The sequence below is a fragment of the Peptoniphilus asaccharolyticus DSM 20463 genome (genome assembly GCF_900176115.1).
GTDB classification, from domain to species: Bacteria; Bacillota; Clostridia; order Tissierellales; family Peptoniphilaceae; genus Peptoniphilus; species Peptoniphilus asaccharolyticus.
In genome coordinates, this window is sequence record NZ_FWWR01000012.1 from 1 (window position 1) to 41,710 (window position 41,710).

The window sequence follows — 41,710 nt, forward strand, 5'->3', positions numbered from 1 at the left end:
CTTCGGGAATTTTAAATTCTTTATTTCCAGAAGCAGAAATCAAAATATCAGGTCTAGTTTTTAAAATTTCAAAAGTTATAACGCATTTTGAATTTAAATTAATTACATTAGCTCCCCTATCAATTAATTCTTTTGCAAGAGGTTTTCCAAAAATTTCGGACTGATTAATAATTACCAAACAAAGAAAGAAACGAAGTAAAATTTTTTGTAAGTGATATGTCTAAAACATTTAAATCAGTTAAGAAATCATTCTTTAAAAACGCAATACATATCATAGATAGGTACCACTTCATAAGACAAGTATCCTGGGCATTAGAAAATGTTAGAAAGAGAATACAAAAGGATGTATCATCAAAGCTTAGGAAATATTTAAAGAAGTAAGAGTTTAATTACAAAACCTGCCTCTAAGCTAACTTCAGAACAAGCTAATGAAGTATCACTTATGATTGAACTTAACAAGGAATTAAAAGAAGCATACAAGTTAAAAGAATTGTTCTACTGTGTGCCCTGTGGGTACCAGTATGTACTTAATCAGCCAAACAAAACTAGAGCTAAAAAAGCTTTAAGAGAATGGATAAAAAGAGCAGATGAATCAAAATTAAAAGAATTTAAATCTTGTATCACTTCTTTTAATAACTGGTTTGAAGAAATATGTAATTCATTTGATTACTCTTGGTCAAATGGACCTCTTGAAGGAACTCATACAAAGATAAAAACATTAAAAAGAAATTGTTTTGGTATGAGAAATTTTGACTTGTTTAGAAAAAGAATTATGTTTTCATGTAAGTAGAGATTAGGAAAACGGGAAAATTTGCAAAACCCCTAGGGGTTTTATTTGCTATGCTTATTTTTAGTTGTTTTTTGCTATTTTAGTTTTGATATCTTTATTAGCGTCTATGTGCCCATTTTTACATAAAGAAAGAGACTCGAGTTAACGAGTCTCCCCAATATTTGACATAGAGCCTTTTTAAGTTTAGATACAATTTTAGTTAGCCTTTGAATATAGGGCTAATTTTTTTATATATAAGCATTGTAACTGCTGATACTGCAAAACCTTTAATCAAATTGAACGGAACCATACAGTAAATCATCATTGCCCATAGACTATCAACTTTAGGATTAACTGCTGCTCCTGCTCCGATTATAGCTTCCATTGGCATAAAGTTTGCATATAGTGGGAATACAACATAATAATTAGATAAAATGGCAACAACTGTCATAACAACTGTACCAACTAACATTCCAACTATAGCTCCCTTAAAACTCTTATGTCTTTGATAGATAACACCAGCTGTAACTGTCATTACAGAAGCTATTATAAAGTTAGAAAGTTCTCCAACTCCTCCTGTAGAAGTTCCCTTTAGTGTCATGTGTAAAATATTTTTTAATGCACTTATCACGATAGCTGCAACAGGTCCCATAGTAAATGAACCTACCAAAGCTGGTAAATCTGAAATATCGAGTTTTATAAAAGATGGTGCTATAAATGTAAGTGGCACTTCAAAAAACATAAGCACAAATGCTATTGCACTTAACATCCCAACTCTACTCATCACTTTGACATTACTCTTACTGTTAACTTTATTCATAAATAACCCTCCCAAAAATTTGGGCTCAAAAAAAGCCCCAAAACTTCGGGGCATTCAATCACAATTAGATTGCAATCTCTTCTTTCATCCAGACTTTACTGTCGGTACTTGAATTTCACAAGTTCAATCCTAAAGAGGATTCGCGGACTTTACCGCCGGTCAGGAATTTCACCTTGCCCTGAAGATATTTACTAAATTTAGTATACTATACTTTTTGTCACTTTACAATAGGTTCATTCTAATAATTCCTATTAAAATTAAATGTAGAGGATAAAATGCATAGAATACATATTTTAAATTAATTCCTCTCTTTCCATTGTAAAAATACACCAATGGACTTGCTAAAAAAACAGCCGGCATAAACATTTCAAAAGCAAACGCCGGGATTATTGATAATGCTCTTGCCTCTCTGCTATTGCTAAATGTATACATTATAGCTGCAGCAACAATTCCATACACTCCATAATCTACCTTTATAACTTCAGATATAAGAGCAAAAGCTCCTATAATAATAAACCTCACTAAAATTTTACTAAAGCCTTTAAATTTATCTTCAAAAGTCTTAAGACAATACAGCATGGCTAAAATTAGAAATAATTCAAAATAAACATTTTGACTACTTATGTCAAAAACACTACCTCTTAACGCCATATTAAAAGGTATTTCAGATATAAATGCAAATATAAGAAGCCTTAAAATATATTTCTTTACATCTCTTGTTCTGTTAAATCCCTCAATTAGCAAAAATAGAAATATTGGAAATGCAATTCTTCCTATACTTCTCATAATATGAGAAATCTCACTGCTGTTCATACCCAAAAGAGTTACATCATAAAAGCCATTATTTACAAGTCCAGCTGCCACATGATCTATTAACATACAAACCATAGCTATTATCTTTAGAGTGCTTGAACTAAACAAGTCCTTTTTCATAATTTCTCCTAACTTACCATTTGAGTATTTGAATCGTATACTACAACCGGCATATTATAAAAAGCATTTGAATATAGAGTAGGCATTATTGACGGTGGAGTATTTACGCATCCATGTGAACCATTGTATTTATAAATACTACCTCCATAAGTGCTTCTCCAAGTTGAATCATGAAGCCCACAGCCTGTCCAGTCAAATGGCATCCAATAATTTACATGCGACTCCCACGTTGCACCTTTTAACATTCTGTTTGTTTCCTTTGCCCAAACTTTTTGAGTCCCTGTTGGAGTAGCATTTCCTAAGTTTGGATTTCCAGATACAATTGGAGTTTCCAAGACTTTTTGTCCATCCTTATACATCCACATGTGTTGTCTACCTAAGTCAATCTCTATATAAGAATTGCCTATATCATTTGTCTCTCTTCTATATCCTTCTAATCTATACACAGGTTTTAAGGTAACTGTCTTTGTATTTTCAAGAGCCTTAACCAATTCAGCGGTACTTGATTTAACATCAGTCATCCAACCGTATATTCCTCCGCTCACTCTCGCCATTCCAAGTCCTGTAGTTTGAAAATCTCTAGTTGTTTTAAAAGTATCGTACTTACCTGCAATATACTTTATATACTGCTCAACTTTTTCAATATCGGGCACCAATAAATTCTTTTCATTTGGAGAATATAGATTTACAAGAGCCTCATTCTTTAACACTTCTGTTCTGTCAGCAAAGTCATAAGTTATTTCAAATTTATTCAAATTATTTTTTTGTTCCATTTGAGAAATCAATTTTTCATCATCTTTTTTCACAATTGGATTATAATAAATTCCGTCTTTTTCTAAATCTAAAACTTCATCTCTATTTTGCACAGCCGCCATCACTTTTTTTGAAAATAAATCTGTATTTATCTTATTTCCGTACACTTCCGGTTTTATTATAAAACTATTTCCATCATATACCACTGTTGCATCTTGCGGTTCAATTCTTGTCACAGTATTTATCTTTAAATTGCTTAAAACTTGATTGAACTTTTCTACATCGTATTTAGCAGTATTTTTTAATTTATAATCTTTTCTTATTAAGATATATGCTGGCCAATATAGTGAATTTTGTTCAACTGTTTGTCCCTTGTCTAAAGTGTCTGTATAGTCAAAGCTCTTTGAATATATAGTTTCTTCAGAATCTCTTTCTACTATTTTTAACTTGTATTCACCGTATTTTGAATTGTAGTTCTCATACAGCTTAGATTTATCCGTCAATCCAAAATCTTTTCCATTTATATATGTATTTGGCATAAAATTATTTTTAAATATATTTACTCCAACTGCATATATTGCAATTACAACCAATAAAACTAAAAAAAATGTTGCTTTAAATAATTTTTTCATCTTGTCTCTTCACCTATTAACTATGTTACTTCTGTATGTCTTTGCTTATGTCCATAAGCTTATGAAATAGATCGGCTATTTCTGATTTCTGGCTTTTGTCTTTAAGATAGCATATTGCTTTTTCAATTACTTTTTCTTCTCTGTTTGAATCAAAAATTTCAATTCCATTTTCTTTTTTCCATGCACCTATTCTCTTGGCAATGTCTATTCTCTCTTCAAACAGTTCCACTATTTTTCTATCTACTTCATCTATTTCTATTCTCATTTTTTCTAAATCATTCATACTATCACCTTTAAAGTTAAATAAAACACTAAAATATATTCTTTATTAATACCCCTAAACCTTTATGCCCTATCTTAAAACTTTATAAGCCTTATAGTACAACAAAATTTACTTACATTTCATTAAATAATAATACCACAGCTTAATTCATTTTTTATTACAAATCTAATACAAAATGGCAACAATATTTTAATTGTCTGTATAAAAAATAGGAGTTTCACCTCCCATTTTTTCACTATTCTATTGTCTTAACTCGCATAAAGAAATAGTAACAATGCGCTAAAAATACTATAATCAAACATATTCTTCCATGTAAATTGTGCATTAATATGAATGATATACTTAAAAATAATGTAATCATACTCATTATTTTTAGTTTTTTCTTTATTGTCATTCCCTCTTTATTTTTCAACGGTTCTATATTATTTTTGTAAATTGAAGTCTGTAAAAACCACTTATTAAATTTTTCAGACCCTCTGGCAAAACATGCCGTTGCAAGTAAAAGAAATGGTGTTGTAGGAAGAAGTGGTAAATAGATTCCTATAACTCCCAGTCCTAAAAATATAAAACCTAATATTATATATATTGTTTTCAAATTCTACTCCTAATCTAAATTAAATCTTCGGCAAAACTATAAGTCTGTCTTTAAATCTCTCCACACTTAGCTCTGTTCCATAAATTTTACTCATTGAACTCTCTATCAACTCAACATTAGGGTCTCCCTTAAACTCAACTCTACCCTTGTACATTCCAACTACTTCGTCAGAGTACTGCAATGCTTGATTTATATCGTGTAACACCATGATTATGGTGGTCGATAATTCTCGATTAAGTTTTTTTACAAGTTCCAAAATTTCAATTTGATACTTTATGTCCAAATATGTAGTTGGCTCATCCAAGAATAAAATTTCTGTCTTTTGCGCTATGGACATAGCTATCCAAGCTCTTTGAAGTTGTCCCCCAGAAAGTGAATTTATAGATTTAGTTCTGATTTCTTCAAGTCCACAGAGTTTAATTGCATTTTCTATTTCATACTTATCTTTCTCGCCTAAACCTTGCATGAAAGATAAGTAAGGATTTCTCCCATATCTAACTAAACTCTCAACATCAATATCTCCCATAATTATATTTTGTTGGTGCACTATAGATACTTTCTTTGCAAATTCTTTTCGCTTTATGCTATCTATATTCTGTCCATCTAACTTTATCATCCCATGTCTTATTGGCAATTCTTTTGTGCAAAGTTTAAATAATGTACTCCTCCCACACCCATTACTACCAAGTAGAGTAGTTATCTTTCCCTTTTCAAAATTTAAAGATAAATCTCTAATCACGTGGTTCTTGCCATGTTGATTTGCAATAATTATTGCGACACTTAGCTTAATAAATTTAATTCTCACATCTTGAGTGCCAAAACCCATGGATGCCATCACCGGAACATATACTTTGGCGTCAGTAAATTCTTTCTAAGGATCAAAATCAAATTCCAATTCCTTTGGATATAATTTTCCTTTTAATTTTTTATCTGTTCCTTTTACCTTATCGTTGTATTCATCTGTTATGTCGTATTCAGAAATAACTTTTGCAGCTTTTTCCTCTACTTCTAATTCACCTAAATATCCAACAAAGTTGTTCACTTCTAAATGCACAAATTTAACCCTTAGTCTGTACTTGCCATTATTCTCTATCAGCGTTGCATATTTAGATAAAGCCTTCGCACCCATAGATTTAGTGTCTTCGTATTTTTTATAGAGTTCAACTCTTACGTTGTATTCTTTTTCTATCTTTTCTGCTTGTATGAAATTTAAATTAACTATTAACAAAATAAAAGTAATAAAAAAAACATACACTTTTCTTAGTCATACAAACCTCCTATATTAAATTATGATTCTGTCTACCCGTTTGATAATAAATATCATTTATTTTGCTTTTAAATGATATTATTTATCTATAAATTTTTAAATAGTTTCTCATTAAAAAAAAGAGTTAACTTAAGTTAACTCTTTTCAATATCTTTACAGTATTTTTTGTTTTAAAATTTATATTTTCTACTAAATAAGCCATTTATTAAATTTATTCCAACTATAATCTCAAAAGTTAATGTGTATTAATTAAATATTAACCTGCATTAACATATTTCTAAATTTAATAAATCTAGTATTATTATAAAGTCAGCTTTTTCTTTGTGCGTTTTGCTAATACCTATTTTGGAACTTATATTTAAGTTGATAGATGATTTTAAAATATGCCCACCCATCAAGTGCCATTCTTTAAAAATACTTATCGGTATATAAAACTTTTTGTTGTTATATTCAATAACGTGTTCTTCTCCATTTGTTATATAAAATAATTCTGTAACTATTCCAGATTTAGTATAACCATGTATAGGTCGTTTTATAACTTTTGACTCTAATACAATGTAAGCTTCGTGGGATATCAAAAGTCTACCTTCTTCTTCAAAACCCATCATAGCCATTGATAAAGGGTTAAAGGATTCTTTATCATCCGATTTGTATTTTTCTATGGAGAGCATTGCTCTATACTCTCCATCTCCAAATACATTAACTAAATCTTCATAATTTATTTTTTTATTATTTTTAAATTGTCCCAACTTTTTAGACTTACTTATTAACTTCTTTGATAAGTCATCTAATGAAGCTGAAAGTAGTGCATAAGATATTTTTTCGCTCTCTTCCTGACAAATCTTAAGACCTTGGCTCAAAAATAATTCTAATTCTGACCTATTCTCATCCAACTCATTTGCATACTTCTCACCTATTTTAGTAAGTCTATATTTATTTTCTTCTTTGTAAAGAAATCCCTCACGTATCATATTGTCCAATATATTTTTTGAATTTGGTTTAGTACAAGAAAAAGCTTTTGCTACAGCAGTTATATTATTATCTTTTTCATTATTCTTTAAATGTAAAAGATATAACTTTTGTATGTTTGTAATTTCTAAATTTCCCATCTCAACCTCTTTAATTCTCAAATCTTGTTATTTTTTGTATCCTATCAGCTATTCTAAGAGTGGACGGCTTATGACTCACAATCACAACAGCCTTGTCCTTTGTCTTCTCCCATAGCGATTTTAAAATTATCCCCTCGTTCAAACTATCTATATTTGAAGTAGGTTCATCAAGTAGCATCAAATCTCCATCATGCAAAAACCCTCTTGCAATGGAAATTCTTTGCTTTTCACCTGTGGATAATGAACTCCCCAAAGTTTCAACTTGCGTTTGATATCCATTAGGAAGTTCCATTATGAAATCATGAACCGATGCTTTTTTACATGCTTCTATTATCTCGTCATCAGTTGCATTCTCTTTTGCTATTCTCAAATTATCTGCTATTGTTCCCTTGAAAAGATGTGTGCTTTGAGTGATATATGTGTGGTTTTTTCTCAAATTTTTTGTATTTATGTTTTGAATATCTATTCCATTTTCTTTTATATTTCCACCATCTGGATTATAAAATCTCATTATCAACTTCAAAACAGTAGATTTACCGCACCCACTCTTTCCTGAAAGACCTAATATCTCTCCTTTTTTAAGATTTAGATTAAAATCTTCCAAAACTTTTTCATCTTGATAAGAGAAATTCACTCCTTTCATTCCCAACTCTTCAAATTCAATTTCATTTCCATCTTCTACAATTTCAACTGTAGGCTCCTCTTCTAATAGAGAAACTACTCTTTGCCCACACGCAAATGTAGTAAGTAAATTATTGGCTAAATTTGATAGCGCTGAAACCGGGCCAAAAGAACTCATAAATATAATTACAGGCACTATTATGCCCACCATATCTACAATTCTCCTACTGTATAAATACATTGCGCAGATTATAAACACAATGTTTCCAAACATAATTACAGAACTTGATAGAGCTAAGTTTTCACCATATATCTTACTCAATTTTTTAGATGCTAAATTTAACTTTTTAGTCTTTAAAATCATTTCATCTCTTCTATTTGAGCCAGCAAAATACTGAGTTGATTCGCCTATTCCATAGAATGTATCCATTATTGATGAATTCAATGTACTAACTGCTTTTCTTTGAACATCACCTATGTTTTTAGCCCTGTTCGATGTAATAACAGGAACTGCAATTGCCATTATTAAATGGAAAATTAATATCACTACTGCATATAGTAAATTGAACTGAGCCATCAATATCACATAGAAAGTTGTGTGAACAAAAGCTATGGACACAGGAGATATTGTATGTGCATAGAAAACTTCTAATAATTCTATATCAGATGTGATTATGGACACCATCTCGCCACTGTCTATTCCTTCCATTTTCGCTGGTGCAAGTTTTCTTAACGCTTTAAATATTTTATCCCTTATTATTTCCAAAACTTTAAACGCCACATAGTGGTTACATAATTGTTCAAAGTATCTTAAAATCGATCTTAAAACAGCAAAAACAAATAAAAGTATCGCCAAAGTCTTTAAATTAAATTCCATGCTTTGAACTTTTATGATTCCATATCCGCCAACAAACGGTATGGCTGTTGCTATTATATGCCCTAAACTTCCAAATAGAATTGCAAGTAACATTACACCTTTTAGAGGTTTGACTAGCACTATCAATTTTTTTACTAATATCAGATATTCTCTTATCTTTTTCATTTAACCCTCCAATTTTCAAGTGCAATTTGTGAATTGTATAAGTTTGCAAATTCACCATCTAATTCCATCAACTCTTTAAAATTACCTTGTTCTTTGACTTCTGAATTTTGCATATAATATATGTTGTCAGCTTCAACTGAGTGCTTTAATCTATGAGATATTATTATTATCAACTTATGTTTTTTTAATTCATTTATGAATTCCATAATTATATCTTCACTTTCAGCATCAATATTTGAAGTCGCTTCATCAAATATATATATTGGAGAGTTCTTTAAAATAGCTCTTGCCATTGCTATTCTTTGTCTTTGTCCACCAGAGAAATTATTCCCCTGTTCCAAAATTAATGTATCTAATCCATTCTCGGATAGGAAATAATCTTTAAGTTCTAACTTATCTAAAATATTCCACATTTCATCTTCAGTTACATTCTCATTTCCCATTTGCAAATTATATCTAAGTGTGCCCTTAAATAAATATGGATTGTTAGTTACTAAAGTTGCATTTTTTAAAATTTCTTCTTCTCTTATATCTCTCTTAGTTCCATAATAAATTTCACCTTTATCTTGAACTATAGAATTCATAATCAAAGAAGCTATTGTTGATTTACCACACCCACTTTTACCTACCAAGTAATTTAATGTTCCAAATTTAAATTCCATATTTATATTATTTAAAACTTGTCTTGATTTGTCATACGAGAAACTTACATCTCTCAATGATATGCTTGGAGTTTTGGTGTCGATATATTCTTTACCTTGTCTCTCTTCCGGCATTTCCATCACTCTAAACAAATGGTCAACAGCTCCCATGCCATTCATCGCTATATGGAAGAATGAACCCAATAGTCTAAGCGGTAAGAAAAATTCGGATGAAATTAAAATTACAATTAAGGCTTGTTCTATACTTATCAAATCATTTGAATAGTAATAAGCACTAAATAAAATACCTAAAGCTGCTCCAGAATAAGCTATGATGTCAAGAGCAGTTATGTTGTTAAGCTGCATACTCAAAACTCTCATAGTATTTATTCTAAAATCTCTCGCGTATTTATTTAGTTTTATATTTTGAGATTCATCTGCATCAAAGATAATTAAAGTTGTAAGTCCCTCTAAAAAGTCCACAAAAACTTCAGATAAATCTACATAGCTTCCCCAATATTGAGAATTTATTTTTTTAGCTAATTTTTGAACTAACATAATAGCTATTGGAATCAAAGGTACCAATACAATTAAAGCTATGGCTATTACTTTGTTAATCTTCATTAGAAAAATAAATAAGATTATTGGCGAAATCATAGAATAAACTAATTGAGGAATGAAAGAGCTAAAATATACCTCTAAATTTTCAATACCATTCACAGAAAGTTGTGATATTTCAGCTATATTAAAGTTTTTTGAATATCTCATTCCGTAGCTGTAAACTTTATCGAATAATTTTATTCTTATTTTTTCTTTTACCTTACATGATAATTCATTAGAAAGAGCGCTAATTAATTTAATTACACCTATCTGTAAGAATATAATTAGCAATAGTCCTACTATTAATTTACATTCGATTTGATTGCTATAAATAACATTTGCAATTGAATAAGCTACGCAATATATCATTCCAACATTTAGTAGAAGTGCAACAATTTTTAGTATGATTAAATAAAGTATATATACTTTTTCTTTTTCCATAATCCCAAGTAACTTTTTATTAATCATTAGCTACCTCCAGATCAACTGGTGAAACAAAGTATTCTATACCTTCTTTAGAAAAATGTTGTATGAAAGTCAGTTTGTAAATAAACTGCTCTTCTTTGTTAAAAATATTTTTTTTCTTTTTTAAAATAGGTTTCAAAGTTTTTCTCCTCTCTGCCGGGTAGACAGAACCTATTTCTATACTTCAAGATTATATCAGAGATTTTTCAAATAGTAAATTATTTTGATATGAAATATCATTTGTTTTTGTTAAATTTGTATAGACGAATTGTCAAATCAAATGCAACACCTATGGTAAGAGACCAAAAAGTTCTTCTTTAGGTGTTTTATATTTTATACATTTTCTAGGTCTATTATTCATTAAACTTAAGTTATAATTTAATTCATCAATATTCACTTCTGATAAATCCATACCCTTAGGATAAAACTCCCTCAAAAGTCCGTTACTATTTTCATTTGTACCTTTTTTGCCATGCACAATAGGGATCACAAAAATAAGTTTTGCATCCTAATTCTTTTTCTATTTTCTCAAATTCTGAAAATTCTTTACCTCTATCAAAGGTTATTGTTTTTACTAATTCTTTTGGATAATCTTTTAATGCATTTATTATTGCTGGTGTTACGCTTTCCGACTTTCTATTTTCAACTAGGATTGCTATATAATATCTAGATTTTCTTTTCTGCTAAAGTTACGAAACAACATCTACTTTTCCTTTTATGATCTAATCTGCCTGATTCCACTGTATCTGCTTCCCAGTGGCCTAATTCTTGCCTTCTGTATATCTCTTTAGGTCTTTTCTTAATTGTTCTACCTTTATCATTGAATTTTCCTCTTTTTTCTGCTGGCCTTTTAAATTTAGCTTTTCTTCTCAAATTTTTCATACTAGTTTTTGGCAGCTTTTTGGCGTGTATCATTCTATATATCGTTGATGTAGATGGTAATTCATGAATCTCATTTGTGTTTCTATTTGATATTTGTTCAGGGGACCAATGTTCGTTAATCTTTACAGTTAAATAATCAATAACATCTTTAGAAAATTTACTTTTTCTATGGCAGTCTTTTCTTCTATCAATATATTTATCATTTGCCTTTATCGGAAAGTACTTAGTGTAACTTCCCCTACTAACTTTTATCTTAGATGAATTTCTTTTAATTTCTCTAGATATTGTACTAGGTGACCTTTTAAGTGCTTGTGCAATTTTCCTTATACTCATTCCTAAATTTAAAAATTGGTAAATACAAGATCTTTCTTCTATGGTAAGATGGTTATAGCTCATAGTTAATCACTCCTTTTAATATGTTTTGTTTGGTCACTTACATATTAACACAGCTGATTAGCTATGAGTTTATTTATGTTGCACTTGTTATGATAAATTATCTATATAAAAAGAGCCGACACAAGTCAGCTCTTAAAAATTTTATTTATGTTCTTTTTTAGCCTTAGCTTCTTCTATAACTTTTTCTGCTATATTTGATGGAACTTCTTCATATCTTGCAAATTCCATAGTGAAGATTCCCCTACCTTGAGTTAGTGCTCTAAGGTCTATTGAATATTCAAACATTTCAGCTTGAGGCGCCTCTGCAATTAATAGTTGAGTTCCATCGCTTTGTTGGTCCATTCCAAGTATTCTACCACGTCTCTTGTTCATATCTCCCATTACATCTCCAAGATATGTGTCTGGAACTACAACTTCCACTTTAACTATCGGTTCTAATAGCACAGGCTTAGCTTCTTCCATACCTTTTTTAAACGCTATGTTCGCAGCTAACTTAAATGAAACTTCGTTTGAGTCAACATCATGGTAAGAACCATCATATAAAACTGCTTTAAAGTTTGTTACAGGATATCCTGCTAGCACACCATGTTCTTTTGATTCGATAATACCTTTTTCAACTGCTGGGAAGTAGTTCTTTGGTACAGCTCCTCCAAATACTTCTTCGTCAAATATGAAATCTTCGTCAGATGGTTCAAATCTAATCCAAACGTCTCCGTATTGTCCTGCTCCACCTGATTGTTTTTTATGTTTACCTTGAACTGATGCTGTTCCTTTTATTGTTTCTCTATAAGGAATGATAAATGGAACTATATTAACTTCAACTCCAAAAGTATTCTTTAATTTTTCAAGAATTACATCTAATTGTACTTTTCCTTGTCCGCCTATTGTCAATTGCTTAGTTTCTGAGTTTCTTTCGATTACAATTGATGGATCTTCTTCTTTTAATCTTCTCAATGAAGTTGATAGTTTTTCTTCGTCACCTTTTGTCTTAGCTTCTATTGCATAGAAAAGAACTGGTTGTGGGAATTTAGTAGATTTAAACTTAACTACGTGATTCTTATCGCAAAGAGTATCTCCTGTTTCTGTGTGTGCAAGTTTTGTTGTAGCACCTATATCTCCTGCGTATATCTCACTTATTTCGCTTTGAGTTTTACCACTTACTAAGTACAATCCACCTAATTTTTCACTTTGTTCTTTTGTTGAGTTGTATAACATAGTATCCTTAGTTATTTTTCCTGAAATGACTTTAAATATTGTTATCTTTCCAACAAATGGGTCAGTTATAGTTTTTATAACTCCTGCTGAGAAAGGTTCTTTTTCAGAAACAGTTCTCTCTTCACCTTCAACGTGTCTGAAACCTAAGTGAGCTCTTTGGTCATCTGGTGCTGGCATATAGTTTATTATAGTGTTTAAAAGAATATCTATACCTATTCCCTTTTCACCAGAACCAACTAATAGTGGAACTGCATCCCCTTCTAATAGAGCTGTTGTAACCCCTCTTAGTAAATCTTCTCTAGTAAATTTTTCTCCAGAAAAATATTTTTCCATTAGAACTTCGTCAGAACTTGCAACTACTTCTGCAATTTCTTCGTACATTCTTTCAGTAGCTTTGACTTGGTCGTGAGTAAGTTCTATTTCTTCAGGAGCTCCATCTTTATATCTAAATCCTTTTTGATAGATTACATCTGTAACTCCTATAAAGTCTTCTCCCTCTCCTATAGGTACTGAAAAAGGAATTACTTTCTTTCCGAATCTGTCTTCAAGCTCTTCCATTAATCTTCTGAAATTTACGTTTTCCCCATCTATCTTATTGATGAATATAATTCTTGGAAGTCCTATTTTCTCAGTATATTTCCACATTCTCTCTGTTCCAACTTCAATTCCTGAAGTTGCATCTATAACCATAAGAGCTGCCTCAGATGCTCTCAAAGCTCCATAAGCTTCTCCAATAAAGTCAAGATATCCAGGAGTATCAATGATATTTACTTTTGTATTTCTCCATTCAACAGGTATTATTGATGTTCCTATTGAAGTGCCTCTTTCCATTTCTTCTTTAGAAAAATCACTTACTGTGTTCTTTTCTGAAACACTTCCCAATCTCTTAGTAGCACCACTTTGAAATAACATAGCTTCTGTAAGATTAGTCTTACCACTACCACTGTGTCCTACCAAAGCTAAATTCCTAACCTGTTCAGTTTTATATACCTTCATATCTATCCTCCTATAGTTGAAATCGTTTTACTATTTGATTATACCACAGAATTAATAATTTTTATACGTTTTTAATTTATTCAGATATTATAAAACAGTATTTTTATTTTATATAGTCTATTCTTCTAATAATTCAAATCTATATTTTTGTTCTGCTTCCGGGTATTTAATTTTGTCTACTTCTGATACAAACATTTCATAAGGTCTTGCAAATATACCGTAGTCATCATATAGGGCTTGATATATCACCAATTTTTCTCTGGTCTCACTATGTATTGCCAAGTTTAAAACTTTATACATTTTCCCTTTAAAATGTCTATAATTTCTATTTAATAAAACTTCTCTCATATTACCTCTACGTTTATGTAAAAATTAGGCCGATTAAATCGACCTAATCAAAAATATTTTATTTATTTTACTTCAGTTTTTGTTTCTTTTTTAGCTTCTTCTTTTGCTTCTGGTTTTACTTCTTTTTTAGCTTCTTCTTTTGCTTCTGGTTTTACTTCTTTTTTAGCTTCTTCTTTCGCTTCTGGCTTTACTTCTTTTTTAGCTTCTTCTTTTGTTTCAGCCTTTAGTTCAGTTGATATAACTACTTTATTTTCAGCTTCATTGTATTCAACCTTAGCTATGTTAAGAGCTTTTGCAACGTCTCTTAATCTGAAGTAGTTGTTTCCGTTTATTTTGTAAGCTTTTGCTTCTAAAAGATTTCCTTCAACTTTTGCTTCAGCTTTTGCTTCTGGTTTTACTTCTTTCTTAGCTTCTTCTTTTACTTCAGCTTTTGCTTCTGGTTTTACTTCTTTTTTAGCTTCTTCTTTTGCTTCAGCCTTTACTTCTGGTTTTACTTCTTTTTTAGCTTCTTCTTTTGCTTCAGCCTTTACTTCTGGCTTTACTTCTTTTTTAGCTTCTTCTTTTGCTTCAGCCTTTACTTCTGGTTTTACTTCTTTTTTAGCTTCTTCTTTTACGATATAAACTTTGTCATTAGTAAGTTCTGCAGTAACTTTTTCTTCTAAAGGTTTAACTTCTTTAGTTTCTGATTTATATTCTTTTCCTAATGTTAAAACAACTTTTCCTTCAGTATAGTCAACTGAGAATTTTGAAGATGTTTCGTTTAAAATCATTGCTAAATCTCTTAACTTGAAATAGTTTTCTCCATTGATATTGTATCCTGCGATAGTAACATCTTTTCCATTTAAGTTTACTTTTTGAGGAGATACTACAACTTTAGCCATTTCAGCCATAGGTTTCTTTTCTGCCTCTTTGTTAAGTTGTTCAACAACAGCTTTAACATCCTTTGTATCTTTCACTTCTACTGCTGCAACAGGCATAGCTGAACTTGCTAAAATAACTGTTGCTAATGCTACTGGTAATAATTTTTTCATTATTTCATCCTCCTAAAATTTCTTATTCTATAATAATCTAACAATATTCTATTTCTGTCAAGGTTCTACAGAATTTTTTAAGTTATACTTTGATTTTACTTAGAAATCTTCACATAAAAATATCGTAGCTAACATTAACTACGATATCTTGTAATATTTAATTTAAAATAATTTAATTTCCATTTCTACCTGGAACTTTGTTGAATATACCAGTAACCATTAAAGCTATAGCTCCATCTCCTGTTACGTTACATGCAGTACCAAAAGAATCTTGTAATGCAAATATAGATAACATAAGTGCTGTTCCAGCATCGTTAAATCCTAATACTGATGTTATAAGTCCTAGAGATGCTACAACTGTTCCCCCTGGTACCCCTGGAGCTGCTATAGCGAAAATACCTAATAGGAAGCAGAATAAAATCATGCTTGATAGTTCTGGCATTTTACCGTATAAAATTTGAGATACTGTCATTACAAAGAATGTTTCAGTTAATACAGATCCACATAAGTGAGTGTTAGAGCAAATTGGAATTACGAAATCTCTAATTTCCGGATCCAAAGTCTTAGACTTGCCCGCTGATTTTAAGGCAACTGATAGTGTTGCTGCAGATGACATAGTTCCAAGAGCTGTTAAATACGCTGGTAGATAGTGTTTGAAAACTTCTTTTGGATTAGTTTTTGAGAATAATCCACCTAAAGAGTAAAGAAGTGTCAACCAAATAAAGTGACCTACTATTACAATTAGAATTATCTTCAAGAAAACCGGTAATTCTCTGATTATAACTCCTTCGTATGAAAGTTCTGCAAAAGTAGTTCCAATGTATAGTGGAAGTATGTTTATAACAACTTTATCTACGATTTTTAAAACCATAGCATTAAAATCATTTAAAAGTTCTTCCCAAACTTTTGACTTAGTCCAAATTACTGCAAGGCCTATTAAAACAGCTGTTACAAGTGCTGTCATAACTGGCATTATAGGGCTAAAGCTAAGAGAGAATACAGATTCTGGAATAGCTCTACCTTCTCCAACATTACTTGCTATGTTTAAGTTAGGAATTATCATTCTACCTGTTACTAAACTAAAAAGTGCTGCTCCAACTGAAGATATATAGCAAATAATTAATGTTGTACTTAGAATTTTACCTGCATTATCTTTTAAAGACACTATTGCCGGTGTTATAAATCCAAGTATTATTAAAGGAACAACGTAGCTTATAAGATTGCTTAGAATAGACTTAATTGCATCTATTACAACTATTATTTCGGCAGAAGCTACAGATCCGACCAAAATACCTACTGCTAATCCCACAATCAGTTTGAAAACTAATGTGTTAAAAAAAGACTTCTTTTTCATATTTCCTCCTCATGAAATAAAGTTATTAGACTATGATATAATTTTCTAATATCTTTTACAACCGTATTGTATTATCTTTTAATAATTCTCTACAATTTATTTTTTTAACATTTCATTTAAGATTACTTCGTCCGTAGTCTTCATCCCGTATCTTGCAATATTACTTACAGTTTCTATTGTTTCATCTAAAGTGGCTTTAACTATTCCATCCCCTGCTTCAAATGAATTTTCTGTCTTGGCTTGCTCGTAAGCTAAGAATGCATTTCTCAAACTTGAGGCAATCTTCATAGCACAACTTGGCTTAGCTCCATCACATATAATTCCAGAATTTACAGCTAAGGCATTAGATAGTATTCCCTTTAAAATTTCAACAGGTTCATTATTTAAGTATCCTATTCCGCAAACTGATGCAGAAGCTGCTGATACAACTCCACAATAAGCAGATAGTTTTCCTATACCTTGTTTTAAATACAAACCAATCAAATTTGCAAATACAAGTGCTCTGTATAGTTCATCCTCTGAAAATTTCTTGTCTTTTGCGTATAAAATTATTGGTACAGAGACAGTTATACCTTGATTTCCACTTCCAGAATTAATTACAACAGGCTTTTCTGAACCCGCCATTCTCGCATCAGAACCGGCAGCTGCATACGCAACTAACTTTTCAGTAGAATTATCATGACAACTATTTAAAATTAATTTTCCTATATTAGATCCCCAACTATTTTCAATTCCATCTTTAGCAATTGCAATATTGTATTCAACTTCTAAATCCAAAATATCTTTTATTTCAGAATAATCACAAGTCTTTGCAAAATCATAAATTTTTTCAAAAGAAAAATCAATTTTACATTCATCTTCGCTCTCTAATCCCTTTTCGTAGATTACTTCATTGTTTTTCTCTTTGAGAATTATGTTTGTATGTCCACCTTGTACAACTACTCTTGAAGACTCTTCTCCTGCCACTAATTTTATATCAATGTATAAATTAGCAACTCCCGGTTTTAATTGAATATCAATTATTCCAGACTCTATCTTCTTATCACAATCGTCCAATTTAGCTTTATCTACTCCAGATAAAACCTCCAACTGTTTTGAAGCATCTCCAAGAAATGCACCTGCAACTATAGATATAGCTAGACCCTTTCTTCCATCAGTTCCCGGCACTGTTACAGAGTTGGCATTCTTTATTATATTACCTGAAACATTTGCGAATATCTTTTCAGGTTCCTTATTTAAAATTTCTCTCGCAACAGCTGAAGCGTATGCCAAAGCTATAGGCTCTGTGCAACCAAACGCAGGAACTAATTCCTTTTTCATATAACTTATATAATCCATACTTAACCCCCTTTACTAATATTAATAGCAAATTTCGTGCCAATTTCTAATTACAAAATGCAATATAAAAACACTTTTTGTTTTTTGTTTTTGCAAATTTGAGAATTTTATTTGCATTTTTGCAAATTTATATATACTATCTACTTAGGTGATAAAATGTTTGAAATAGATCAAATTAAAAATTCTGTACAAGATATAGCTGATGCAATAGCTTCCATACTCCAAGTAGAAGTCACCATAGTCAACAAGGATTTGAGACGTATTGCAGCTACTGGAAACTATAAAGATTTAATAGGTGAACAACTTCCCAAGGGATGTTCCTATGAGCACATACTACATAGCAAATCGTTTGAAAGTATAATTGAAAAAAATTTAAGTGATAGGTGTAAAAATTGTACCTACTTAGATAAATGTGAAGAAATGGCTTCTATTGGCTACCCCATTTTCAGTGATACAGGTGAAGTTTTAGGAGTTATTGGTTTGATAGCTTTCACACAAAAACAACGTGATTCAATTTATAAAAATTATGAGAGTATAACCAAGTTCTTATCCAAGCTAAGTCTTTTAATGTCAAGAAACTTACAATATGAGCAAACTATCAATGATATATCTTTGAAAAATCAAGAAATATCAAATATTGTAAACTCTCTTGATAGTGCAATACTATTTGCCGATAAAAATATGAGAATTCAAAATTATAACCATAAAGTGTATGATTTTTTGAGCATAGAACCTAAAAACTTATTGAATAAAAATATATGTGACATATTTGACAACTTTAACCAGTCGTCTCAAAGCCAAAAACTCTCTCTAAAACATGCCCGAAATTCTAATGAATACTTAGTCAAAACTATAGAAAATTTTGTAAACGGCAATGTTGAAAGTTATATTTTTCAAATTTCTAAATATGTGAATATAGTTAAAAATGCGTACAACATCATAGAGAGCAACTCCACTCTAACCTTTGATGATATTCTCGGAGACAGCATTGCAATAAATAATACCATCACTCTTGCAAAACAAATTTCTAAAGGTAGCTCATCGGTTATGATTCAAGGTGAAAGTGGCACTGGAAAAGAATTATTTGCTAGAGCCATCCACAACCACTCTGAAAGAAAAAACAATCCTTTCATAGTAATAAACTGTGCCTCAATTCCGGACAATCTGTTGGAAAGTGAATTGTTTGGATATGAAAAAGGTGCTTTTACAGGCGCTAATTCATCTGGTAAAGTGGGTCGTTTTGAATTGGCAAACGGTGGAACTCTATTTTTGGATGAAATTGGAGACTTGCCAATCCATCTTCAACCAAAACTACTTCGTGTCTTGCAAGACGGAAGATTTGTAAGACTTGGTGGTAAAAAAACTATTGAAGTGAATTTTAGACTTATTACTGCAACAAATAGAAATTTAGAAAAGATGGTTAAAAATAATGAATTTAGAGAGGATTTATATTTTAGACTTAGTGTAATTCCAATAAATATACCCCCTCTACGAGATAGAAAAAGTGATATTCCTTTAATAGCAAACTGCAAACTTGAAGAATATTGTTCTAAACTAAATAAACCTCCTAAAACTTTTTCAGATTCTATTTTAAATATCTTTCAAAATATGAACTGGGAAGGAAATATAAGACAGTTGGAAAATATCATTGAGTTTTTAGTAAATATTTCTGAAAACAATATAATAGATGAGTCTCTTTTACCAAACCATCTATCGCCAACTACAGTTCAAACCGAAGTGAATGTACCTAAAAATGTATCACAAACTTCCCTACAAGAACAATTGGATAGTTACGAAAAGATAATTTTAAAAAATATGGTTGAACAATATGGCTCATCTACAAAATCAAAACAACAAATAGCTGATATACTCAAAATAAATTTATCAACACTCTATAGAAAACTATATAGATATAATTTATTATAAAACTCCTACTTCATATTGAAATAGGAGTTTTTGATTTAATTATTAGATTGTAAATCTGATTGCTTTTTCTCCAACATAATGATTATAAGAGATATGCACATTGTCATTAAGAAAAAAAGTGCAGCTCTTGGAAGTTTTATACCAATGAAAGTTGGTAGCTCACTTAAATAGCCATAATTGCTATGAATAAGTAAATTTGTAGTCATTAGAATTGTATTCATGATAAATGTCAGCTTTAGAGTGTCTCTTGTGCTCAAATAAATATTCTTTTTATTTATTATAATTACGCCACTAATTACCAAGAAAATATGACTTCCAACAAAAGTTACATTGGTCACATGCGGCCATACATATGGCGAAGGATCTGGAAAAGTAAAAGCAATTATTGCCCCTATAACTCCCAGCCAAGAAAAATACTTAGTAATCTTCTGGCTGTTTGTATAGTATCCAAAAAACATCATTATAGCTGAAAGTCTACAATGAAAAAGTGGTAATCCCTCTTTTAAAAAGAGTTCTACATTTCCTAAATACCAATATAACATCAACAGTTGTATAGCTGTTCCTAAATTCAAAGACCATTTCAACAATGTTTCACTATTTCTAAAATAGTATGCAAATATAATTGAAAATATAAGTGCCAATCTTATTAGCATTATATTTATACTCGCACTCCCATCCACATTGTATCTAAAAAAATTCTCCATATTTAATTTCCATCCTAACTTATGTATACTAATTATAACTTCTATTTTATAGGAAACTCTCTAAATATTAAACACTTAAATTCAGCTCAATTAAAATGGATTGCTATGATTTCTATGTTTATAGATCACTTAAACAAGAGAATCTTGTTAAATTATTTAATTGATTCCGAAAATTCAAACATTCTATTAATTATTTTACAAAGTATATTTGCAATACTTGGTAGAATCGCTTTTCCAATTCTCCTATTTCTTTTGGTAGAAGGTTTTAAGCACACCCATTCAAAGAAAAAAATACCTGCTAAACTCGATAATTTTTGCACTTATATCTGAAATTCCTTACGATATGTTTATACTCGGAATTTATTTTGAGTCATCAATTCAAAATATGTTTTCACTTTGACATTGAGTTTGATAAATCTTTAGATTATAGATACGCTCAAACTTAAATTTGAAAAATTATATATGCTATTTTAAATTATTACAAGTGTATTGCTTAGCTCAATCACAACATATTTTGGCACTGATTATGACCACTATGACCTCATTATACCAATGGCATTTTATTTCTTCTACAACGAAAAAATAGTTGCTTCAGCTTACAGCTATATTATTGTAGTTAAAGAATATTTTTAGTTTTAGGATTTATATTGCTCAACTTATATAATAACGAAAGAGGAAATATAAATAATTGGATCGGGTATGTATTCTATCTCTTTCACAGATAGGCCTTACAGAAAGCCAGGCTAAAGAGAAAAATTTAGAATATAAATCCAATGAACTGTCGATAGCTAACATGCCTAGAGCACATGTAAATAATGATTTGAGAGGTATATATAAAGTTTTGGTCAATACTGAAACATATGAAATAATATGTGCCACACTATTTGGAACTAACTCTGAAGAAATTATTAATCTAATCAAATTGTCAATGGACAACCACATACCATACACTTATTTCAAAAACCAAATCTGCACTCATCCAACAATATCTGAAAATTTTAACTATGTCTTTAATTTTTGACAAGAAAAAAGTAGGATTGCATTCATATTATGCTATCCTACCATTTTTATTTAATAACCATTTATAACGTATCCACGCCTATCTCGTTTAGGACTTCTTGGCATCTCCCAAGAGTTGTGGTCTGTGTGCAACAGCATGTGTGCCTTATGGCTATTTGGCTTTTCAAAATAGTTTTCATAAAGAGCTTTTACATCTTCATTTTCGTGTGAATATCTCAATTGAGCATTTTTATCTATAAAGTATAAATTTTTTCCTCTTTCAAAAGCTAATTCATCTCCGTCATGTATAGGCTGACCACCTCCGCCTACGCATCCACCTGGACATGCCATAACTTCAACAAAATCATACTTCTTATCTCCACGTTCTATATCTTCTATAAGTCTTCTGGCATTTCCAAGTCCACTTACCGCTGCTATTTTTAAATCTATTCCATTTAAATTAAAACTCGCTTCACTAACTCCAGTGTCTTGAGACTCTGCTCTAACCACTTCAAATGCATCTGGAGCACAATTTTCACCAACTATAGTGTAGTATGCAGTTCTCAAAGCAGCTTCCATAACTCCACCTGTTGCTCCAAATATAACTCCCGCACCTGAACTCTGTTCAAATAATTTATCCGGTTCTATATCTTTAAGAGTCTTTGGGTTTATATGTGCAGCTCTTAACATTCTAACCAATTCACGAGTTGTGATAACACAATCTGTATCGTGACCAGCGTACTCTACATAGAACAGTTCCATCTCTCTCTCGCCTTTTTTAGCCAAACAAGGCATTACCGCAACTGAATATATATCCTCCGGCTTCTTGCCAATTTGTTCTGAGAAATATGTCTTCATCACTGAACCGAACATTTGCATAGGTGATTTAGCGGTTGAAAGTTGAGGAACAAGATGAGGATATTGACCTTTTATAAATCTCAACCAACCTGGACAGCATGAAGTAAACATCGGTCTATCTTCCAGTTCTCCACTTTTAAATCTATCTAAAAATTCATTGGCTTCTTCCATTATTGTAAGGTCAGCTGAATAAGCTGTATCAAATACATAATCCACGCCAATTTTCTTAAGTGCATCAAAAATCTTATTTACTGTTGCATCTTGTAAATCAAGTCCAACTTCTTCTCCCCACGCTGTTCTAACAGCCGGCGCAACTTGAACTACTACAACTTTATCTTTTGATACAATTGCTTCCCACAATTTGCTTGTGTCATCTCTCTCTTTTAAAGCTCCTACCGGACAATGTGTTATGCACTGTCCACAAAGAGAGCAATCAGATTCTGCAATGGTTCTTGATCCGGAAATATTTACCGTTGTTCTCGCTCCGGTACCTTCCAACTCCCATATATTTAAACTCTGCATCTTGTCGCAAACTTGAATACATCTCATACACTTTATACATTTTTTAGAGTCTCTAATAAGAGGGAAACTATTATCCCAAGCTTGGCACTCTAAATTTTCTTCATATAAAATATTTTGAATGTTTAGGTCGTTTGAAAGTTTTTGTAAGGAACAATTTCCACTTCTAATACATGTTGCACACTTACAATCGTGTTGTGAAAGTATCATTTGAACAGTTCTCATTCTATCCAACATTACCTTAGGGCTGTTTGTAAATACAACCATATTTTCTTCAACCACATTATTACAAGCTGTAATCAACTTGTTTTTACCTTCAACTTCAACTACACATACTCTACATGCCGCTATTTCGTTTAAATCTTTTAGATAGCAAAGGTGTGGAATTTCTATTCCAATGCTTTTTGCAGCTTGCATTATAGTAGCGCCCTCAGAAACTGTAACTCTTGTATTATCTATAATTAAATTTACCATATACTTTCACGACCTCCTTTAAATATACCAAATCCAAAGTGGTCACATCTCAAACATCTTGCCGCTTCTTGATGAGCAGCTTTTTCATTCATGTTTAGTTCCACTCCATCAAAATCCAACACTCTCATACAAGCTTCACGTTCAGGAAGTTCAACTCTTCCACAATATGTCTTGTCTTCTATGTTAGGCTCTGGTATTTCAACATCACAAGTGATTTCATGGTGATAACCTAAGTATTCATCTATATTAGCAGCCATTACTTTAGCAGCTGCAATAGCTTTTATTACAGTTGCAGGCCCTGAAGCACAATCTCCACCTGCAAAAAGTCCTGGGATTCCTCTAAACCCTCCATTAGGTAGAGTGAATATCTTTCCTTTTTCAATAGGGACTCCAACTCCTTCATAGTGTTCAGTTTCAATATTTTGACCGATGGCAACTACCAATACCTCACAAGGTATAAACTCTTCAGGCTCTCCAGTAGGTATAACAGATGCTCTTCCACCTTTTATATTTGATATCATTTGAGGTTCAACCCAAACCCCTTTTAATTTTCCATCTTCTATTTCAAGTCTTGAAGGTGCTTTTAGAGTTACCATTTCAACTCCCTCAGCTAAAGCTCCTTCTATTTCATTAGGAAGTGCTGTCATGTCTGCAGTTCTTCTTCTATATACGCAACTTACTTTAGATGCTCCTAAACGCACTAAGGTTCTAACAGCATCCATAGCCACATTCCCGCCACCTATTACAGCAGCTCTCTTACCTTCAATATCCGGTAAAATCCCCATGCCAACTTCTCTTAAAAATTTAACAGCTGATACTATTCCCTCGCTCTTTTCACCATCTAATCCGAGTTTTTTATCAGTTGATGCTCCTACAGTTATCAAAACAGCATCGTATTCTCTTCTCAAATCATTTAAGTCTATATCAATTCCTATCTTAAGACCGTATTTTACTTCAACTCCAGTTTCAAGGATGGCATTTATATCATCATTCAATCTGTCTTTTGGCAATCTATAATTTGGAATTCCATATCTCAACATACCACCCAACCCAGGTAACATTTCAAAAACTGTACTTTGATGTCCCATAAGTTGTAAGTAATACGCAGTTGAAAGACCAGCCGGACCTCCACCAACAATGGCAATCTTTTTACCAGTTGACTTAGTGCACTTTTGAGTCGGAACTTTACCAGCCATATCTGCTGCAAACCTTTTTAACCCTCGTATATTTATAGCATCATCAACCATATTCCTTCTGCATCTTTCTTCGCAAGGATGTTCGCAAATAAATCCGCAAGTGGTTGGAAATGGATTATCTTTTCTCATAAGAGTTAGGGCATCAGTATATCTCTTTTCTCTAATCAAAGCCACATATCCAGGTATATCAACATTTGCAGGACACATTGCAACACAAGGCACAGGTTGAGTAGTCATGCATATACATCTTCCATTTATTACGTGCTCTTCATAATCATCACGACAATTTGTAATACTTCTATGTACCATATGAGCTGCTTCATATCCAATCGCACAATCTGCAGTTTCAGAAATCGATTTTGCAGTCTCTTCAATTAAATTTAGTGTGCTCATATCTGCTTTACCATTTAAAACATCACTTAGTAAATTTTTAAGTTGTTGTAGCCCTACTCTACACGGAATACATTTACCACATGTTTGGGCATGACACATTTCTATAAAAGCTCTTGTTATATCTACAGGACATAATCCAGGTGGGCTGGATTCTATACGTTGTCTCAAATTTTCATAAATATCATCGATTATAATCTTTGCTCTACTGGGCGATTTTAATTCTAATCTGCTCACAAACTTACCCCCTACAAAAATAATTCTAATTATATTATTTAATTAAATCTATCTCTTATAGTTAATGTTATATGATAATTGCGTTTTATACAGATAATTTATCATAACAAGTGCAACATAAATAAACTCATAGCTAATCAGCTGTGTTAATATGTAAGTGACCAAACAAAACATATTAAAAGGAGTGATTAACTATGAGCTATAACCATCTTACCATAGAAGAAAGATCTTGTATTTACCAATTTTTAAATTTAGGAATGAGTATAAGGAAAATTGCACAAGCACTTAAAAGGTCACCTAGTACAATATCTAGAGAAATTAAAAGAAATTCATCTAAGATAAAAGTTAGTAGGGGAAGTTACACTAAGTACTTTCCGATAAAGGCAAATGATAAATATATTGATAGAAGAAAAGACTGCCATAGAAAAAGTAAATTTTCTAAAGATGTTATTGATTATTTAACTGTAAAGATTAACGAACATTGGTCCCCTGAACAAATATCAAATAGAAACACAAATGAGATTCATGAATTACCATCTACATCAACGATATATAGAATGATACACGCCAAAAAGCTGCCAAAAACTAGTATGAAAAATTTGAGAAGAAAAGCTAAATTTAAAAGGCCAGCAGAAAAAAGAGGAAAATTCAATGATAAAGGTAGAACAATTAAGAAAAGACCTAAAGAGATATACAGAAGGCAAGAATTAGGCCACTGGGAAGCAGATACAGTGGAATCAGGCAGATTAGATCATAAAAGGAAAAGTAGATGTTGTTTCGTAACTTTAGCAGAAAGAAAATCTAGATATTATATAGCAATCCTAGTTGAAAATAGAAAGTCGGAAAGCGTAACACCAGCAATAATAAATGCATTAGAAGATTATCCAAAAGAATTAGTAAAAACAATAACCTTTGATAGAGGTAAAGAATTTTCAGAATTTGAGAAAATAGAAAAAGAATTAGGATGCAAAACTTAATTTTTGTGATCCCTATTGTGCATGGCAAAAAGGTACAAATGAAAATAGTAACGGACTTTTGAGGGAGTTTTATCCTAAGGGTATGGATTTATCAGAAGTGAATATTGATGAATTAAATTATAACTTAAGTTTAATGAATAATAGACCTAGAAAATGTATAAAATATAAAACACCTAAAGAAGAACTTTTTTGGTCTCTTACCATAGGTGTTGCATTTGATTTGACAATTCGTCTACAATAATTGTTATTTTTTTGTTAAAGTTTGTTAATTATTAGAATTTTTTCTAATTTTCGTCAAATCATAATAAAAAATACTCCTCTATATTCTATATTATAGTTATATAAAACACCTATGTAAAATTTATATATTTTAAGATTTTTCACATAAAAATGACTAAATATAAAAATAAATTTAAATAATCCATGATAACTGTCTAAAAAACTAGCCCCTAATAAATAGGGGCTAAATTTATAAAAATATTCTATTCTATCACATTGAATTCTTTTAACATCTGTTCTATTTCAGTTCCTGATAGAAGTACTTTTACTTTATTCTTAGCAAGTACAGGCAACTTGATTTCAGGTCTTTCTCCATCTAAAAGGGCTACCAATCCACTTAGTAAATATCTTATATCATATCTTGAAGCAAACACTTCTGGAACAGCTTTTTCAACTCCTGTCAAAACATACACTGCTTCCATAGCAGTACGTCCAGAATATTCTGTTGTAAAAATTGTATCTCTACCAGGATTATCAAGTGTCTCTGCAAATTGACCTATAAATGCAAAGTTTACACCATCTTTTGGAACTACATAAGGTCTATCTCCAAATTTTCTAGGCATAAAATGAGCTGTTATAAATGGCATCATAACTGGCACTGCTGTACAAGTATTTGCCATCTCTTCAATCTTTTCAAGAGGCACACCTATATGGTAAAGCCATTCTTTTGTAATTTCCTTACCGGTGCAATCTCTCATTGGCTTTTTAATATAATCCCCACCTTTGTCTGTGAAAAGTGCATATACCCAAACAACTACATCATCTTTAGGTTGTTCAAGATATTGACCTTGTCTGTTTATAGTCCAACTCATAAGCCAAGATGAATCTCTCGCCGTTACTATACCACCTGTTACTGTTGAGCCGGTGTATGGTGATCTCTTAGTTATATTTTCTATATAAGGCGCAATTTTTCTATCGTGGCAAGTTACGGTACAAGATTCCCAATTTGTCTTTTCAAAATCTGTGCTAAATACTTCCGGATTTCCAAATTCATCACATTGTTTTGCAATGTTGTTCCATAGTTCCCAGCTACTTCCCGGTTCTCTTATAAATTCAGCTGGAGTTTCATCATCTCCATATCCAGAAGACTCTATAATTGAACCATTTGTAATAAACACTAAATCATTTTCTGTTAGTTCAATAGATTTATCATTTCCCTTATTGTCTTTAGCCACTATTTTCTTAGCAACTTTTTTATCTTTTGTAATTTCAAACTCAACATTCTTTACATCTACATTGTATTCGAAACTAACGCCTTTTTCTTTAAGCCATTTGATTATTGGCTCTACTATAGATATATATTGGTCATGTCTTGTGAATTGTAAAGCTGATAGATTAGGAAGACCATCTACATGGTGAATAAAACGATTCATATAAAGTTTCATTTCTAATGCACTATGCCAGTTTTCAAACGCAAACATAGTTCTCCAGAAAGTCCAAAAATCAGTTTCCAAAACTTCTTTAGATAATACTTCATCAATTCTCAAATCTTGTAACGCTTCATCCGGCATAGATAAGAACATAACAAGTTCTTTAACTAAATCTTGTCCTAAATTAAATTTTCCATTGTCCCATCTTTCGCCACAGTTGTGAGTTATACGACAATTGCTGTAATTTGGATCATCTAAATTTGTATAATATAGATTGTCTAAAATTGTCATACTTGGTTCCTCAGCTGATGGTATTACGCTGAACAAATCCCAAAGGACTTCAAAATGGTGTCCCATTTCTCTTCCTCCACGAGCCACATAACCTATGTTACTCATGAATTCACCATCCATTGCTCCACCTGGCAATTCACATTGCTCTAAGAAGTGAATATTTTTACCATCCATTTGAGCATCTTTAATTAAAAATCCCGCTGCAGCAAGTCCAGCCATTCCTGAACCAATTATATATGCTGATTTCTTTTCTATATCTTTTGGTTTTCTAGCATTAACTAATCTGTCATAATCTCCATTATCAAGTCTCAATCTCTTATCAAATGTTTTTATTTCCATATTACCCCTCCATATATTTCTTATTTGTAAGATAATAATAACACTGGGATTTTGGGGATGTTATGGTTAACTAAAAACAAGTGTTAGAAATCCTAACACTTATCTCACTTTGTCTAATTATTTAATTCTTCACTCTTCCTAAGAGACTTTTCAATGTTGCCATCAAATAAACAGCCTATTCTATAAACTATGCTATTCGGCTCTTCCAACATACCATCATCAATCCATTTCAGCATAAAACTCGTAAGTGCAGCTTGGTAGAAATCTCCTATCAATCTCTTGTCATCTTCAGATGCCTTTATACTCTTTCTTATGCTCTCACTCTCTACATACTTATTCATTACAATTCCTGAAACGTTAAATATATAGTCATACATAGTCTTCCTCTCAACTGATTTAAAGATATTGTATACAGCTTTTTTATTTTTTAATATAAATTCACTGGCTTCTAAAAAACTTTCTTCCCAAGAAAGAGTTTCATTAAATTGAATATCTATCCTCTCAAGTTCTTCATTTAAAATTTCTTTAATAAGAGCATAGATATCTTCATAGTAATAATAAAAAGTGTTTCTATTTATTTCACAAACTTTTGCTATTTCACTTACCGTTATATCTTTTAGCTTATTCTTACTTGCCAATTGCCAAAATACATTTCTTATAAGCTCTTTGGTGTATTGTTTTGCCATCTTATCATCTCTTAGCTTTAACTTTATAGAGGCTTTTCATTTATTATATCCTCTAACATCTTTACAACATCTCTCACACAGTCTTCACATGATCTAAGTGGTTTTCCAGTTTCAATCCCCTTTAAATCTTTACACAAAACCGATTCATTATTATTTTTAAATTCATTCATTATTCTTCTACTGTCTCTCATAGTCTCCCCAGAATTTTTATTTAGCAACCCAAGTATCACTTCGGCTCCAGATATAGCTCCACAAGTTCCATCCATGGTTCCATTTCCAGCTCCAAAACCTTGAGTTAGGTGGTACATTGTCTCTTCATCTATTCCAACATAATCGCAATACGTACAAGCTATAGCTTGAGCGCAATTATATCTATCATGTTTTCTTTCTACAACTTTTTCTACTCTACTCACAAACTTCCTCGCTAAACTAAATTAATTTTCACTTTCAATAATTATTATAAACTATTTTTATAAAATAAAAAATCCATCGCACTAAAGCAATGGATTCTCTTTAAATTTTAGGCACTTCTTTGCACTTTGATTCAATTTGGTCTAACTCTATCTTGTATACACCAGTGATTTTAATAGACCTCTCTATAGCCTGTTCAAAGAATTCCATCATATTTGGTACAAGTCTTTCAGATAAAATTCTAAGCGAATGAACTTTCTCTTTTTCATCTTCTACTCTATAAATTCTACCCTCTACAATTGCACTCTTATATCCTATTGTAAAAACTTTGCTTAAGCTAATTTCTCCAGATTTTAAGAGTTCCCTAACTCTCTCTGGAGTATGCCCTATTGGAGTTTGAGATTGAGATACAAACACAATTCTAACACTATCCCCATCTTCAATATAATCTATTTTTTCTCCAACTTTTGCACAGTGAAAATAAAGATTTTCCCCATCTCTACTAAAAGTAAGTGGTATAGAATAGGCATTTTTCTTCAAGGTCATCACACCATAATCGGTGTTGTCTATTACCTCTAATCCAAATTCTCTATCCTTTTCTCTATCTTTTCTTCTCATATATTCTTCATAAAAGCTGCATACGCCTTATAAGTCATGTATGCATCTGCTTTAGAAACCAATTCTATCGGAGCGTGCATTGAAAGCATTCCTGTTCCCATATCCACAACTTGAGCACCTGACTCAGCTAAGATGTAGGCGATAGTTCCTCCGCCACCTTGGTCAACCTTGCCAAGCTCTCCAGTTTGCCATATTATTCCATTTTCATTAAACACCTTTCTGATTTCGTGTAAAAATTCAGCATTGGCATCATTAGAACCACCTTTGCCACGAGAGCCAGTGTATTTAGACATAGTTATACCATATCCAAGTTTTGATGCATTCTTTTCATCCATAACTTCTTTAAATGCTGGGTCTATAGCAGCTGTAACGTCTGCTGAAAGCACCTTAGAATTTGCAAGAGCTCTTCTAAGTTTTAAATCATTATAATCTCCCATTACATTTATTATTTCTGCAACAGCATTTTCGAAAAATCTTCCATGCATACCAGTGTTGCCAACAGAACCTATTTCTTCTTTATCTGCGAAAAGAGCAGCTACAGTTTTATTTGGATTTTCAACTTCAAATACAGCCTCTAAATTTGCATAACTACAAACTCTGTCGTCATGTCCATGAGCAGCTACAAGAGATCTGTCAAATCCAACGTCTCTTGCCGGACTTGCAGGCACGATTTCAAGTTCTGAAACTATAAAATCTTCTTCAACCATTCCAAACTCTTTATTTAAATATTCAAGAATAAGTTTCTTAATTGGATTTTTTTCTTCTTCACTACCATAAGTTGAGTGTCCAACTACGACATTTAACTGTTCACCTTCAATTCCCTCACTAAGTTTCTTAGTGTTTTGGTTTTGACTTAAATGTGGCAATAAATCATTTATAAAAAATACAGGATCATCAGTTTTTTCACCAATTGCTATTTCCTTCTTTTCTCCATCTTGAGTGATAATTATCCCATGAAGAGCAAGAGGTATTGTTGGCCATTGATATTTTTTAACCCCACCATAATAGTGTGTCTTAAATAATGCAAGATCAGAATCTTCATAAAGAGGTCTTTGTTTTAAATCAAGTCTTGGACAATCTATGTGTGAACCAACTATGTTCATTCCATTTTCCAAATCTTCTTTACCTATAACAAATAACACACATGACTTGTTGTGATTGTTTAGATAAATTTTATCTCCAGCTTGAATATTTCCATTTATAGCTTCATCTAAAGAAATATATCCTCTCTTCTTAGCTTCTTCGATAATAAATTTTGTCGCTTCTCTTTCAGTTTTTGCTCTATCTAAAAAATTCTTATATCTATCAGAATATTCAAAAACTTCTTTGTGTTGTTCTGGAGTTAGCGATTTCCATACTGACTTATTTTCTAATTCCATTTTATCCTCCTATTTAATTTCTCTATTACTTTAAATTATAAAGCTATACAAATATTTGTAAAGCTTTGACAGTAGATAAATTCTCTTGTATAATCTTAAAAGACCCTTGGGCAGAACAATCTGTCTACTTCGCCAAGCTTTGTGGAGAGCTTGGCATTTTTTATACTATTTTTAAAAGATCAGTTAACTTATTTATAACATAAGTCGCCCCACTGACATCATTATTTTTGCCAATGTCAAAATGGCAGCTATCTATCCCAAAATTTTTAGCTCCATTTATATCTGACTCTATCCTATCTCCCACCATTATTGTATTTTGAAAATTTGCCCCTTCAATATTTTTAAAACAAAACTCAAAAAATCCTTTGTCCGGTTTTTCAAATCCAACTTTTTCAGATATAAAATGCCCATCAAATAAATTATATATGTTTGCATCTGTCATTCTCTTTAATTGAGTAGAATAGACGCCATTAGATGCAGTGTAAACTCTCTTGTCCATTTGCTTCAAAGAAAGCAATAACTCTCTTGCACCATCTATCAACTGGCTATTTCTATCCAGATGACTTCTGAAAATATCTTCTGCGTCATTTCCATCTACATCAATCCCAAATAATTTAAAGAACTCTTCAAATCTTTTTGTCAAAATTTCTTCTTTTGACATATTCCCCTTTTCGAGTTCTCCCCACATATAAACATTTATTTTTCTATATTTTTCCAAATTTTCTCTATTATTTTCAACTCCATAAATTTCAAACAAATGTCTTATAGAGTTTTCCTCAGCAGCATTAAAATCCAAAATGGTATTATCTAAATCTATTAAAATAATTTCGTACATACTATCCCTCAAATTTGTCAGAGTGTTTTTTGAAAAAATCATAATATACTCTCACATTTTCTAACTCAGTCCAATCTTTTACACTTGCTCTCTCTCCGTCCAAATCATATATCTTAGCTTCTTGTAACGACAATATAAACGGCGAGTGCGTGGATATTATAAATTGACAACCAAAAAATCTAACACTCTCTTCTAAAAACTTAATTAATTCAATTTGTCTTTGAGGAGATAGACTATTTTCAGGTTCATCCAAAAGATATAATGCATCCTCCTCAATATTTTTTTGAAAGTATATAAAAGCACTCTCTCCATTTGAATACTCTCTTGTATTGTTAATTAGATTTTGTCTAACGTAGTAAGATTGAGACTTTTTCTTTGCCATATTAACTTTTCTAAGCTTTTCATAATCATCTAAAGAACTTAATTGAAACTCAGAATATTTCTTTTCCAAATACTCATCAAATAACTCTTCTCTCTTTAAAGTTATTCCATTATTTATACTTCTTAAATTGAGCATAAAATCAAAAACATCATCAGAAGTTATTATGCTGCTTCGTTTTGGAACTTTTCTCTCTAAATCAAAATCACACAAATTAATATAATCTTCAAAAAAATTGGTTCTATTGTATAAAGATACCCTTTCCAAATTTAATTTTTCTGCAATAATATTTAAAATTGTGCTCTTACCCCTACAATGTCAAGTGATTGATATTAAAAAAACACTTAAATTTCTTTAAGTGCTTTGATGCGTCATATGGTATACAGTATATTTAACTCTGCGCTATTTTTTTTATTTGTGATTCCGGCAATACAGAATTTCTTAAAAAAGTGGGTTGATATTTTAGAATCTCATTTGCTTTTTCAAGTACATCATTGTCCACATTAACATAGTTATAATGATTTAAATTAATTGTTCCATCTTCATTTAAAGTAGTTTCAATAAAACGATACTCATTCATTCCCGAACATAATATAGTATCTATCAAGAGTTTTTTTGTTTCGTTCGGAGACATTCTAATGGATTTTAAACATCTTGATATTTGAGTTTGATAATCCAACAATGTTATTATAGCATCAAATCCATCCTTTTTTAAACTATTTATCAAATATGGTTTCATTACAATATCTCCTCCTTCCTCTTAAATCATTTATACAAAAAAGTAACTAGAATATTATATAATATTTATTTATAAATTGCAAGCCTTCCAAAATTAATTCATGAGCTGTTTTTATATCTGTTATAACTTGTGTATCCATTGAATTCTCTGCCCAATGAGCATAAGGATGTCTCATTTGATTATATCTATTGTATAACTCATTTAGATAATCTATTTGATTGTTATTTAGATTTCCCATTGATGAATTATACTCATACTTATTGGTTAAATTGTTAAAGCTAAAGTAAGAAAACTTATTTTTCCCTTTCAGTGTTGTTGTATCTTGTCCTAACTTATCACTCAAAATTCTATGCAAATAAAATTCCATTGCTCTGAAAAGTGGTGTAACCAAACAAGTATAATCAGGCATATATCCTGTTATTAGTGTATTAAATACTGCCGATAGCAGAGTATTTCTAAGTTTTGTATCTTTATCATTTATTGGAAAATTAGGCAGTATAGCAGAAAAAGCATTTTCTACCTCATACTCTTCTACTGTTAAAGCATGATACGTATTTAAGACTTCTATGACAGCATTATCTGTTGGTAATTTTTCAATAGCTGATGAAACAATTTTTTGAAATAAAATACTCTGTTTTCCTTGAACATAAGATTTATTTCCTTTGTAGCAGTTAATAATCACTCGTTGCCCATCAAATGTAAGTAGCAATTTATCCAAATAGTCTTTTGGATTTGATTCATCTATATCAATGTGATAATTAATATCTTCCTCACTAATTTCGTCATTGAGTGATTTTACCATATTACGCCAGTCTTGTTTTTGAAAACCGATAAAATAAATAGAACCATCATTATATGTTTTATATCCTTGCGATAATAAAGCTCTCTTTGCTAATTCATCCGCTTTCTCATTATATACAACTCCACTATGAGCTTTCACATGTTCAAATTCTACATTTATCAACTTTGATTTTTCATCAAAAAATTTGCTATACTCCTGTGAAACATTAACTTTAGCTTTCCATTCTTTCGTTGCCCACTTTTCAATGCCTTCATAATCATAAAAAATTTTTATTCTTTGTTTATTGCTTTCAATAGCCCATAAAATAGCTTGTTTAACACCTTCAATTTCACCTGCAATATTTCTTGAATCCATATAAGTTTTATCTATAAAAGCCTTATATAGACTGTCTTCTGATTCATTGGTTAAAAGAAGGACACCAAAACTGTATTTTTCTTTTCCATCTGCATCTAAAGAATGGCTGCCATCTACAAAAGCAATTACTTCTCTATCTCGTAAGTTCTTTATTTCCTGTTCTATTTTTTTATTTATTGCAGACGTTTCATCAGATACACTTTTAATTTCTTTTATATCTTCACAAGATATATATCTTATTGCATCTTCTTCAGTAGAAAAAGATTTATACACAGCTCCTGGAAATCCTTTAACCTGTTCCTCCGTTTCACTCCAAGTGCCATATATCCCTGGTGTTTTACCTACCTTTACTGCATAAAATTTTTTCTTCACCATAAATTTTCACCACCGCTATTCTAAATTTTAATAAATTTCTCCTCGCTCATATTTGTATTATACCACATTTAGCAAATAAATAGTATCTCCACTATTGACATAGTAGTCATTTTATGATATAGAAAATTTTCGTTTATATTTTGTTACAGCTTCAACTATACAAACTAATACTTCTCCATAATTTCTATTTCTCCACTTCTTGATACGATTATTTTATCAATTTTATTGTCTACATAAGCCTTCAATAAATTTTCTTCGTCTAAGACTGTAATATCCATTTCTTTCCTTGAATCAATCTTCTCTGACTTCAATTCTTCCAACTTACTCTCCAATAATATCTTTTTATCTTTGATAAAAGTTTTTTTCTTTAAATAGTCCTCTTTTGAAATATTTTTCCTTTTATAGTTTTCATAGATGATTTGTAAATTACTGTTTAATATGGATATTTCCTTTAGAATCTCTTCTTTCACATTCTTGTGTTCTATGACTTTCTCTTCATTTAATGTGTTTTGTATCTTAAAATCTTTTAATTTGGGTTTTATAAGTTCAATAATATCTTTCTCTTTGATATTGTTTGGTTTTTTCTCAGCTTTACATAAATTACAATAATAACTTTTATACTTGTATATTTTATCAGAATTCTTCTTTTGTCTACTGTCACATCGAAAACTCATATGTCTACCACATTCTTTACAAAAAATCTTATCAGAAAAAATAGAACGATTTTTGTTTCCTGTATATCCCCCAAAACTTCTTTTTTCTTTTATTTTCTTTACCTCATCAAATACTTCTCTTGAAATAATCGCTTCATGGGTATTTGGAAGTATTTTCCACTCCTCTTCAGGAAGTAAAATTCTTTTTCTTCCACCTATTTTTGTTTCTTTGAATTTATTATATACATAATCTCCTGTATATAGTTCGTTCCTTGTAATCTGTGAGATAGCTGCGTTTGTCCAAACTCTTTTCTTTACTTCACTTCCAGTAATTAAATTTCCAGTATAATCAGAAAGTTTCAGTTCTTCTTTTCGTTCAGAGCGTGTAATATAACCTTTTTCATTAAATATATTAGCCACTTGAATGCACGAATATCCTTTTAGCAATAAATCAAAAGCTTCTTTAACTATAAAAGCTGTTTTTTCATCAATGATGATACTCTGTTTATCTTTTGGATCTTTAATATATCCAAAAGGTGCTGCCCAATTTATATTTTTCCCCTGCGATTTAATTTGCCTAATAGAACTTCTTACCTTTTCAGATAATTCCTTACTGAATAAATCATAATACAATGTCTTAAACTGTGTATCCATATCTAATCCATTTCCATTTTCGTTTATGGAATCATAACAATCATTGATAGCTATAAATCGTATTTTTAAAAATGGAAATATATTGCTCAAATAATCCCCAAGTAGAATATAATCTCTTGAAAACCTAGACATATCTTTTACAATTATAGTTCCTACTTTACCACTCTTTATATCCTCAATAAGCCTTAAAAAGGAAGGTCTATTTGTATTAGTAGCAGAATATCCATCATCTACATATTCTTCTATTTCACAACTTTTTAAAGATGTTTCATTTTCAATGTAGCTTTTTATATAATCTCTTTGATTTGCTATACTTTCACTTTCATCTACTTTGTGATAATCTTCTTCAGAAAGTCTTAAATATATAGCTATCTTATTCATGCTCTACCTCCAACTGCTTTCCCACATCTTTATCAAGTTTAAACTTAAAATATATGGTAACCTGCTTATACTCTGATATTTCTATATGGCTAATTAATGTATCGACCAATTCTTTATCAACTTCTATGCTTTTAGCATCCAAGCAGCAAAATAGTACATCTATAAATTCTATAATTTCTCTTTTTTTCTTTTTTATATTTCTTATTCTTTCATCAAAAACTTTTAATTCATTTTTTAAGGTTTTTATTTGATTATTTATTTTTTTACTTTCTATTTTAAAATCACTTAAAAGAACCTCTCCTTTAACATAGTTTTCATATTGTTCTTGTAAATTGATCCTAAGAGAAGCAATCTTTTTATTATTTTCATCTATTTTTATAGAAACTTGATTTATCTTTTCAGCACTTATATTTTCTAAATATATTTTTAGTTGTAATCTTTTATCCTTTTTATAAAAGCTTGAAAACAGTCTTTTTAAGGTATCTACTAAAATTTTGTCGAGGTCTGTCTCATATATTCTGACATGAGATTTTTCTAATTTTAATCTGTCTCCACCTTTACAATAATAACAATAGCAAATCTCATCATGATATTTCAGTCCTCGTGGTCCATATTGTTTTTTCAAATTTCTACCACAAACACTGCACTGTATAAGGTCGTCATACTTTCCTTCTTTTTTATGATCTCTTTGAATTTTTACTCCAACATTTTCTTTTCCGTCTTTTATTATGTTTTTCAGTGAATGGTAAGGTAGATAGTTTTGTTTTTTCTCCTTTATCTCTCTGATATTTTCAAATGTAGTTTTGTCTATTAACCCTGCGTGGGTGTTTTCTGTTATAATCCACTCTTCTTTATCACGAAACTTACTTTTCCTACTTGGATCATGTCTATTTGAGTATACTCTTTGAATCAAATTCCCGATATATACTTCATCAGAAAGCATTTTTGATATATGAGAAATATCCCATTGTTTTGTATCTTCTTTATCCTTAAAAATTTTACCTGTTCTTTTATATTCATCTGGTGTCGTATATTTTTTAGTCAATTCTCTTGCTATTTGCATATTTGATTTTCTTTGACTTGCCATATAAAAGATAAGTCTTACTACATCTGCTGCCTTTTCGTCCATCACCAGAACTCTTTTTCCATCAATTCTATCAACCTTATAGCCATACGGAGCCATTGCTCCTATAAAAGACCCTTGTTTCATTTTTATTTCTTTAGAGGCTTTTATTTTCTTTGAAATATCTTTTGCGTATAAATCATTGAAGATATTTTTTATTGCTATTTCATAACTCTGATCTGATTTTATACCGTCTTTAGTATCCAGATTATCATTTACGGAAATAAATCGAACTCCCAAAAATGGAAATACTTTTTCGATATAGTTTGCGATTTCTAAATACTCTCTACCAAACCTTGACATATCTTTTACGATTATACAATTTATCCTACCTGTTCGAATATCTTCCATCATTTCAATAAATGCAGGTCTTTTAAAATTTGTTCCAGAATACTCATAGTCCTTGTATACTCTTAAAATCTTTATATCTTTTTCGTTTGCAGCATTTATACAAAGTTCTTCCTGCATTTCAAGTGAATTACTTTTATCCCTGTAAGCTTCCTTTCTTTCCTGTGATAATCTAGCATAAATACCGGCAATGTATATTTTTTCAATCACTTTTACAACTTCTGTTTCTGATTGTGATATATGCCTATTTTTTGTTCTAGCCATAACATACCTCACTTTCAGCAGTTACAAGACTTTTATTCATAACAATGGGTATAGTTTTTGACTTCCTGCTTTTATCGATACTTTTCTTTTTTATAGTGTTAGCTTTAATGTCAGACTTATCCATTTTTGTCATTTCTTCAAGTAATGACAATTCTTCGGTATGATTAAACCTAACATCTATCGTCTTATCTTCAGAAATAAAAATTTTATCAATAAGCATCACAACAGACAATCTATCTATTTCAGATAAATTTTTATACTTGTTAATGTCGATGATCCAACTCTTATTTTTGTCAATCTTCTCCTTAGTATCTTCCTGTTTTTTCAATCTATACTCGATGCTTTCATCTAATTTAGTCAATTTCTCTGTATAGTTTTTTCTAAAAAGTTGATATTCTTCTTTACTAATAACATCTTCTTTTAGGTCAAGGTATAGGGAAGATAAGAGTTCTTCTGTCATTGCTTTTTCTCGTTTTAGTATAGGAATTTGATTGTCTTTCAAATTTTTATTTATATCTATACGCTGAACTTTAGAATATAGATTTTCATTAAATTCAATGTAGGACTTCATTATTTTAGATACTGCTTTTATCAAGGTTTCTTCTTTTATGCTGTGTCTTGTGCAAGATTTTTCCTTATTGTACTTTGAACAGATATAAAAAACCTCTTCTCTTTTTTTATACTTTACAGTCCTTCTAATCAAAGAACTTCCACATTCTTTACAAAAAAGCATTCCTGTAAAAATATCAATTTTGTCCTTTCCACGAGAGTTATTCAAATCTCTTTTTAACATCGTATTCGCAATAGTAAAAACTTCTTTACTTATAATTGATTCATGGGTATTTTCTACCCTTATCCATTCTTCTTTCGCTTTTTCTATCTGCTTTTTATTTTTATAACTTAAAGTAATACTCTTTCCCTGTAAGGTATTTCCAATATATACTTCATTTTCTATAATTCTATTTACTGTCTTTGCTGACCAGGTTCCACCTTTTGTGTTTTGAAATCCATTACACTTAAATCCTTGACTTTCTTTATATTTTCTTGGAGTTAAAACTCCTAAATGATTTAGTTCATCTGCAATTGCCTTTGAAGAATAGCCTAATAGCTTCATATCGAATATATTTTTGATGTTTTTAGCAACTTGTTCATCAACCACTAACTTATTTTTGTTTTCTTCTGATTTTTTATATCCATAAGGTGCAAAAGCACTGATAAAGTCTCCTTTTTCTCTTTTTATCTTTTGAGAGCTTTTTACCTTATTTGAAATATCTCGGCAATAACTATCATTGATGAAGTTTTTTATAGGAAGTATAAGATGTGTATCGTTTATATCTGCACTTTTACTATCGTAATTGTCATTTACTGATATAAATCTTATACCGTTTTCCGGAAATATTCTTTGAATATATTTTCCAGCTTCTATATAATCTCTTCCGAATCTTGATAAGTCCTTTACAATAATTGTATTAAACTTTCTATCATAGGCAGCCTTTATCATTTCTTTAAAATCGGGACGATCAAAATTTGCACCTGAATATCCATCATCCACATACTCTTTGACAATTGTAATTTGCTTTTTTCTTGCATAAGAGTTTATAATTTCTCTTTGATTGGATATAGAGTTACTTTCTGTTTTTTCGCCATCTTCTTTTGATAATCTTAAATACATAACTGCCAAATTTTCTTTTGCTAAATTGTTTTTAAACATAAAAAAGCCTCCTTTAGTTCAATTTACATACAATAAATCAAACCAAGGTTAGGCTTCCACAAAAATATTATAACGCTCCTTATATTTTTTGTCAGCCCCTAATAGACAGAAATTTTTTCTTTGATGTATTCCTCTACTAAATTTTCTAAACTAAATCCATTTTCATTAAATTTAACTTCTATATTCCAACCATCAATTTGATTTATCATCTGTTTATCTTTTTTATCTGTTTTCATTTCTGTATTTATATTATGTTCATCACACATAATATCTTCTCCTTATCTTTAATTTTTTTAAGTTTTTTGACATTAACAGGCGTGTAGGTCACGACATTGGAATTTCACCACCGCCCCTTTTCAAGATGAGCCGGCAACAACTGTAGAAGTATCATTATCCCCATTTGCTTCAATGCATCAGTTTCCTAGGCTGAATATATAATTTCTTTTTGTCGCTCGTTTTCTTATATCCTTCCTTTAGCTAGAGTATTTATTTAAACCGAAATCCTTATCAGCAGAAAAGTCATGGCGAAGAAATTATAAAGCTCCACAAATGGTTAATGTCCTGTCTTGGTCTATTCAGTTGTCACGGTTCAAATTTCTATTAATTTCTTTTTTATAGACGAATTGTCAAATCAAATGCAACACCTATGGTAAGAGACCAAAAAGTTCTTCTTTAGGTGTTTTATATTTTATACATTTTCTAGGTCTATTATTCATTAAACTTAAGTTATAATTTAATTCATCAATATTCACTTCTGATAAATCCATACCCTTAGGATAAAACTCCCTCAAAAGTCCGTTACTATTTTCATTTGTACCTTTTTGCCATGCACAATAGGGATCACAAAAATAAGTTTTGCATCCTAATTCTTTTTCTATTTTCTCAAATTCTGAAAATTCTTTACCTCTATCAAAGGTTATTGTTTTTACTAATTCTTTTGGATAATCTTTTAATGCATTTATTATTGCTGGTGTTACGCTTTCCGACTTTCTATTTTCAACTAGGATTGCTATATAATATCTAGATTTTCTTTCTGCTAAAGTTACGAAACAACATCTACTTTTCCTTTTATGATCTAATCTGCCTGATTCCACTGTATCTGCTTCCCAGTGGCCTAATTCTTGCCTTCTGTATATCTCTTTAGGTCTTTTCTTAATTGTTCTACCTTTATCATTGAATTTTCCTCTTTTTTCTGCTGGCCTTTTAAATTTAGCTTTTCTTCTCAAATTTTTCATACTAGTTTTTGGCAGCTTTTTGGCGTGTATCATTCTATATATCGTTGATGTAGATGGTAATTCATGAATCTCATTTGTGTTTCTATTTGATATTTGGTCAGGGGACCAATGTTC

At 30.8% G+C, this 41,710-nt stretch carries 36 protein-coding genes, 3 pseudogenes and 1 riboswitch; of the genes and pseudogenes, 5 read left to right on the forward strand and 34 right to left on the reverse strand.

Annotated elements, in window-relative coordinates:
- The first annotated feature begins 216 nt into the window (after window positions 1-216).
- Window positions 217-790: pseudogene (locus B8869_RS09255) on the forward strand (transposase).
- Window positions 791-989: 199 nt separating this feature from the next.
- Here the strand turns inward: B8869_RS09255 and B8869_RS09260 are convergent.
- The 17 genes and pseudogenes from B8869_RS09260 to B8869_RS09335 all read right to left on the reverse strand — a co-directional run bounded on the left by B8869_RS09260 (window position 990) and on the right by B8869_RS09335 (window position 18,090).
- Window positions 990-1,589 (reverse strand): ECF transporter S component, encoded by a 600-nt coding sequence (locus B8869_RS09260; RefSeq protein ID WP_084231346.1) that lies wholly within the window; start codon window positions 1,587-1,589, stop codon window positions 990-992.
- A 72-nt stretch (window positions 1,590-1,661) separates the two neighbouring features.
- A riboswitch (FMN riboswitch) is annotated at window positions 1,662-1,779 on the reverse strand.
- A gap of 32 nt (window positions 1,780-1,811) precedes the next feature.
- Window positions 1,812-2,522, reverse strand: a complete 711-nt coding sequence (locus tag B8869_RS09265) for a TraX family protein (protein ID WP_084231347.1) — start codon at window positions 2,520-2,522, stop codon at window positions 1,812-1,814.
- Window positions 2,523-2,530: 8 nt separating this feature from the next.
- Complete coding sequence (locus tag B8869_RS09270) at window positions 2,531-3,907, reverse strand: L,D-transpeptidase family protein (protein ID WP_084231348.1); 1,377 nt, start codon at window positions 3,905-3,907, stop codon at window positions 2,531-2,533.
- Between the two features lie 25 nt (window positions 3,908-3,932).
- Window positions 3,933-4,190, reverse strand: a complete 258-nt coding sequence (locus tag B8869_RS09275; protein WP_084231349.1) for a chorismate mutase — start codon at window positions 4,188-4,190, stop codon at window positions 3,933-3,935.
- Window positions 4,191-4,425: 235 nt separating this feature from the next.
- On the reverse strand, window positions 4,426-4,785 hold the full coding sequence (locus B8869_RS09280; RefSeq protein WP_084231350.1) for a YbaN family protein: 360 nt from the start codon (window positions 4,783-4,785) through the stop codon (window positions 4,426-4,428).
- A 19-nt stretch (window positions 4,786-4,804) separates the two neighbouring features.
- A complete protein-coding gene (locus B8869_RS09285) occupies window positions 4,805-5,611 on the reverse strand; it encodes an ABC transporter ATP-binding protein (protein WP_144017984.1) in 807 nt (268 codons plus the stop codon).
- 45 nt (window positions 5,612-5,656) lie between these two features.
- Complete coding sequence (locus B8869_RS09290) at window positions 5,657-6,013, reverse strand: NEAT domain-containing protein (protein ID WP_159445258.1); 357 nt, start codon at window positions 6,011-6,013, stop codon at window positions 5,657-5,659.
- Window positions 6,014-6,318: 305 nt separating this feature from the next.
- Complete coding sequence (locus tag B8869_RS09295) at window positions 6,319-7,161, reverse strand: helix-turn-helix domain-containing protein (RefSeq protein ID WP_084231352.1); 843 nt, start codon at window positions 7,159-7,161, stop codon at window positions 6,319-6,321.
- 10 nt (window positions 7,162-7,171) lie between these two features.
- Entirely contained in the window at window positions 7,172-8,824 is a 1,653-nt protein-coding gene (locus tag B8869_RS09300) for an amino acid ABC transporter ATP-binding/permease protein (protein ID WP_084231353.1), read from the reverse strand.
- The gene (locus tag B8869_RS09305) at window positions 8,821-10,533 is read right to left on the reverse strand and encodes an ABC transporter ATP-binding protein/permease (protein ID WP_084231354.1); all 1,713 of its coding nucleotides are present in this window, start codon (window positions 10,531-10,533) and stop codon (window positions 8,821-8,823) included. The genes B8869_RS09300 and B8869_RS09305 overlap by 4 nt, the downstream gene beginning before the upstream one ends.
- The gene (locus B8869_RS11610) at window positions 10,526-10,669 is read right to left on the reverse strand and encodes a hypothetical protein (protein WP_159445259.1); all 144 of its coding nucleotides are present in this window, start codon (window positions 10,667-10,669) and stop codon (window positions 10,526-10,528) included. The genes B8869_RS09305 and B8869_RS11610 overlap by 8 nt, the downstream gene beginning before the upstream one ends.
- Window positions 10,670-10,819: 150 nt before the next feature.
- Window positions 10,820-11,808 (reverse strand): annotated as a pseudogene (locus B8869_RS09310) (IS30 family transposase).
- A 141-nt stretch (window positions 11,809-11,949) separates the two neighbouring features.
- Window positions 11,950-14,019, reverse strand: coding sequence for an elongation factor G (gene fusA / locus B8869_RS09315; protein WP_084231355.1), 2,070 nt, complete (start codon window positions 14,017-14,019; stop codon window positions 11,950-11,952).
- 117 nt (window positions 14,020-14,136) lie between these two features.
- The gene (locus B8869_RS09320) at window positions 14,137-14,367 is read right to left on the reverse strand and encodes a DUF1653 domain-containing protein (protein WP_084231356.1); all 231 of its coding nucleotides are present in this window, start codon (window positions 14,365-14,367) and stop codon (window positions 14,137-14,139) included.
- A gap of 62 nt (window positions 14,368-14,429) precedes the next feature.
- Window positions 14,430-15,398, reverse strand: a complete 969-nt coding sequence (locus B8869_RS11515) for a cell envelope integrity TolA family protein (protein WP_144017985.1) — start codon at window positions 15,396-15,398, stop codon at window positions 14,430-14,432.
- A 172-nt stretch (window positions 15,399-15,570) separates the two neighbouring features.
- Window positions 15,571-16,752 carry a dicarboxylate/amino acid:cation symporter gene (locus tag B8869_RS09330; RefSeq protein ID WP_084231357.1) on the reverse strand — a complete coding sequence of 394 codons (1,182 nt, stop codon included), beginning with the start codon at window positions 16,750-16,752 and terminating at the stop codon, window positions 15,571-15,573.
- A 96-nt stretch (window positions 16,753-16,848) separates the two neighbouring features.
- Window positions 16,849-18,090 (reverse strand): L-cysteine desulfidase family protein, encoded by a 1,242-nt coding sequence (locus tag B8869_RS09335; protein ID WP_084231358.1) that lies wholly within the window; start codon window positions 18,088-18,090, stop codon window positions 16,849-16,851.
- Window positions 18,091-18,246: 156 nt separating this feature from the next.
- Here B8869_RS09335 and B8869_RS09340 point away from each other — a divergent pair, with 156 nt between their 5' ends.
- Entirely contained in the window at window positions 18,247-20,016 is a 1,770-nt protein-coding gene (locus tag B8869_RS09340; RefSeq protein ID WP_084231359.1) for a sigma-54 interaction domain-containing protein, read from the forward strand.
- Window positions 20,017-20,051: 35 nt separating this feature from the next.
- Here B8869_RS09340 and B8869_RS09345 read toward each other — a convergent pair whose 3' ends face one another.
- Window positions 20,052-20,720, reverse strand: coding sequence for a TMEM164 family acyltransferase (locus B8869_RS09345; RefSeq protein WP_084231360.1), 669 nt, complete (start codon window positions 20,718-20,720; stop codon window positions 20,052-20,054).
- Window positions 20,721-20,741: 21 nt separating this feature from the next.
- Between B8869_RS09345 and B8869_RS12515 the strand changes: the two genes are divergently transcribed.
- On the forward strand, window positions 20,742-21,050 hold the full coding sequence (locus B8869_RS12515) for a TraX family protein (protein ID WP_084231361.1): 309 nt from the start codon (window positions 20,742-20,744) through the stop codon (window positions 21,048-21,050).
- Window positions 21,051-21,408: 358 nt separating this feature from the next.
- The gene (locus B8869_RS09355; RefSeq protein ID WP_084231362.1) at window positions 21,409-21,741 is read left to right on the forward strand and encodes a hypothetical protein; all 333 of its coding nucleotides are present in this window, start codon (window positions 21,409-21,411) and stop codon (window positions 21,739-21,741) included.
- A gap of 50 nt (window positions 21,742-21,791) precedes the next feature.
- Here B8869_RS09355 and B8869_RS09360 read toward each other — a convergent pair whose 3' ends face one another.
- Together B8869_RS09360 and B8869_RS09365 are read right to left on the reverse strand one after the other, a co-directional pair.
- Window positions 21,792-23,570 carry a [FeFe] hydrogenase, group A gene (locus B8869_RS09360; protein WP_084231363.1) on the reverse strand — a complete coding sequence of 593 codons (1,779 nt, stop codon included), beginning with the start codon at window positions 23,568-23,570 and terminating at the stop codon, window positions 21,792-21,794.
- Window positions 23,564-25,393 carry an NAD(P)-binding protein gene (locus tag B8869_RS09365; protein ID WP_084231364.1) on the reverse strand — a complete coding sequence of 610 codons (1,830 nt, stop codon included), beginning with the start codon at window positions 25,391-25,393 and terminating at the stop codon, window positions 23,564-23,566. Before B8869_RS09365 ends, B8869_RS09360 begins: the two co-directional genes overlap by 7 nt.
- Before the next feature lie 194 nt (window positions 25,394-25,587).
- Between B8869_RS09365 and B8869_RS09370 the strand changes: the two are divergent.
- Window positions 25,588-26,611: pseudogene (locus B8869_RS09370) on the forward strand (IS30 family transposase).
- A 241-nt stretch (window positions 26,612-26,852) separates the two neighbouring features.
- On the opposite strand, the gene B8869_RS09375 reads toward B8869_RS09370, so the two are convergent.
- The 14 genes from B8869_RS09375 to B8869_RS09440 form a co-directional block, all read right to left on the reverse strand.
- Window positions 26,853-28,649: an oleate hydratase gene (locus tag B8869_RS09375; RefSeq protein WP_084231365.1), complete on the reverse strand. Its 1,797-nt coding sequence runs from the start codon at window positions 28,647-28,649 to the stop codon at window positions 26,853-26,855.
- Window positions 28,650-28,762: 113 nt separating this feature from the next.
- Complete coding sequence (locus B8869_RS09380) at window positions 28,763-29,335, reverse strand: TetR/AcrR family transcriptional regulator (RefSeq protein WP_084231366.1); 573 nt, start codon at window positions 29,333-29,335, stop codon at window positions 28,763-28,765.
- Between the two features lie 23 nt (window positions 29,336-29,358).
- Entirely contained in the window at window positions 29,359-29,748 is a 390-nt protein-coding gene (locus tag B8869_RS09385) for a C-GCAxxG-C-C family protein (protein WP_084231367.1), read from the reverse strand.
- 100 nt (window positions 29,749-29,848) lie between these two features.
- Window positions 29,849-30,364 (reverse strand): pyridoxamine 5'-phosphate oxidase family protein, encoded by a 516-nt coding sequence (locus tag B8869_RS09390; protein WP_084231368.1) that lies wholly within the window; start codon window positions 30,362-30,364, stop codon window positions 29,849-29,851.
- Window positions 30,361-31,743: an aminopeptidase gene (locus B8869_RS09395; protein ID WP_084231369.1), complete on the reverse strand. Its 1,383-nt coding sequence runs from the start codon at window positions 31,741-31,743 to the stop codon at window positions 30,361-30,363. Before B8869_RS09395 ends, B8869_RS09390 begins: the two co-directional genes overlap by 4 nt.
- Window positions 31,744-31,903: 160 nt before the next feature.
- Window positions 31,904-32,578: a YjjG family noncanonical pyrimidine nucleotidase gene (locus B8869_RS09400; protein ID WP_084231370.1), complete on the reverse strand. Its 675-nt coding sequence runs from the start codon at window positions 32,576-32,578 to the stop codon at window positions 31,904-31,906.
- Between the two features lies 1 nt (window position 32,579).
- Window positions 32,580-33,224 (reverse strand): AAA family ATPase, encoded by a 645-nt coding sequence (locus tag B8869_RS09405; RefSeq protein WP_234989832.1) that lies wholly within the window; start codon window positions 33,222-33,224, stop codon window positions 32,580-32,582.
- Between the two features lie 124 nt (window positions 33,225-33,348).
- A complete protein-coding gene (locus B8869_RS09410; protein WP_060802635.1) occupies window positions 33,349-33,696 on the reverse strand; it encodes a type II toxin-antitoxin system RnlB family antitoxin in 348 nt (115 codons plus the stop codon).
- Window positions 33,697-33,742: 46 nt separating this feature from the next.
- On the reverse strand, window positions 33,743-35,227 hold the full coding sequence (locus B8869_RS09415; RefSeq protein ID WP_060802636.1) for a ribonuclease H1 domain-containing protein: 1,485 nt from the start codon (window positions 35,225-35,227) through the stop codon (window positions 33,743-33,745).
- Window positions 35,228-35,391: 164 nt separating this feature from the next.
- Window positions 35,392-36,915 (reverse strand): recombinase family protein, encoded by a 1,524-nt coding sequence (locus tag B8869_RS09420; protein ID WP_084231372.1) that lies wholly within the window; start codon window positions 36,913-36,915, stop codon window positions 35,392-35,394.
- Window positions 36,908-38,650, reverse strand: a complete 1,743-nt coding sequence (locus tag B8869_RS09425) for a recombinase family protein (RefSeq protein ID WP_084231373.1) — start codon at window positions 38,648-38,650, stop codon at window positions 36,908-36,910. The genes B8869_RS09420 and B8869_RS09425 overlap by 8 nt, the downstream gene beginning before the upstream one ends.
- Window positions 38,643-40,361, reverse strand: coding sequence for a recombinase family protein (locus B8869_RS09430; protein WP_084231374.1), 1,719 nt, complete (start codon window positions 40,359-40,361; stop codon window positions 38,643-38,645). Before B8869_RS09430 ends, B8869_RS09425 begins: the two co-directional genes overlap by 8 nt.
- Before the next feature lie 98 nt (window positions 40,362-40,459).
- Window positions 40,460-40,627, reverse strand: a complete 168-nt coding sequence (locus B8869_RS09435; protein ID WP_004838473.1) for a hypothetical protein — start codon at window positions 40,625-40,627, stop codon at window positions 40,460-40,462.
- A 378-nt stretch (window positions 40,628-41,005) separates the two neighbouring features.
- Window positions 41,006-41,710 (reverse strand): IS30 family transposase (locus tag B8869_RS09440; RefSeq protein ID WP_084231375.1); only part of this gene is annotated, 705 nt, incomplete at its 5' end.

Bases quoted from the DNA above. Each gene is read 5' to 3' on its own strand.
- B8869_RS09395 (WP_084231369.1), bottom strand. From the start codon at position 31,743: ATGGAATTAGAAAATAAGTCAGTATGGAAATCGCTAACTCCAGAACAA.
- B8869_RS12515 (WP_084231361.1), top strand. From the start codon at position 20,742: ATGTATACTAATTATAACTTCTATTTTATAGGAAACTCTCTAAATATT.
- B8869_RS09305 (WP_084231354.1), bottom strand. From the start codon at position 10,533: ATGATTAATAAAAAGTTACTTGGGATTATGGAAAAAGAAAAAGTATAT.
- B8869_RS09275 (WP_084231349.1), bottom strand. From the start codon at position 4,190: ATGAATGATTTAGAAAAAATGAGAATAGAAATAGATGAAGTAGATAGA.
- B8869_RS09260 (WP_084231346.1), bottom strand. From the start codon at position 1,589: ATGAATAAAGTTAACAGTAAGAGTAATGTCAAAGTGATGAGTAGAGTT.
- B8869_RS09330 (WP_084231357.1), bottom strand. From the start codon at position 16,752: ATGAAAAAGAAGTCTTTTTTTAACACATTAGTTTTCAAACTGATTGTG.
- B8869_RS09375 (WP_084231365.1), bottom strand. From the start codon at position 28,649: ATGGAAATAAAAACATTTGATAAGAGATTGAGACTTGATAATGGAGAT.
- B8869_RS11515 (WP_144017985.1), bottom strand. From the start codon at position 15,398: ATGAAAAAATTATTACCAGTAGCATTAGCAACAGTTATTTTAGCAAGT.
- B8869_RS09285 (WP_144017984.1), bottom strand. From the start codon at position 5,611: ATGGGTTTTGGCACTCAAGATGTGAGAATTAAATTTATTAAGCTAAGT.
- B8869_RS09425 (WP_084231373.1), bottom strand. From the start codon at position 38,650: ATGGCTAGAACAAAAAATAGGCATATATCACAATCAGAAACAGAAGTT.
- B8869_RS09320 (WP_084231356.1), bottom strand. From the start codon at position 14,367: ATGAGAGAAGTTTTATTAAATAGAAATTATAGACATTTTAAAGGGAAA.
- B8869_RS09360 (WP_084231363.1), bottom strand. From the start codon at position 23,570: ATGGTAAATTTAATTATAGATAATACAAGAGTTACAGTTTCTGAGGGC.
- B8869_RS09380 (WP_084231366.1), bottom strand. From the start codon at position 29,335: ATGGCAAAACAATACACCAAAGAGCTTATAAGAAATGTATTTTGGCAA.
- fusA (WP_084231355.1), bottom strand. From the start codon at position 14,019: ATGAAGGTATATAAAACTGAACAGGTTAGGAATTTAGCTTTGGTAGGA.
- B8869_RS09415 (WP_060802636.1), bottom strand. From the start codon at position 35,227: ATGGTGAAGAAAAAATTTTATGCAGTAAAGGTAGGTAAAACACCAGGG.
- B8869_RS09435 (WP_004838473.1), bottom strand. From the start codon at position 40,627: ATGTGTGATGAACATAATATAAATACAGAAATGAAAACAGATAAAAAA.
- B8869_RS09295 (WP_084231352.1), bottom strand. From the start codon at position 7,161: ATGGGAAATTTAGAAATTACAAACATACAAAAGTTATATCTTTTACAT.
- B8869_RS09410 (WP_060802635.1), bottom strand. From the start codon at position 33,696: ATGAAACCATATTTGATAAATAGTTTAAAAAAGGATGGATTTGATGCT.
- B8869_RS09340 (WP_084231359.1), top strand. From the start codon at position 18,247: ATGTTTGAAATAGATCAAATTAAAAATTCTGTACAAGATATAGCTGAT.
- B8869_RS09345 (WP_084231360.1), bottom strand. From the start codon at position 20,720: ATGGAGAATTTTTTTAGATACAATGTGGATGGGAGTGCGAGTATAAAT.
- B8869_RS09335 (WP_084231358.1), bottom strand. From the start codon at position 18,090: ATGGATTATATAAGTTATATGAAAAAGGAATTAGTTCCTGCGTTTGGT.
- B8869_RS09390 (WP_084231368.1), bottom strand. From the start codon at position 30,364: ATGAGAAGAAAAGATAGAGAAAAGGATAGAGAATTTGGATTAGAGGTA.
- B8869_RS09270 (WP_084231348.1), bottom strand. From the start codon at position 3,907: ATGAAAAAATTATTTAAAGCAACATTTTTTTTAGTTTTATTGGTTGTA.
- B8869_RS09300 (WP_084231353.1), bottom strand. From the start codon at position 8,824: ATGAAAAAGATAAGAGAATATCTGATATTAGTAAAAAAATTGATAGTG.
- B8869_RS09400 (WP_084231370.1), bottom strand. From the start codon at position 32,578: ATGTACGAAATTATTTTAATAGATTTAGATAATACCATTTTGGATTTT.
- B8869_RS09420 (WP_084231372.1), bottom strand. From the start codon at position 36,915: ATGAATAAGATAGCTATATATTTAAGACTTTCTGAAGAAGATTATCAC.
- B8869_RS09430 (WP_084231374.1), bottom strand. From the start codon at position 40,361: ATGTTTAAAAACAATTTAGCAAAAGAAAATTTGGCAGTTATGTATTTA.
- B8869_RS09265 (WP_084231347.1), bottom strand. From the start codon at position 2,522: ATGAAAAAGGACTTGTTTAGTTCAAGCACTCTAAAGATAATAGCTATG.